Below are 57,671 nucleotides of genomic sequence, written 5' to 3'. Positions count from 1 at the left end.
ACGCCACCATCCGCCGCAAGCTCTCTGCTCTGTCTTCCTTATTTGAGTATTTATGTGAGAAAAACGCCGTGACCCATAATCCGGTCAAAGGCGTGAAGCGACCCATGGCCAATAACAATGAAGGCAAAACCCCAGCCTTGAGTAACGACCAGGCTCGACTGCTATTGGAAGCGCCGCCGGAAGACACGGTAAAAGGGCAACGCGATCGGGCGATTTTAGCCGCTCTGCTCTATCATGGTCTGCGCCGGCAGGAACTGTGCAATCTGAGTGTCAAAGATTATCAACGAAGATCCGGCGTGATGATGTTCCATGTCCACGGCAAACGGAAAAAAGAACGCTTCGTGCCGGTGGAACCGAAAACTCAACGCTTAATCGCCGAATATCTGCAAACGTCTGGTCATAGTGCAGATCTGGAAGGCGCTTTGTTTCGGCCGGTGAAAAACAACTCGACTGGAGATCTCACTAAACCGCTCAATCCGCGTTCGGTGTATCGGGATGTGGTCATGTGTTACGCCAAACAGGTTGGCATCACGCTCGATACCCACGGATTTTGCGTGCACTCGCTTCGCGCGACCGCCGCCACTAATGCGCTCGATCATAAAGCCGATATCGCCAAAGTTCAGGAATGGCTGGGCCATGCTAATGTTTCGACCACTCGGCTGTACGATAAACGGCATAGTCGACCGGAAGATAGCCCGAGTTTTAAGGTGGAGTATTAGGGGGAATACAAGCAGTCGTGTTACCAGCCGCCATTTAAAACTGTCGGACGTCGGATAGCAGGGTAGAACCGCAATACGAACCGAAACAGCAATGTGCCCAACAACGATTCGCCCCTAACTTTGGTGGATCTGGAATTCCATTTTTCTAAAACCGATTGACGCTCGGTTAAATAATGAGAATAATAGCTTGCTGTGTGTAATGGGAAATTTTGCTGTTCATGAAAATTATTCAACGCCCTTATTTGGGGGAACTGGAAATGGCGGTGCTCGAATATCTTTGGGCCAACGGCACATTTGACGCGAATGGAGTACATGCCGCGTTAGGCAGGTCGCGCGGAATTTCCCACAATACCATTCAGTCGACGCTGGAACGACTGTACAAGAAAAAACTGTTGACCCGACAAAAAGTGAGTCGTGCCTATGTCTATCAGACTTCGGTCAGTCGGGATGAGTTGATGGGACGAATGATCACCGATGTCGTCCACACGCTGGTAGACGATGATGCCGACAGTATGTTGGCGGCATTCGTCGACATTGCCGCGCGCAGCGATGAAGCGCATCTGGAGCGATTGGAACAACTGATCAGCGAATACCGTTCCAACCGCTGTCATAAGTCGACTTCATGAGCCTGCATTTTCTTCAATCTGGGATTTTGGCAACGTTCTTTTCCGGCGGCCTACTGTCGCTGCTGTCGGCCATCGGCTATCCCAGTTTCCGTCGGCATTTATTGCCGCTGCCCTGTCATTTTCGTGCCAAGGTGTTGGCTGTCACACTGTGCGGTCCCCTTTTGCTGGGCCTTTTGATCACATTATTCGGTTTGTTGCCCTCCTGGATGGCGAGTCACGACGAGGCGACGGAACATTGCGCCACGCATGCGAACAGCATGGCTCATTTATGCTGGTTTGATCCGCTCGTACACCTGTCCGATCAGTTTTGGACGATCGGCGCCGGTTTAATGGTCGGTGTCGTGAGTTACGGCTTGGTCGCCGCGCTCCGTTTTTGGTTGCGGATTCGGCGATTTCAGGCCGCGCTCAATTTGATCAGTGAATACGATGCGCGGCATCGAGTTTACCGGATCGACAGTGAACGGGCTTTCGTCTTCGCGGCCGGATTGTTTGCGCCCCGTGTGTTTATATCTTCGCACTTGATTGAGCAACTGTCCGGCCCGCAATTGGCTGTGGTGCTCGCGCATGAACGATCTCATTGCCGACGGCGCGATATGTTATGGCGCTTGTGTTTAAGCATTGCCAGTCTATTGCATTTTTCCGCCACGCGTAGACAGTTGCTCCGGGATTTGGAATTGGCGCAGGAACAAATCTGTGATACTGAAGCAGTGCAGTGTGTAAGCGACCGTCTGTTAGTCGCCGAAACCCTGATTAAAATCGTCCGGCAACTCAATCTCAGCATGCCGGAAGCCAATCCAGCGATTAGCGCCTTTAATGGCAGTCACATCGAGCTCCGTATTCGGCAATTGTTGGAACAACCCGAACCGTTACCCCGCACGACGGTCTGGTTGAGTGCGTTGCTGTTCGGCTTGCTATTATCCGGCGTCGTCAGTCTGACGATGCCGCTGCATCATCTGCTTTAACCCCTATTCCCTAATGAAAATGATTTCAACGAAACCGCTATTATTCTTAAAACCGATCAACAATCGGCTTTATTCGGCGCTATGGCTGCTGAGCACCACACTGCTCCTCGCGTTGCCGTCACACGCCAAGTCGCCCTTGACTGAAAGCGAGTTGCTCGAACAGGTGATGCAACAAGTCAGCGTGCAAGACTGGGTTAACGGACGTCTCGATGAAGCCCAAAGCGATATCATGGCGGCCTCCCATTGGGAAAATCCCACCTTTTCCTATGCGATGGATTTACCCGGGAAGCGAGACCAAAATGCCTTTGAAAATTCCTATATGCTGTCGCAACAAATCGATCTCAGCGGACGACGGGGCTTACGCCAATCCGCCGCGCAACAGAACTTACAAGCGGTGGAAGCCGGCATCGAATCCCGACTAGCTGCATTCCAGGCGCAGACGCGTCAACGTTTCTTCGAAGTTTTACATCTTCAGCATCGAGTCGATGTCGTCAATGCCTGGTCGCGGCATCTGAATGAGTTGCAAGCCATCCTGCAAAAACGGGAGCGGGCTGGTGACGTATCCGGTTATGACCTCAAACGAATGCAACGGGAATGTGCTACCGCGATGACACGACAACAGACCGAAACGGCTGCGTTGCAACAAAGTTGGGAAAAACTGTTCGCATTATGGCCGGACGGTGCGAAGGTTTTGTCCGCGACGCACACAGTCTCAGGCGAACTGCTGCCCGAAGCGCCCTTGCCCTTGGAAAACTATCTGAATCAACTCCAGCAAACCGCCGCATTGCGACGTCTCGCCAAGCAACAATCGGCCTTGAATATGAATGCGCAAGCGGCGCAGCGATGGCAAATTCCCCAATTCAAAGTCGGCGTCGGCGCCAAAACTTTCGACGCGACGACTTACTCCGACACTGGCGTATTAGTGAACATAGAGGTGCCGCTGCCGTTATGGAGCCAGAATAATGCCGAACGCTTGAGGTTACAGGCGCAAACGCAGCAAGCAGACAGCGAATATCAATGGGCGTATCAGCAAACCCAAGGTGAAATCAAAGGACTCTGGCTGTCGTTAAATGGGCTGCTGCAAGCCGCCGCGAATATAGAACATCGAGGTCAGGCGCTTTCGGATGGGCTGACGACCATCGCCGTGTCGTCGTATCGAGGCGGCGAAATCGGCATCTTGGAGTTATTGGACGCTTACCGTGAACGCCAAGCATTTAAATTGGAACGGCTTGACTTGGCTTATAAGGCACGCCTGGCCCGAATCGAACTCGACCGTTTAACCGCTGGAATGACTCCATGAAACATCTATCCCTAACTATTATTTTAATGAGCGCCATAACGCTCGTTGGGTGTAATTCGAACTCCCTTCAAGAACACGGGCACTCGCATGAACCCCAATCGTTTGTGTTCACCGATTACACCGACGCGACGGAATTGTTCGTCGAATTTTCCGCGTTGATCGTGGGACAAACCTCGTCTTTTGCCGCGCATTTTTCCGACATGAACACCTTTCGTCCAGTGGAACAGGGCACCGTAACCGTCATTCTGAGCGGCGCTGGACAGCCGGAAGAGCGCTTTTCGGTCACACAGGCGGCAGTACCCGGTATTTTTATCCCCAAAGCCCAGCCCCGCTATGCAGGAAAAAGGCAATTAATCATCGAATTACAATCCGAGCACTTGAAGGCCAGGCATGACTTGGGCGAAATTACCGTATTTGCCGATTTTGACAGTGCCTTGGTCGATGTCGCAGAGGACAGTGATGGCAGCGAAATTTCCTTTCTGAAAGAGCAGCAATGGAAAGTCGATTTCGCCACCGAAGTCGTCAAGCGGCAGCCGTTACAACCGTCGGTGCGGGCCTTGGCGTCGATCAAGGCAGCGGCAGGCCATGAAGCCTTGGTGTCCGCTCCGCTGAGCGGCCATGTGTTAACCAAACCCGAAGACCTGCCGAAGGTCGGCAGCCGGGTTGAAAAAGGCCAAGTTCTGGCGACGCTAGCCGCCCGACTAAGCGGTTCAACGGATTTGCTGGAACTGGAAATGAGTGTCCAAACAGCGCGCGCTCGTTACCAATTGGCCGACAGTGAGCGGCAACGGCTACAGAAATTATTCAACGAACAATCGGTTGCAAAACGCCGATTACTGGAAGCGGAAAGCAACGCCAAAGTCGCCCAGGCCGAACTACAGGCGGCGCAAAAACGCTTGCGGCAGACCCGCCAACAAGCGGCCGGCGATGCGTCGGGCGTCAAGCTTTACGCCCCGATCAGTGGAATCTTGACGGCGGTCAATATCGCATCCGGCAGCTATGTCGAAGAAGGCGATGCCTTGTTCCAATTGATCGACCCGCAGACATTATGGCTGGAAACGCGCGTGGCCGAAGCGGATTCCGGGCGCTTAGGGCCGCCCGAGCGGGTCGGTTTCAAGGTGGCCGGCATGGAAAAGTCGTTTGCTATCCAGCTGGGTGAAAACGGCCAGCTAGTCGCATACGGGCAACTAGTCGATCCTGTCACGCGCACCTTGCCGCTGGTATTCGAATTCGACAACGCCGACCTGAAGCTGGCAGCGGGATTATTGGCCGAGGCTCGCCTCTATCATGGCGATAGCCGATTGGCGCTGGCCGTGCCGGAAACCGCTTTGATCGATGATAACGGGCAAGATGTCGTGTTCGTGCATGCCAGCGGCGAGTCTTTTCAACGGCGGGTGCTGCGCCTGGGTATACGCGATCAGGGCTATGCCGAAGTGCTGAGCGGTTTGAACGACGGCGAACGTGTGGTGACGACAGGGGCGTATCTGGTGCATTTGGCATCCAGCTCGACCCAGCCCGCCGCTCACGGTCACGCGCATTAGTTGAGAAACGACATGATTGCACAGTTAATTGACTGGTCACTAAAAAATCGTCTGTTCGTGTTGGTGGGCGCAACCTTATTATTGTTTTGGGGCGCTTACGAAACCCAGCGCATGCCGATCGACGTGTTGCCGGATTTGACCGCGCCCACCGTCACGGTAATCAGCGAAGCTCATGGCATGGCCCCCACCGAAGTCGAGCGACTGATTACCTTTCCGATCGAAACCGCCTTGAACGGCGCCGCCGGTGTCCGTAGGGTGCGTTCGAACACCGGCATCGGCCTCGCCGTGGTCATCGTCGAGTTCGATTGGGGCACCGATATCTATCAAGCGCGGCAGATCGTGGCCGAGAAACTGCAACTCGCACGCAGTCATCTGCCGCCCGATATCGTCGCACCGGTGATGGCGCCGATCGCTTCGGTAATGGGCGAGATTTTGTTCATCGCGCTGGAATCAGAACAACATGATAGCTTGAGTCTTAAAACCACGGCGGATTGGGTGGTGAGACGCCGGTTACTGGCGATCTCCGGCGTCGCCGAAGTGATTCCGATCGGTGGCGACACCAAACAATATCAAGTGGAAGTGAAACCGGAACGCTTGGCCGCCTTTGGTTTGACCTTGAACGAGGTGATCGCCGCCGTGCGCGAAACTAACAGCAATGCCTCGGCGGGGTTTTATACCGCGTCCGGACAGGAATATCTGATTCAAGGCATCGGCAGGGTTCAACGCCTGGACGATATCGGCGAAGCGGTGGTTGCACAGCGTCAGGGTCTGCCTGTGCTGGTGCGCGATGTCGCCGAGATCAAAATCGGGCCGGCGCTTAAACGCGGCACCGGTTCCCATAACGGCCGTCCCGCCGTGATTCTGGGCGTGCAAAAACAACCCGGCGTCAACACGCTGGCCTTAACCGAGCGATTGGACGCCGTGCTGGCCGACATTCAAAAAACCCTGCCGGAAGGTATGATCTTGGATGCCAATATTTTCAGGCAGGCCGATTTCATTGCCGTGTCGGTGCACAATCTGTTGGACGCGCTACGCGACGGCGCCATTCTGGTCGTGATCATCCTCTACGTGTTTTTGATGAGTGGACGGGCGACGCTGATCACCTTGATCGCCATTCCCATCTCGATGATCACGGCTCTGTTAGCGATAAAAGCGATGGGGGCCACCGTCAATACGATGACGTTGGGCGGTTTAGCTATCGCCCTGGGGGCGCTGGTCGACGATGCGATCATCGTGGTCGAAAATACCGTGCGGCGCATGCGCGAAAATGTCCGTTTGCCGGAAACCGAACGCATGACAACAAGCCGGCTGGTCTTCAACGCCAGCCACGAAATACTGGGTTCGATCGTCTTTGCCACGGTGATCATCATGCTGGTATTCGTGCCGCTGTTCTTCTTGAGCGGCGTGGAAGGCCTGCTATTACAACCCTTGGGCATGGCTTATATCGTCGCCATCGCTACCTCGCTGCTGGTCGCCGTGACCGTTACGCCGGTATTGAGCTATTTCTTGTTACCGACCTCCGGCGCCGTGTGCGAGGACAAGGAAGGCCGCCTGATCATTTGGTTGAAGCAACGCTACACCCCACTGCTGGAAGGATCGTTAAAACGCTGGCGTGGCATCAGCCTGTTATCCGCTACGATGCTGCTGATCGCGTTGGTCGGCTTGCTGTTGTCGGGGCGGGCGTTTTTGCCGGAGTTCAATGAAGGCAGTCTGACGATCAGCGCCGTCACGCTGCCCGGCACGTCGTTGCAGCAATCCGATCAACTGGCGCAGCGGGTCGAAGAAATCATTTTGGAGCAGCCCGAAGTCGTCGCCACCGCCAGGCGAACGGGGCGCGCCGAACTCGACCCGCATGCGCAACAGGTGTTCGCCTCGGAAATCGATGTCAGCTTGAAGATGCAGCAACGCAGCAAAGCCGAATTTCTATCCGAATTGAGAAAGGCGTTGACCGCCGTACCGGGTACCGCGAGCGTGATCGGACAGCCCATTTCTCACCGCATCGATCATATGCTGTCCGGCACGCGGGCGAATATCGCCATCAAGCTGTTCGGACAGGATCTGGCCGAGCTGCGGCGCTTGGCCGAACAGGTCAAAAAACTCACCGAACAAATCTCTGGCGCCGTGGATGTGGCGATTGACAATCCCGCCGACGTGCCTTTTCTGGACGTCAAATTCAATCGGCAGGCGCTGGCCCGCTATGGACTGAGCATCGGCACAGTGGCCGAGGCCATCGAAACGGCCTTTGCAGGGCGGGCTGTATCACGGGTCATCGAAGACGTCGGCAGCTTCGATTTGGTCGTCCGCTATGGCCCGGAGGCCTTGGAAGATTTGCAAACGATACGCTCGACCCTGATCATGACCCCATCCGGCGCGCAACTCCCCTTACACGCCTTGGCCGACATCCGTAAAACGCGTGGGCCCAACACCATCAGTCGGGAGAACGCGCAGCGCAAGATTGTCGTCATGGCGAATGTCGCCGAACGCGATCTGGCCGGCGTGGTGCACGATATTCAAACCGGAATCGAGGAACAAATCCGTTTTCCCAAGGGCTACTATGTGGAATATGGAGGCCAATTCGAGAGCGCCGAACAAGCATCCAAGACCTTGTTCATCGTCGGCTTCATCGTGATCGTCGGCATATTCTTATTGTTGTTCGTCGCGTTCCATTCGGCGGGCGACGCCTTGCTGGTGATGTTGAATCTGCCATTGGCGTTGATTGGCGGCGTGATCGGCGTGTATTGCGCCGACGGCATTCTGTCCGTCGCCTCCATTATCGGCTTCATTACCTTATTCGGCATCGCCACCCGTAACGGCGTCATGATGATCAGTCATATACACCATCTGGTACTGGACGCAGGTATAAACGATTTATCCCAAGCCGTTAAACAAGGCGCACTGGAACGCTTGTCGCCGATTCTGATGACCGCCTTGGGCACCGGTCTGGCGCTGATCCCGTTGTCCCTAAGCGGGGGCGAACCCGGCAGTGAGATTCAAGCGCCGATGGCGCTCGTGATTTTGTTCGGCTTACTAACCTCCACCGCTTTGAACATGCTGGTCATACCGGCTTTGTATTATCGCTTCGGTTCCATGCGCAAAATCACGAATCAACAAGACGAACCGTGATTTGTGACTCGCCCGTTTGTCGCGACGACTATGAATCGGAGCAATAAAGGGGCAGAAATTTTGTTACACGTTCATTCTGTTTCGATAGGGTTTAAAACCGTTATCATTTTATTTTTTTGGAGAGACCTATGCGCTCATTGATCTTACTTTTTACCTTGTTGTTGTCACCGCCAATGTATTCCACTGCATTTGCCGATCCCGACAAAGATGAATCCGGAAAAGGTTGGCAATATTCCAAAGAACGATCCAAGGAGTCATGGAAGCGTGAACAAGAGCGTCAGCGCGAAGCAACTAAAGACCGTCGAGAAGTTGAACGCGAGCAACGCAAATATTTCGAAGAAATGGAGCGGGAAGACAGAAAGCACTACGAGGAGATGGAACGAGAAGATAGAAAACATTTTGAAGAAATGCAGCGCGAAATTCGACAACACGAAAAAGAAATGTCACGCTAACATGTGGCTTGTGACAGTCTAACAAAAATTGATGATCACCCGAAGCTCACGTAGATAATTGAACGATTTGCCATTCATGTACGCGATAAGCAAGGTGATCATCACCAGCCTGATCATCGTCGCCCTATCGGAACTGTCGAAACGCAGCGCTTTTTTCGGCGCATTGTTAGCCTCTTTGCCATTGGTTTCGATTCTGGCGATGACGTGGCTTTACATCGACACGAGAGACGTCGAAAAAGTCGCTGCGTTAGCCAGCAATGTGTTCTGGCTGGTCATTCCGTCATTGCTGTTTTTCATCAGCTTGCCCCTGTTACTTAAAAAAGGGATGAATTTTTATCTGAGCATGGGACTATCGATGCTGGCGACAGCGGCCTGTTATTTTCTGATGATCAAATGTTTAGCCTGCTTCAATATAAAGCTGTAAGTGATGAGGGGGTATAAATATATAGTCAAATCTAGCATAGAGGGAAGTGATGATCGGGAATAAGTTCATCACCGATAACAAATCGAAGTCAATCCGAATGTCAGCTATTTGGCTGCAACTACCAGTTCTCCGATACTCTCGTAAGCAGCCATTTATGAAAATTGAGATTCGATCATGAATGGCATAAAAACGGATCATTTGCCGAGTGAATACGTATCGCTAGCCTTACATAAAATCTGGATGAAAATGTCGTAAAACATCTGTTTTACGACACCCAATGGTTTTTGCTTTACACCTTATCAAAAAACCGGCATATTGTGTACGAAAAACACTGTCGAATTATAAGTGTGTTCTGAAACTTGATAAAAAGGGTTTTTCGTACATGTTAGTGGGTTATATGCGGGTATCCAGCGACAATGATCGCCAATCAACCGATTTGCAGCGGGATGCGTTAATCAGCGCGGGTGTCGATCCTCGCCACTTGTTCGAAGATAAAGCCAGTGGTGCCCGTGATGACAGGGTAGGATTAAAACAGGCACTGGATTACGTTCGTGCGGGTGACTGCCTAGTGGTGTGGAAATTAGATCGGCTAGGTCGGTCGTTGCCACACTTGTTGAAAATAGTGACGGATTTACAGAAGAAAAAAATAGCGTTTCGTTCGCTGACTGAACAAATGGATACCGCCACGCCTCATGGGGAGTTTCTGTTCAGTGTTTTCGGTGCTTTAGCTCAATATGAGCGAGCACTGGCGAAAGAACGCATTCTTGCTGGTTTGGCCTCGGCAAAAAAGAGGGGAAGGCATGGTGGCCGCCCAAAAATCATTAGTGATGAAAAACTAAAAGCAATCACTGATGCCTTAAATTCTGGGGCTAGCAAGGCATCTGTCTGCCGAACATTCGGTATCAAACGAACAACACTCTATGATGCGCTTAAAAGGGCATCCTTCTCAGGATAACCTTTGCCAGTATTTGTGGGTAATAGCGTGTTTTACTGAAATCAATATTGCAATCCCACCCAATCTGTCATTGGATAACATCAAATGTATTGAATGAATCATGATGACCCATGAAATTAACGATAGGTAAATTAGCTAAACAAGCGAATGTCACCATTGAAACCATTCGTTATTATCAACGCAAGGGATTGCTGGATGAGCCGGTAAAGCCGGTTACGGGTTATCGTCACTATCCAACCGAGGCGATTGCCAGAATACGATTTATTAAACGCGCACAACAATCCGGTTTTACGTTAAAAGAAATCTCGGATTTATTATCACTGAATAGCGGTCATTGCGAAGATGTACGCAAAATGGCTGAACAGAAACGACGGCAAATTGATGACCAACTTAAAGACTTAACGGCTCTACGTCAGGTGCTGGATAATTTGGTTAAAGGCTGTCAAACCGATCCATCCACCGAACATTGTTCGCTCATCAATGCACTTTCAACAGAACCCGCCGCAAACTCTGATCCATCAAAAAAATAATGTGAAACTTCTTGACTCTGTTCCATAGAACAGGGTTTAGACTCCGAATCAAATGCTATCAATGTCTGTTCGACGCCAGGCAAATGCACTGCTGACCTGTTAACAACAACGATTTTTTTTGATTGTGGAGAACGATGATGACAACCGAACAAGAAACACCCGCCAAAAGCACATCCTGGCTTGGCCTAGGCGCTATTCTGGCCGCTATTGGCGCTTCCGTCTGCTGTGTCGGCCCTTTACTACTTTTATCCTTGGGGATTGGCGGCGCATGGATGAGTACCTTAACGTCCATGGAAACAGTCCGGCCTGTTTTTATCCTTCTAACCTTGGTCTTCATTGGTTTGGGTTATCGCAAACTCTATTTAATTCCGGAAAACTGTGAGGAAGGTGAAGCCTGTGCCTCACCCGATGTCAAACAGAAACAACGGTTGATCTTCTGGATCGGTTCCGGATTGATTTTATTATTATTGGCATTCCCCTGGTATGCCCCGTTTTTTATGGTTTAAGGAGAACAATGATGAAAATGAAAACGTTATTCTTCGTGTTGAGTTTAATTTCGGGGCTTTTTTTAATGCCAACGATTCAAGCTGAAGTGCCGACTCAGACTCAAAACGATCGTCAGTCGGTGACGCTCGATGTGCAGAACATGACCTGCGCGATGTGTCCCATCACGATCAGAAAGGCGCTGCAAAGAGTTGAGGGTGTACAGAGCGCCAAAGTGGATTTTGACAGTAAAACAGCCAATGTGACTTTCGACCCGCAAAAAACCAATATAGAGGCCCTGATCAATGCAACAACCAACGTGGGTTATCCTGCAACGGTTCATCCGGACAAATAAAATAGGAATTCGCTATGCGGACCAAAAAACTGAAAATTGACGGTATGACCTGCCAAAGCTGTGCCGGAGGCATTGAGAAAAAACTCAATGAACAGGAAGGGGTAAAGATTGAAGTGTCTTATCCTGAAGGCATTGGACTCCTCACAGTAACCGGTGAAGGTAGTTTTAAAGCGCTGATCAAGCAGATTGAAGAGAAAGGTTACAGCGTTACAGATTTGGATCAAGAAAAGACGGTTGAAGATGACAAAATGCCGGGCGCAGCCAACAACGGTCAGCCGCTGCATGTCGCCATTATCGGCACCGGATCGGGCGCCTTCGCTTGTGCGATCAAAGCGGTGGAAAACGGGGCCAGAGTCACTCTGATCGAGCGCAAACCCATCATCGGCGGCACCTGTGTCAATATCGGCTGCGTACCGTCCAAGATCATGATTCGGGCGGCCCATATCGCTCATTTGCAACAGGAGCATGCGTTTGACGGCATCAAAAAACGCAAACCGGTGATTGACCGTAAACAACTACTGGCTCAACAGCAAGCCCGGGTGAATGAACTCAGAGCGGCAAAATATGAAAACATATTGGAAACCCATCCGAACATCACGTTGGTCAAAGGCGATGCCCGCTTTAAAAACGCCAATACCCTGATTGTCGATCAGGAACACGGTGACAAAACCGAAATCACCGCCGACCGGTTTCTCATTGCCACGGGCGCTTCGGCCAGTATCCCGCCGATTCCAGGCTTAGCCGGAACACCGTACTGGACCTCGACGGAAGCCTTGGAAGCAGAAAAACTGCCGGAACATTTGATCGTCATCGGCTCCTCTATCGTCGCGCTGGAGCTGGCGCAGGCTTATTTGAGACTGGGTTCCAAAGTCACCTTGCTGGCCCGCAGCTCAATTTTGTTCAGGGAAGATCCCGATATCGGTTCAGAACTGCATAAAATTCTCGAATCAGAAGGCATGACTATACTGGCGCATACCCAGGCAGAAGCGATTAGCTACAAAAAAGGCCGGTTTTCAACGGGACAATTCCGCATTAAAACCACGAAAGGACAACCCCTGGAAGGCGATCAACTCTTGATCGCCACAGGACGCCCACCGAATACCCAAGGTCTGGCATTGGATCAGGTGGGTGTTGAGGTCAGTAAAAGCGGTGCTATCGTCATTGATGACCACATGCGTACCAATGTCGAACATATTTATGCCGCGGGCGATTGCACCAATCAACCCCAGTTTGTTTACGTCGCCGCTGCCGCCGGCACCCGAGCCGCCATCAATATGACCGGCGGCGATGCGGCCATCGATCTATCGGCGATGCCAGCCGTGATGTTTACCGAGCCGCAAATGGCGACGGTGGGATTAACCGAAGCGGAAGCGCATCACGACAATATCGAAACCGACAGCCGTCTGCTGACGTTGGAGAACGTTCCAAGGTCACTGGCCAATTTTGAAACCCGCGGTTTTATCAAACTGGTCATGGAAGAAGGCAGCCGCCGATTAATCGGCGCACAGATACTGGCGCCGGAAGCCGGTGAAATGATCCAGACCGCGGCCCTGGCAATTCATCAGAGGATGACCATTGAAGAGCTGGCCGGACAATTATTTCCTTATTTGACAATGGTGGAAGGCATTAAACTTTGCGCACAAACGTTTAGCAAAGATGTCAAAGAACTTTCCTGCTGTGCGGGGTAATGATGAATCATTGCCTAAAGGATGACCAGTTGCTCAGACTATCTGCACTGGCTGAAAAAACTGGGGTAAGCGTTCACAGTATAAGGAACTATGTGGATCTGGGAATGGTTGCGATCAATAGCAGATCAGAAGGAGGACTGCTGCTGTTTGATGAGCCTGCGATTGAACGCTTACGTTTTATCAAAACGGCTCGCGATGCAGGGATTCCCTTAGCGAAAATAGTCTGTTTATTGGCAGCCAGTGATACCAGAGATGATGAGGGCTTAACAAAAAGCCTGACTGAGCTGAATCACACTATTCAGGATACCCGCAGCAAACTGAATACTTTTGAGCGGAGTTTATCCACCATTCGAGACGCTCGTTAACCTGATAGAAGGGGCTTATCATGAAAGATCAAACAAAAAAAACCGCCGGACTGGTTGGCGCAGCTATCACCGCTGCCTGTTGCCTGGGGTTGACGGTCGTTATCAGCGCTCTCACTGCCATTGGCCTGGGTTTTTTAATCCATGACGCGATTCTTATTCCCTTGTTTATGGTTTTTATCGGCATCAATTTGTGGATGCTGCATCGTTCTGTCAAAAATCAGGCGATCAGTCAAACAGAGACACTATCACCTTTTAAATTAGCCAGCATCGGGGCGGCCATTAGTGTGCTTGGATTGTTTGTATCCGTTGCTGGCGTCGGCTTTGGAACTGTCCTGGTTTATATAGGATTGGCGCTATTTTTTGCCGGTAACGTGTGGGATTACAAAAGTGAGCCTGAGCACTGCTCTAAATGCTGATATTTTAGGATACTCATTCTGAGTCATCGTAAAATAAGGTACTTATGAAAACACCTATTTGTGCTGCTTGTGGCTGCTCATTAATCCGTTTAGGTATCACTCAGGAAAAGGCAAACTCCTTTCATTATAACGAAAAGCAATATTGGTTCTGCTGTGAAGGATGCCTGGAACTGTTTAAAACCAATCCAGAACAATTTCTGAAAGAGACATCAGATTTAACTGTCTGTCCTGTTTGCTTGGCCGAAAAACCTATTAACAATACGATAAAGCATAGATTTAACGGGACAATATTCAATTTTTGCCGTTGTCCTCATTGTCTGGATGTATTTAAAGAGGACCAGGATTATTTTATAAGGCGATTAGCTTGGCAAACAGATTATGCTGGAATTTTTGGCGGGCAAGATGGATGCTGCAAAAAAAATAATTCAAATCGCATCCAAGAATAGCGCGAAAATAACTTGATGAGTGGATATCCCTTTTTTTACGTTCAAAAACCATACTAACGTATATTTACGGATGATTATGCACAGTACCCTCACATAAAAGGAAACTTCACATAATGGCCGGATCAAGCCAAAGAGGACACAAGGTAGCTCGCCGGAAAGCTGCCATTCGTTGAGGTTAGCGACGAAAAATTACGCCGGCATTGCCAACGGCCGGTTTTGGCCGATTGCGACAATTCACCACTCTCAAAAGACGACATTCACTACTGGTGGATTCGTATCGGAATCGATGGCCTGGGTGGTATCGGAACCAGTTGCTGGAATATGCAAAATAGGTTTATTCAGTGTGACAAAATTTTCTGAGGTTCCGGCCTACAACTCCAAATTGGAGAAGATTTTTCATGGTTGGATTCGATTTTAATCGTCGTTGTTGTCGTTACGGCCGACTATGATAGGCGAAAGCCATTTATAACGAAACTGGCGTTCTCCTGTCTTTTGACCCCGCCAAAAGCCGTGCCAATGCGCCCGGCGCAAATGCGGTTTGACAACGCGGCCGAACGGTTCCGTTTCGTTCACATGCCGCAACTGGGTGCCGGTCTTTTCTCCGATCGACCAGATTTTCGGCTTGTCGGGCGGGAATAACCGCCAACCGCCTTTGACCTTTTTCGGCCGCGGATAATGCGGTTTCTCCTCGGGTACCTTCGGGTCGACAATTTCCGGCTCTTCGCTGCACAGGTACAGAACCAGGCTCACTAACGGATTGATCGATTTGGCGATATTCTCAACCGAAACGCCAATTTCAGAGGATTCAGGCATCACAATGTTTGCTTGTTCGCCCTGCCGTTTCGCTTCGCTAAACCACCGGTCAACCGCTTCGGTAATCGTCCATGGCCCGATATGCAGAATATGCGGTTGTAGTTCGGATTCGGTATCGAGCAGAAAACGCAGCTCGTTTCGGTGCGTGTTCGTGTCCTGTTCCAGATGCACCCAGAAACCGTAGAGGCGTGTTTCAAACCACCGATAATCTTCCGGCATTTCAATATAGACGCACCATTCAGGCAGGCGCAGCAAGACATCGCTTGGGATCTCGCCTTTAACCGTCGTGTCGGCCAATGCGGCAAACGTGTCTGGATCGAATCGGTAAACGCCTTGGCTGTATCGCCAGGAACCCAGCGCGGCAAGGTTCGCCACGTCGGCAACGAGGTTCAACGGCAAGCGGCCGGTTTGATGTTGCGCGCTGATAATTGAGTACCAAGCGGCCATCGGCATAAAGCACCAGTTCGGCCAATCGGGTAAATCCTTGTCCCGGTATTGCCGGAAAATCTCGACCTGCTTCCAGGCATCGGGATAATGTTTAGCAATGGCGTTCAAGTTCTCAAGGGGGCGTAGCATAAAAGGCTTCAAAGGCTGTCAAACAAGCTATCTAAGCATAAAACAAACTAATTTGTCGCGTCCTTGCGGCGATTGATCAATCGATAAAAGTTCGTCGTTCGTTTATTTTGATTTATTTTCCGTTCCTTACGGCCCCCCCTTTTTTTGTTGAGTAAATTACTCGGTCTTTCTTCGGCATTTAACTCCGGCAGCTTTGGGCCGATTTTGATCGGCGTTAACAACTGGATAGAATTAAAGTGAGAAAAACTGAATTTATAAAATCAGACAATCCGAGATAAAAATGCCGGATAAGTGCAAAAAACCCGATTATAAAATCAAGAAACAACAACTAACCAATACAGGCCGTCCGCTTAGGTCGCTGTTCCTGTGCATGTTTTTGTTCCTTCGTTTGCTCCTGCTTTTCGCGTTGTACATTGTCCTGAAGGGCCTGGCTAAGTGCCGCCCTAACCTGGCGTTCCAATCCGTTTCGCCCTAATTGGCTCCGTGTGGCAAGATCATTAAAATCTGTATGTGCCTTCATTTTATCAAGGGCATCAATTTGTTCAGAACTGAGCAAAGCATTTTGCAGTTTAATCACTTCCTGATCCGAAAGTTTTACCGTTTCCGGCTCCTTCTGAGCGGCTTCGAGACGGCGCATTGCACGATCATGCTCTCTATACTGTTGGGGAGTAAACGATTCAAGATTAGATGGATAAACATTTTCACCCGGCGCAAAGATTGGAAATATCGCTGTGCCATTAACAGCCTTGGCCGCCTCTTCGGCTTTACTGCGACCTGGATTAATACCATCCGTGAGAAGCCGGTTCCTATCGTCGTCGCCGGCGATGATAACGGGTTTATCCGGAAACTTTTCGCGCAACGCCTTGGCCACAACCGGAAGATTCCCGGAATCAAATGCGGCTACAGTGGCGAAACCCAATGCCTCGGCATTAGTGGCGGCCGTCGCGTAACCCTCAGAAATGACCAAGGCCGGTGCTTGATCAAGGGATTCAATCCCACCAATCACATGGAAGCAACCTTCTTTACGGCTATCTTTGGCGAACCGCTTGGTTCCATCTTCTTGAATATACTGCATCGTCCATTGCTTGCCGTCGACGTCAGTGGCCGGAATGTACGTTTTCTGGCCCCCGGCGTCGGTGAGTGTGCCTGCATGTGGCTGAATGCCTTTATCTCGCAGATAGGGGGTTGGCTCGAATACCAGCACTAAATTAGCCGTTTGACGGCTTACTCGTTGCGCAGTAGCTTCATGGACTCGTTCCTGTTCAGCCGCCCTGGCTGCCAATTTCTCGGCAGCCTCGGCCTGCAATTTTGCTTTTTCCTGTGGATCGAGCAAATATCCCTTTGATTTCCATTTCATATCAATGCCGGTGCGGTTGTTCTTAATGTAGCCGGCAGGATGACCATCCAAGTGACCGACATAGAATCCGGATTTCTCTCCGGTCTTATCGCCCCCCACTTCGATTCGGTGTTTTTTGCCGTCCATAATTGGGTGTCCGTCGGCCACAATAAAGTCGATCGATCGCATGGCGTCTGCGAATTCCTCCATGGGGGATATTGCCGGACTTTGTTGATTAGGGACATTATCAGGCTTCCAGCGCTCCAACTCATCCCTCTGTGCATTAGGGCCAACGTACCACGACTTAGCAACTTTATCCCATAACGCACCGGCGGATTTGGCGGCGTTACGTTCACCATACGGCACTGCTAAATACTCGCGTTTATCATTTTTGACCGGGCTTACGGGTTCGTAATCAATGGGTCGATCAACCGAATCGTCGCTTTTATGTGTTATCCAGTTAGCAAACGGTTCGGGATCAACGCCAGGGGGAATAAACCAAGATCGCTCTTGACGGTCCCACCGAGCACCAAGCTTTTTCGCGTTATCCTTTTCCTTATAGGGAACATTGATATAGGTCCTGAAATTAGACGTTGAATCAGTATCTCCCTGCGTAATGTTTTCGGTATTACTGCGTTCGGTTTTAGCCGCCAAAATATCTTCCGGACATGCTTCACCGAAGTGCTTAATCCATCGATCTCTTAAGGCCGGTTTGTTGCTCATCAATGCGGTTGTTACTGTTAGATTGAACGTTTTTGCATTGTGATCGTGCTCATAAAGCATAACCGCACTCTCTTCCAGATAATCGCGCTCACTTTCATCTAAAGAAAGGGCGTCTTTGAATGCTGTAGTAGGATCGTTGTAACGTTTGGCTTCATCGAGTCCACGCCATCCATCACCGTTCCAAAACGTAAATTGATCGCTGGCTAGAATAAATTCTTTGCTATTCGTTTCCGGGGGTTCCATTGACACAATCTCATCCAACAATTCCCGTTTGCTTAATGATTCGGAGCGGGCCAATGCCGACAACTTTGGTGTCAATGGCGAAAGTTTTAACAATCGTGCAAGCTCGTCTTGGTATTCTGTCATCGCTTTATCCTCGTTGGCTTGGGATACATTGCCTCCATCTATTGATTTCCGTGCGTCATTAATTGCGTTGTGCCATGCTTCAGATGCGGCAAGAAACACTTCTTTGGAGGCTTGAACAATGGGATCCTCATGGCTTAATTGGTAACGGGCCTCATTTGCGCTGGATTCACCGTACACACGGACTAACTCCTGATGATAGTTTTCCTCCGCAGCTTGCATGCGCTGGTATTCCTTCGTGGTAAGATCGGCGAGTGTTGCAGTGTGTGTCTGCTCTTTCTCCTGCTCCTGGATGTGCTGTTGTTCAAGACCAAGAATATAGCCTTGTATCTTTTCGGCATCAGCGGCCGCTCGGAATATCTCTAATGGATCTTCCTTAAGCGCCTTGATCCACGATCCAACATAAGCCGCATGTTGACCTGGATCATGTCCAATCCCAAGTTCATCACCCAAAATCATGCTGGAAATTTCCGCCCGAAGTTCTTCCTTGGCGTACCCCTCGCTGCCGAAAGGATGTGCCAGGTCTCGATCTAGGCGTGATGAGTGACCAGTCCAGTGGCCCAACTCGTGTAATGCCGTCGAGTAATAGCGATCTGCGCTTGAAAACAACCCCTTATCCGGCAAGTGAATGCTATCGGTCAATGATCGGTAAAATGCTCTTTCACCGCCGTTATGCTGAATATTGGCACCGGATGCGTTCAATATAGTCTCCGCCCGCTCGATCGGATCCCATGTTTGTTCTTTTTTCTCAAGCTCCGGCAATCCATCGATTTGTTCACCGTTGAATACGGTCGCGAAAAACACACGAGGACGTTCCAGCTTAACAGTCACTTTAACGGGCTTTCCTTCGGCGTCTAAAACGGGTTTTCCATACTCATCTTTCTTGGTCTGTTCTTCGGTGAACTTCCAATATTGAATACCCGTGCCCTTCTCGCCTTTCCGGACTTGCGCTCCTTCAGCTGCCGCTTGGTTATACGTCATCCAACGCTGATCGACGCGATCCTGAGCCATCAGGTGCAGCGCATTGATCCCCTTGTAGCGATTCCCGGTAGTCGGGTTATACGGCAAGAAAGATCCTGACGCTCCGGCCTCCCAAGGTCGTTGCCACGGCGCTGTCCCTGCTTCGAGTTGCTTGATTAAATTCTCGGCGACTGTCTCGTGATACGGTTTCTTCTGATTCTTCTGACTCATTGAAATAACCTCACTTTGGCTTTGTAGGTCTGCGGTATTACTGACATCATCAGCTTTGACGACCAACTCACTATTCACAGGGGGAATGGCCGATTCGTTTTTTACTTTGGGAATGCCATGTTCTTGCTCAACTTCATCGTTTTCCTTGTTCCGGCTTTTCTCGACCAAATCAACAACAGGCTTTGATGCGGTGATCCGTTCAAACACTCCAACTCCGTTGCTACCCGTTGGAATAAATACCCGATCCACCCAACTGATACGCTCGACAAATGCGCCCTGATCTTTCAGAAGACGTTGTTCGGCATCGGTTAGATAGCCTCGCCCTTTGATCTCGATCCGATCCTCGCGATTGACCTTGGCGGTTGTAATTTCCCAGCCGTTTGAAAGAATGGCCTTGTTGCCGTTCTTTATTGAATTAAACAAATCGTTGGTCGGCATATTGGACAAACCGGAATCCAACCCCAAATTCTTGAGCGTTTGCTTGGCGGCCTTTGGCCCCAACATTCGGCCCAGCAGCTGCTCGCCGTCATCGGTTTGCAACCGCTTGATGGTTTCCGATCCCTCGACACGATCCCAAATAGGCAGGATCACGCCGACTATCATCCGCTCAGTTTTGGTTTCAGTTTTCGGCGCATTGGCCAGTTGTTCATTCCAAAGTTTTTTGGCCTCCGCTTCATCTATAGCCCGAGTCAATGTCACCTTCTGGTAACTACCCGAAAGAACCCTGTAATCCCATCCACGACTAATCGCATCGGCATTATCGATGTATCGATGATCGTTTTTTCTGATCGTATGCACGACGCCGCGGTGTACCGTCTTGCCTTCTGAATTGAGTCTTTCGCCTATATCCGAAAGAAAAAAGACATCTCCTTTGTTTTTTCCGAATTCAGCGACAAACCATCCACTTATGTCGTTATCCCTCGGATTTTCACGCACTAACTTTTTGGCATCTTCCCATGAGTTATATTTAACCTCGTTGGTAACAGCCAACTCGACATAGCGGGTCTGTGCTCCGGTATTTTTATCTTCATAAGCAACATCATCACGCGTCTTGACAATGCTCAGAGCGGTCAAGGTCTGCAATCCGACATCATATAAACCCCGCTGTTTGGCATATTCCACGGCCTCTATCAACCTATCCTCAAACTCGCCAAAAACAGCGTTCTGCATGTCCGTTTTCAGCGACAACAACCGATTCAAAAACTGCGGTATTGCCGGGATCTTGCTTTCACTCAACGATAAATTCTCATCGAGCAGATTTAACCCCATCTGCTTGGTGACCTCATGAAATGACAGGCTGGTTTGACCGCGATAAAGATCACTAAAGAAATTCTTCAGCGCAGTCGAGGCATATTCGCTCTCAAGATTATCGGATGCCGTAAACATGCCTTGACCGGTCGCTTCACGTTGGCCGCGAGTTAATGCGCCTAACTGATCCAGTCTGCGGGCAATGGATGACACGAAACGCTTTTGCGCCTTCAGGTTGGTCGTGGGCAACACATAATGCGGTTCTTGCGCCTGGTTAGTCCTATGGGTTCGGCCGAAGCCTTGTACCGCAGAATCGGCTCGCCAACCCGGCTGCAAAATATAGTGAACCCGTTTACGCTGATTTTCGGCGGTATTGTCGGCATGAAATGAGTACCCGGTGCCACCCGCTCCGGAAAACACCAAAATATCTTTTTTGTTGTTTTGGAAGGCTTCAGCATCGGCCCTGGACGCATTCTTACCTCGCTTTTCTTCAACAACCCTTAGATTGCCTTCATCATCACGAACCTGGACAAACCTACGGCTACGGCCGGTGACTTCGGCTACGGTGTCAGAACCAAAGGCGTTGATGATGGAATCGAGCGGATTCTCAGGCACCCGGATTTGATGCAGCGTTTCCAATAAAGCATCACGCAAGGCAATCGCTTCGCGATCAAAGACCTGATTACCTTCTGCATCACGGACAGGGATATAAACAGTATTACCGTTACTGTCTTTAGACTCTTCATAGGCCGCAACCGGAAAACCGTTGCGAACGTAGTCCATCAACATCTGTCTTGGCGTAAAATCCAAGTCTTCAAGGGCTGCGTCATTGGACGCCGCATCGGCAATGATCCGTTCTTGGGACGCTTCGTTTGTGTTGACCAACTGAATGACGGCAACATGGCCGGCATCCAGCTGTTCGCGAATATCGTCAATCACACGAGGCGTTTGCATCGCGGTGATGATTTGATTGAAAAAACGCTGATGAGCGCCCCAGAATTGCGACATTGCCGCACTCTTCCCTGCGCCGCTCTTACCGGCTTGGGTGATTTCCAATGCCTGATCCACATTGTCTAAAACCACTTGCCAAGCGCCGGCGAGTTCGTTGTAGATGTCTTCCTGCAAATCTGAAAGCGTATGCTCCAGCCGTTCATAGCTCACGCCGTCATACGACAGCGAACGGGCGAGATACATGCCCATCGCCTTCATATCACGGCTAATCAGTTCCATTGAGGCAATACCGCCTTTAGACACATTATCGATAAACGCAGTCGTGTCGGCGAATGGCGTGCCTTCACCCCACAGACCCAGCCGATCCGCGTAGCTCAAGTTGCTAATTTCCGTAGCGCCGGTAGCCGACACATAGGTGACACGCGCATTGGGCAGTTCTTTTTGCAGATTGATACCGGCAATCGCTTGTTGCGAAGGCTTTTTAACGCCGCGTTTGCCCTTGACGGCAATAGCGTTACCCATGCTATGCGCTTCATCAAATGCAATCACGCCATCAAAATCTTTGCCCAGCCAGTCAATGATCTGTTGAGCTCGGGTCTTGCCGCCCTTCTGCCCTAAGTCATTGGCTAGTTTTTTCTCGCCCCCGCGAAGTGTTGAATAAGTGGTAAACAGAATGCCGTCTTTTTGAGTGATTTCATTACCGGCCTTGGTTTTGCCCTGAAAGAAAATCTTGCTGGGATCGCCGCCTACGCCTGCGAAATCCCGTCTCGCATCCTCAATCAATCCCTCGTTGAACGAAACCCAGACGGCCTTGCTTCGACCCTGCATCAGGTTATCGAGAATAATGCCGGATATTTCCCGGCCTTTGCCGACGCCGGTGCCGTCGCCAATGAAAAAGCCCTTCCGTGATCCATTCGGCAACAATTCGGAATGTGCTTGTCCTGCGTAAACAATAGACTCAAGTTGCGCAATAGACAGTAGGCCATCTTGTATTACATTCACGGGCAAAACCGGAGCATAAGTCGGCGTTAGCGGCTCAACGGCCGACATTGCCGCTGACTGCACCAGCTTTCCGGGGTGTGGTTTTGCGCCTGGAATAGTGAGGCGTTGCGGGCTGTAAGATGCGAATACCGAATCGGTGAACTCGCTAACTTCTCCGCTCTTGACCTCTATTGCAACGGCACCGACAGGGTTGCTTTCGCTGATGCCACTATTTCCTCCAATATCTGCGCCGCCGCTTCGGCCAGTGTCTCCGACAGTTCCATTTGAAATTCCACTCCCAGTTCCGATTCCGTCATTAGCGTCATCGCCAATTCCGGATTCGCCTCCAACTTGGCTATCAGTAACAGAGGCTCCTGAATCTCCCCCGTGTCCAATAGGTTCCGTTCGAGAGCTTCCCGTATCAGAACCAGTGCCGCGAGCTCCGTCGCTGGGTTGTAAACTATCCGGGACTGTTGGAGTATCTTCATCGATTGCTGGTTGATTGAAGCCTCGTTGTATGTGCTGACGTTCATTTCTAATACCTTCTAATAATATGGGTAAATCGGCGACCGAATCGACTCTACCCGTTAAGACGGGCTGAGTCGTCATCCCGGTTTTATCGATAACCAAGAGTTGGTTATCGAACGTCGTACCGTACTTCGCATACTCCTTGCCGGCTATGCCGACATTCGCACGCACGTTGTACTTTTTCTCTATCTCCTTCCACCACTTACCGAATGCCGGTCGATCAGCGGCCATTCCATTGCCGACGACAGCAACCAGCCGGCCGCCGTCTTGTAAGCGTTTTAATGCCTGTTCGATGTGCCTTGCGCCGTTCGATGTGTCGCGCTGCCCTCGAACTCGGCCAGCGGTCGAAGAAAACGGCGGATTCATGACAATGACGGAAGGCTTTATGTCGGGTGGTAATACGTTGTCCAACTGCTCCGCGTTTTCCTTGAACAGTCTCGCCTTTGGAAACAGTGAGGAAAGTAACGCCTGCCGGCGTGACGATAACTCATTTAAAACAATTTCGGCCCCTGCAATCTTTGACCAGATCGCTAAATCGCCAGTACCTGCGGAGGGTTCGCCCATCACATCATAGGGCTTGACGTTCGCCACCCAATTGGCAACAAAAGATAAAGCGGGCGGTGTACTGAATTGCTGAAACTCTTCCATTTCCTCATCCCGCCGCGTCTGCGTGGGCAGTTTCTGGATTCGGCTGGTGAGTTCTTTAGTTTTGCTGGTTGCCCATGCGGCATTCTGTTCAGTCCAATCGGCTTTCTCGGTGTTGCCTAGATGGATGTTGAATGCAGTTTCCATCGCATCATAGGCGTCTTTCGTTGAATAAACCCCTTCGGCCATCGTTCCGCCGAAAGCATTATTGGCCTCATCAGTTAAGAATTTTGTCGTGATTTCACCGTCCTTATCGAGCTTATCAGCGAGTCGTAACGCGAGAACATAGCGAGACTGATCTATCGATATCGGTGATGGGTCCGCCTCTTCTTTTGAATGAACAATCGGCGATATCGGCGCATCGGCCACAACCAGCCAGTCGCTAAATAAATCCCATTGATCCGGATTCGATTTCTTCGCCATATTTAACTACCCGAGATTAAGTCCGCGCTACTGTCTAACGCGTCTGATTCACCGATAGCGTCCTCTTCAAATGCACCGGCTTTCTCGGCCTCATCCGGATCAAACTCCACCTCAAAGCCTGGCGCCGTTTCTGCATCGCTCAGTTTTTCAATCAGTGCGTCAGTCGGCTTGATCGCTATCTCGATTTCGGTGTTTGAACTGCTATTAGTTTCATTATTCATGATGGTATTACCCCTTAATGACTGCCTCATTGTTATCTCGGCCCTTGCTATAGTCGGGTCGTCCTTTTAGCTCGGGATAGGTTTGCTTGCAGGTAGGGAAGTTGCTGCATCCCCACCAAAAATGCCCTGGCTTTTTGCTGGGCCGACGTGAAAGGCCGCTACCGCACGCCATGCATTTGTGCAGCGAAGATACCGGAGTCCCCTCTTTACCGCCGGCAATGCGCACGGCTCCCGCGTTCGCCTTCGCCACTTGTTCGCGGATAAAATCCTCTTGCCGGGCTATGAATGCGCCCATCTCGGTATTGCCTTGCTCGATACCTTTCAACATTCGTTCATACAAGGCAGTCAAAACCGGACTTTTCACGACTTCCGGCAAAGCATTGATGACGCTGCGACCCAATGTCGTGCTAATAATATGTTTGCCCTTGAGTTCTAGGAACTCTCGGCGTTTTAACTCCGAAAGAATGGATGCTCGGGTGGCCGATGTACCGATGCCATCGCCATCACGCAACACCTTCTTATGATCCGGGTCCGATACAAATTTATGTATGTTCTCCATTGCGCGGGTTAACGTGCCTTCGGTAAACCTGGCCGGCGGCTTCGTCTTGGCATCCCGTCTAGTGGCCTGTCCGCAGGTCACATCGTCGCCTTGTTTCATGGCCGGCAAGCGTTGCCCGTTGCCTTCTACCGAATCGTGTTTGTCGTCCTCGTCGGCTTCTTGGAATACATCTCGCCAGCCGTTGCGCGTGATGACCTTCCCTTTCGCGGTGAAGGTTTCGCTCTCGACTTCCGCACTCACGGTTGTTTGCATGTACTCGTGCAACGGATAGAACTGAGCTAGGTAAGCCCGAACAATCAGCTCATAGATAGTGCGCTCTTTGTCACTAAGGCCGGATTTTCCTCCCTTGTGCAGCGTCGGGATGATCCCGTGGTGCGCGGTGATCTTCGAGTCGTTCCACGTTTTGGACTTGATGCGTGGATCGGCACCGTCCACGATCCCGCCCAGCTCGGGATTGACGTATTTGATCGCTGCCAAAATACCGGCTGCATCGGCGTGTTGAGATTCCGGCAGATAGGCGCAATCGGTACGCGGGTAGGAAGTCAATTTGTGCGTTTCATAAAGCGCCTGGCAGGCTTTCAGCACCTCTTCAGAGCTATAGCCGAATTTATGAGAGGCTAATAGCGTTATGTCGGACAGCGCAAAAGCCAGCGGCTGGTTTTGTGCCTTGGCTTCCTGCTTATACTCGGCAATGATGCCGGGCTTGCCGGCTATCTTCTCGACAAGCGCGTTGGCAATAGCGGTATCGACAAGTCGGCCTTCGGAATCAAGGCCGACTTGATCTTCTTTAGCCTTCCACGCGGCGAAAAAGGAACCCCCAGCGTGCTGAATCTCGGCTCGGATAGTGTGGTACGGGACCGGCTTGAATCCTTCGATTTCTCTATCCCTCGCAACAACTAGGGCCAAGGTGGGCGTCTGTACTCGGCCAACGGTCAGCAACGCTCGAGAACCGCCACGTTGCGCCCGCAACGTGAATGCGCGGCTAAGGTTCATACCAATGAGCCAGTCGGCACGCTGCCGTGCCTTGGCGGCATCGGCCCAGCCGGCAAAATGGGTGTTATCCTTCAAGGCAGCCAGTCCACGTTGGACTGAAACAGAGTCTTGCGCAGACACCCAGAAACGACGTACAGGCTTGGTATTGTTGAAGTGTTCAAGGACCTCATCTACCAGCAATTGTCCTTCACGGTCGGGATCGCCGGCGTTCACGATGACGTCGGCCTCTTTGAGTAGCTTACCGATCGCGGCCAATTGTTTCTTTGCATCCTCCTTGGGCATGAGTATCCAGGTCGTCGGAATGATAGGCAGTTCATCAACTCGCCAGACTTTCTTGCCATTGTGGCCGCGTGGTACATCACTCGGTGTGTAATCATCCGGTTCGGCCTGTTCGAGCATGTGTCCAAAGCACCAGGTTACTTTGTCGCTCCCACACTGGATAAAGCCATCGCCTTTGCCTGTCATTCCCAATTCCCCCGCAATGGCTTTTGCCACAGAAGGCTTTTCTGCAATAAATAGATTCATACCCGCTCCTTACAACGTCATTACCGGCCGTATCACGGTCTTAATTTGTGAACGATCGACAGGCCCGAAGTAGCGGCCATCAAAGGACGTGCCGCTAACATCGGACATCAGCAGTAATTCGTCGTCGCCTAATCTATAGTGATCTGCCTGGAAATGCGGCAATGCCCGCCCGGCACTATCAACCTTGCGGGGTACACTGAAAGGAAGAAGCTCGCCATTGACCCGTACACCCGCTTCATCGATCACTACGATGTCGTTTTTAGCCGCTAAAATGCGTTTCATCAGGTAACCATATCCACCCGGGCAAAACCCGCCCCCGATATACCCTCTTTCCTTCGCCATTGTGAACACTTCATTTTCCGGCGGACAAAACAGCACATAGGCGCCTTTCGCTACTTGAGCATTGCTGGTCAAATACAATCCAACCGGAATGCTTTTCGTTGTGTTAATGCGTACTCCGGCAGCATAAGCGCATCCACTAACGATCAGAGCGGCAATTCCTGCTCTCGCAACACGATCCGTAAAGCGTTTCAAGCATTTCATATCGTGATCTCCACTTCGTCGTGCACCTGAATAAGTTTGTCGCTCAACAGCGGAGCCGGGATCGAAGCCCGCGCTTGAAAAATCGAGTCCTTAAAATAGAGCGGTTGTTTTCCATAGATGGCGGGATAACCGGCTACATAAATAACCATATCCCCCGCTTCTTCAATCTCACCCGCCGCATTCTTGCGCGGCCCCGGCATACGTAGGCATTCATCGGCCGTCAATAATGGCCTCTGCACTTCCTGAATGGTACGTGAGACTTGTCCCATCATAGCGGCCGTTCGGCGTCCGCTTGTGGTGATCTGCTCTTTAATCACAGTGGTTTGCCCGGTTAAGCGCGAAAGATGCTCGGCCGTCTCAATGCGATTGGGTGGATAAGCGTTCTGAACATGACAATTCGAGGTAATCTGTTCATCGTGACCGTATCCTGTTTCACGGCTCTTGAGCTGGTTAATGTCCTGACAGATCAGATAACACTTGATTCCGTAACCGGCTACGAAAGCCAGAGACTCTTGCAGGATTTCCAACTTTCCAAGACTTGGAAACTCATCCAGCATCAAGAGCAAACGATGTTTGTAGTGCGCCACCGGGCGACCGTTCTCGAACGCCATCTTGTCGGCCAGCAGACGAACGATCATGTTGACCATCACGCGCACCAACGGCTTCAGACGGGACTTATCGTTCGGCTGAGTCACGATGTACAGACTCACAGGGTCATCGTGATTCATTAAATCTTTGATGCGAAACTCCGACTGACTGACATTCTTCGCTACGACGGGATCTCGATACAGGGCCAAGTAGGATTTGGCCGTGGAAAGGACCGACCCGGCTTCTTCCTCGGGCCGATCCATCATGTCGCGAGCGGCCGAGCCAATGGCCGGATGGTTCTCGCCGTTTGGGTAATGGCTGTAGGTCACCATTTCCATCCAGAGCTCGGCAATGTCACGATTAGGATCGGCCAGCATGGCGTCGACCGATGGCAACGTGGCCTGCGTGCCTTCCTGTTTTGCCTTGTAGAGTGCGTGCAGGATGACGCCAACCAGAAGCGCAAAAGCGGTCTTCTGCCAATGCGATTCGAGACCCTTACCGTCCGGATCGACAATGAGGGCGGCAAGGTTCTGTACGTCGCCCACCTCGTATTCCGTTCCGGTGCGGATTTCATCTAATGGATTCCAGCATACGCCGCCGCTGACCGATGCCGGCGCAAAGTTTAGAACCTTGTTTTTAGCGTGCTGCTTTCTCCAGCCCGCTGTCAATGCCCACAGCTCGCCTTTCAAGTCGGTGATAACCGCGCTGGCCGGCCATGAAAGCAGGGTCGGCACCACAAGTCCGACACCCTTGCCTGAACGGGTCGGCGCATAGGTCAAAACGTGTTCCGGCCCGTTATGGCGCAAGTAGTAAAATTTACCCTGATTATCTTCCCATCCGCCGACATACACCCCGGTAGAGGATGGCGAATCTTTACCTGTCACCGCTTCAAGAAAAGTGCGCGGCCGTGGCAATAGACCCGCCGCCTGAATATCCTTTACCCCGGCCCATCGAGCCGAACCGTGCAGGTGCTCAGTTGCCTTCGATGAATTCGAAGCGATAACTTTCGCAACGGCTACGCTCAGCAGACCTGTCGTTGAAACCAATATACCCACACTGCCGGCTTGCATGAATTCATTCGGATACTGGTTAAACCATGCCGCCCCCCATTGCAAAATCGACCAGGGCGCATATACATGATTGATGTGAGCGCCCAAACTCTCTTGATAATTGAATGCAGCAGCGAAATACTGCGTGGCCGCCTGTAGCCCGCCGCCCAGCGAAAGCCCCCCTAAAGCCGGCAACAGTTTATTACCTTTCTTTTTTCGCCGTATCTGGGGACCCACTGCATTATTGTGTTTTGTACTCATGTAGTCATCGACTCCTGCCTGATGTTGTTTTAATCGATCCTCTCGAGGTAATCGTGACGAAATCGCCTATCCCGACACGCTTCAATCGCCTGGTCGTCGCTTGATCGATCGGCATAACCATAACGTCATCGCCCTGTTTCAATAATGCCAAAGCCTGACCATCGACAGTTCTGACGCCTGCATAAGCGAAGGCTCCTTTTTGTCCATTATATAAGTTATGATTCGGTATATCGTTTATTTTAAGCCTCTTTTGCTCTCTTTCGTCAATATATTTTTTTGCGGCAGTGATTTGTTCAGGACTCACGCCTGCCCCAGAAACTCCCCATCGCAATGCGTTATCTGGTTTGGCTCCTTGCTGCTCCAGGTGACCAGAAACATCACGCGGCAATAGCACTTCACTTCCGCCGGCGATGCGAACCACACCGAGTTGGGACAGCTCTCGCAAACGGTGCCGGCTTTGGGGCGGCGGGATTCGCCCAATGCCTCCAATGTCGGGCTTCCGGCTGACGCCGGCGCTAACATGCCCCCCTGTTCCTCGACCGCCGCCTGCTCGGCCATAAGGTTCTGATCGGGTAGCGTGCCGGTCGGCAGCGACTCCTGATTCAGAGCGACCAATGCCGCGTCCAGCTCGGACTCGATGTTGTTCTGTTCGTTTGTCATGACTGTGCTCCTTTATTAAAAGCGCTTGCCGCCGGCTTTCCAAAATCGGATCGGCAAAAGTGATGGGTAAACGCGAATCGACGGCGGCTCGGATGATCTGCGCCTTGAACTCGGCGGCGCCGTTGACGGTGATACGGCTCCCGTAGCGCTCCATTGCCAACGTCAAGGCTTGTTGCAATCCTTCATGGGAAGCTTCTCGGGATATTTGCAGGCGATCGCCATCATCCCGGACGGCCGACCTGCCTGCTCGGAAAATGATCGTGCCTTTTTTGGTGATGTTATCCAAGATAGACGCTTGGCCAAAACCCGGTCTGGCCTGTCCATCGCCTTTAATAGTGTTACCTTTGAGCCCCTGCGCGGCTTCACGGGCACGCAAAGCGGTCAATGCCTCAGCACTGCCCTGCATCGCCTCCTGCTTGAGCCAGTCGGCCCATGTCCGTCTCCGGAACTCATCATAGAAACCTTGCCGCTCCCGCCGGTACTGCTTATTGATCGACTGTATTTCGTTACGAAGCGCTTGACTGGCTTGCGCATACAGCAACTTCTTAACCAACCGCCCTTCGGTCAATGTTTTGATGGCTGTTCGACGCAGCCGACTCGACTGCTTGGCGGCCTCTATCCGCCTCTCCTTACGTTTTCGCGCCTTGTCCAACTCGGCGGCACGCGCCGCCGTCGACGTTTGCTGCTCAGCCTTATACTTGGCGTACAACTCAACAGTATCAACCCGTAGACGAATCGGGCTTTTTTGATAGTGTCGCTTGGTCTGGGCTTGTCGCTGAGGTGATGCCTCGAATGGTCCCAGACGATACTCGAGTTTCGATTTTGACAACTCGCGCGATAAGGTACTGGCCTTAACCCTCGTACCGTCGCCCGCCTCAATGACAAAGCCATTGCCACGCTCTCGCAATTCCAGACCGTTTTCATGCATCACCCGATGCAAGTCCGTCCACGTCGCGGCGCTTTGGATCTCGTCCAGACATTCCCGCTTGATCCAACCCAACAGGCTTTCAACGCCTGCATGGCGTTCCATGTCGGCGGCTCTATTTTCGGAACCGCTCTTGCGCGGAATATGATTGTCGGGCTCAAGTCTGTAATCTCGCTCAAGAATTGTGCATAATTCGGCCAACGTTTTATGCGGATAATACGGTTCGTGCATTGTGTGGCGTGTCGGATGAATCTTATTGATGGCAATATGAATATGCAGATTATCCGTGTCGTGATGTACCGCGCTGATTCGCTGGTGTTCGCCATAACCAAGCCCCATACAAATGCGCTCTTCAATGGCCCTTAAGGTATCGACACCGGGCTTCTCGCCTGTTCTAAAGCTGACCAGTAGATGGTAGGTTTTATCGCCCTTGGCCCGCGTATTGAGATGCTGGGTTGCCAGTGCCTCGGCAATTGCGGCTTGAACCGTACCGGCCTCGCAATTGGTGACCTGAACCGCCCCCAATCTCTCGGTTTTTTCTTGCGCATCGGTGATGTAATCCGCCAAGCCTGCAAAGTCACTTTTACCAAGCGACCGCATGGGGACATGCTTGGCAATCAAGACACTATCCTTAGAATTTTAGCCGCTAAAAAAATCATGACTCAGCTCTGGGTTGAACGATGGACTTCATGACCCGCCCCATTTCATTTTGCGTCGCCTCAATCCGGTTCAGCAGGGCTCGAATAGTGGCATCGCTAAACTGAGCGGTACGCACGTCATCGGTCAACCAGAGTTTGAGTAAGCCGCCCAAACGGCCGAGATCACCGTTGATACGTGCCAATTCGCGCACTTGTTCGTAATCGACAATGCCTGTGATTTTATAACCCTGTCCGACCGTCATCAAAAAAGAAGACAGACTCATCCCTGCCGCTCTAGCATTGACTTCAATCAGCTCCCGCTCTTCCGGAAGGCAATACACCTTGATGGGTGGCGTGCTTTTCCGTGTTTTCTTTTTATGTTCCATGGTTTCCTCTCAATTCTAAAGTCGGCGGTAGCCGGCCAGCCTCGCAGAGCAGGATGTCCGTTGAGTGCGTAGCGCGAATAAGGTCAGTGAAGTAGGAAAATCCCGCTTGCGGGTGGGCCTACTTCACACATCCTGCCCTGTCCTAACGGACGGTTACTCCAAGAATAGGATACCCCTACAGTTTCGATTTATCATACATAAAGACTAGAAAATATCCTAATTTTATTTCGATATAGAGAATATTTAGTATATTTGACGTATAATCGAACACAACCGGATTGAGATGACACAAAGTTGACAATTAATAAGAAAACGATGGATGAAAAATCGATATGGCTAAAAGCTATCCCGAACAACTTGGCGAATGGGTCAAAAAACGGCAATCAACAAAACGGGACAAGAACTTGGTGGCATTCTTGGCCGTTAAAAATGATGTGCAGGCAGCATTAGATGCGGGTTACGCAGTTAAAACGATATGGGCCAATATGTTCGATACCCAGCGGATCGAATTTGGTTACGACACATTCTTAAACCATGTAAACCGATTGATACGCCGACCGCAGGCAGCCCGTCCAACCGAGACCGAAACAACAGCCACAGCCAACAGCGATACAAAATCAAAAACAAGCAAGACACAAAAAACAACGAAACCACCCTCTTCTCAGGCTGGTTTCGTATTCGATCCAAAACCCAACAAAGAGGATTTATTTTAATGGCTAAAATTCATATGGTTTTGCAAGGAAAAGGGGGGGTCGGTAAATCGATGATCGCGGCCGCAATCGCTCAATACAAGGCAAACAAGGGGCAAGCGCCTCTATGCATTGATACCGATCCTGTCAATGCGACGTTCGAGGGCTACAAGGCATTAAAAGCGCGTCGTCTGAACATCATGGATGGCGATGAAATCAACACCCGCAACTTCGATGCCCTGGTTGAACTGATAGCGCCGACCCAAAGCGATGTCATTATCGACAATGGGGCCAGCTCGTTCGTCCCGCTCTCGCATTACCTCATCAGTAACCAAGTGCCGGCACTGCTCAAGGACATGGGACATGAGATGATTGTTCATACCGTCATCACCGGTGGCCAGGCCCTTCAGGACACGGTAAGCGGATTTGCTCAATTGGCCGGCCAATTCCCGGATGAATGTGTGTTTGTCGTCTGGCTGAATCCTTATTGGGGACCCATCGAGCACGAAGGCAAGGGATTTGAACAAATGAAGGCATACAAAGACAACAAAAATCGTGTTTCGGCCATTATCCAGATTCCGACGCTCAAGGAAGAAACCTACGGACGGGATTTCTCGGAAATGCTGCAAGCCAGGCTTACCTTCGACGAAGCCCTAGTCATGCAATCGCTAACCATCATGACCAGACAGCGGCTCAAGATCGTGCGCACTCAGATTTTTGGGCATCTTGAGAACGCGGCGGTGCTGTAATGGCGACTGACAAAATCGAGGAAACCATCAAGGAAATTGCAGTTAAACACGGCATAGCTGTCGGCCGAGACGATCCAATCCTGATCCTTCAAACCATCAATGAGCGATTAATGCAGGACAGCGCAGCCGCCCAGCAAGAGATCCTGGACCACTTCAAGGAAGAGCTCGAGGCAATTGCGCACCGATGGAGCGATGATGCAAAAAATAAGGCGGAAAGGACGCTCAACGCAGCCTTGACGGTCAGCCGCGAGACTATGACCCAAACGATGCAGGAAGGCGCTAAGTCGGCGGCGGAATTGATTCGCCGCGAGATTAAAGCGGCATCCGCACAGTTCGCGGCGCCGATCCGCGAAGCAAAGCGCGTGGCCCTCATGAACCTGATCGCCGCCGGCATGACGATCATAGCGGCTGGACTGGTCCTTTGGGCCGCCTCGATGTAAAGACAACAGACATAACCCGGAGGACCGGGCTATCGTTTATAGGGGCTTTGACAGTCCTAAGGATTGAGAGCGGCCTTGCCGCTGCTCATGGGTTTGTTTGCGCTCCCTCTCCTGCTTGCGCATGAGCGCTTGATGACGCCGTGCCGCCTCGCGCATAGCATCCCAATCAGACGCAAGCTCGGGATTCTCCGCCCGCATCTTACGGGTGGCCAGTTCTTCAATTTTTGGGGCATTAATCCCCATCCCTTCCTTGATTTCGCGCACTGTCTCAAGACGATTATGCAGATTGCGCAGACGTGCTTGCTGTTGTGTGTGCCGTGCCTGCCATGCCCGTTTCGCGCTAGGCATGGACAACAAACCGGGCGTATTGGCCTGCGTGTGTTGAAGACGCGCTTGCTGACGATCGATCAAGTTTTCAATCCGATCCTCGATCTGTTCAACCTGGGCGTGTTTAGCTTGAGCATACAGCGCCAATGCTTCTTGATACGTTTGCTCAATAGGAGCGGCTTCTATTAGAGCTTGTTGTTCTTGCTCCAAGCCCTGAGTGCGCTCTAACAGCACATCGCCGACAATACCGTTCCCGGGAAATCTTATCTCTATCGCCTTTCTCGCGGATCCCGGCGGCGTTTGAGTTCCGCCCTCTTCCAATCGCTCGACCCGACCCACTGTATCGTCGGTTAAAGTTCCTAAATCACCGTTTCGAATGACCCTTGGCAAATTGCCCCAAGGACCGCTTTCACCAACTGACTTGTTCAAAGACGCCTCCAAATTTTTAGCGGCTAAAAATTATCGGGAGCGTCCTCGACTTAATTTGGCAGTCTCGGACGATATGACTGCTTTACCATGATCGTTGTAACTAATGCTTTTTACACTCCCGTAAGTAGGCACTATATCGAAATCTTGCCGAGCATGCATAACGAATTTTTTACCTATTTGCTGATACACACTATTTTTGTCCGCATAAACGATGACGCCATCATATCGCTGCAACTTATCTACCGGCTCCGCCGTGTAAATATTGTATATACCAGGCTTCAAAGTGCCCGCTTTGTCTACCTTCTGACTCGTCCATGCCCCATCACTTTCGCCTTGCAGTATCCGTTGGCCATTCATTACTAAAAGACGCTGTTTCATGCCTATCCTGTTTCAGATAACTAATTGATTCATCCGGCACAACAAAAAGCCAATATTTAGATACTGGCTTTTTGTTGATGTTCCGAATAGGCATGCAATTGTAGATGAAGAGCAATAACTACACCAATAGCCAACTTAATAAACTATTTGGATGACCGTAAGAATTCGAGAATGGGTATTAGCGGATAAAATCATGTGACGCGTGTTTTATAGAGTCATCTATTCATGATTCGCCAGGTCAAGCCCTACCTCACTGCCCCGTAATTCGTAAATACAGAATCGACTGGGGTGCTGTCGACACGGACTCAACGCCCACAAAATGTATGGCGTCAATGCTATGCCATCATTCTGCATTTCCAAGTATTTTGCGACAGATCGCAATCTGGCCAAAACCCGCCAGATGAAACAAAAGGGCCAATGGCAAATGTCCAGCCAGAAGCAGCCGTAGGGTGTGTCGAGTTTACGAACCGCACCAATCGGGAACGATGCGGTGCACGTTGTTTATTGCATCCTACCGAGCTCCCGAGCCGCAATGTGTGTTAAAAATCAAAGTAGCTTCTTTAATGCAACAAGTTGTTCTGCGTATTCGCCGTAATACTTTCCGAAGGGATGCGAATACAATTTAGGGCCATTGATCCAAGCTGTAATGTCCCAACCCGAATCTATAAGATCAGAAGCAGCAAAGATAAACTCCAGAGTATCAGTAAAGAAAATGACCTGATTAAAATGTTCGTTATAATCGAACTTTTTGGTAGTACCGTGAACATAGTAATTTCTACAATCAACTGCATGATCAACAACTAATTCTAGTTCTGGAAATTTATCTTCAAAGCTATCAGAAATGAGTTGGGCGCGACTCCGGATTTTTCTCTTCAAAGTAGCCTTACCTATTCTCCCTAATGCTCCAAGAACACTGTCACGCTCGGGACTTTGGGGTAAGCCCCTAAACGCAATGCGAGCGTTTTTCCTAGCTTCCTCAAAATCAGGAGAAAGAGAAACTGTTTCTGAGTATGCTGAGGAAGGCATAATGTCGAACATGTTTGCTGCGCCAACGATACGGTCGATCTCATACTTGTGTTGATATGAGAATGCGGCAGAGAACCTAACCCTGGCATCTAGCCACTCTTCGTGTCGGTCTAACCATTTTGCAAGGACACTGGCAAATTCATCCGGCTTTTTGCTTGCTTGTATCGGTAGGCTTGCTGGATGAGGTTTATGCGATTCATCTTCAATGTCGCGACTTGGGGGTATGCTCCAATAAACATCAAGAACTGTAGGATGTTCCTCAGCGCACATAGGTAAGAATTCCAATTTCGAGATATTTTGCGGTCTGCCTGCAATAACTTCGAGAAACCTTAAGATGACATTCACGCTTGTAATTGCTTCATCGATAGTTCTATCTGAGTCGAATACCAAGTTAAGTCGAATTGCGTTATCAACGTGGATACCTTCCGGCCCGGGAGAACTATAGGAGATGCCGTGAGTTGCAGAGATTGTACCGAGCACGGTGTCAGCGACAAATATCTCATGCTTACCTGTGAAGTAGAAGAGATGCGGGGTCTCTCCAAGATCAACCATTCGTCCTTCCTTTTTCTCCTTGATGATCCTTTCCATGTGAGGGTGGGCATTGATGACTGACCCAAAAGTACCGAAATCATAGAACAACGTTGGCGCATCATCAACGATAAATCTTAATTGACGAATTTTCCGGTCAGAGGAACTGATATGTTGGTCGCCAAAGATAACGAAGTGAGGGAAAATAGTAGCGTAATGAAATTGTTCACCAGCTCTTGTGCCACTCCCATGGGACATCGTGATGCAATTGATAAGCGACACTCTTGACCGGTCATGGAAAAAACCAAAGATATCCGGGCTTGCAAAAGTATCAAAAGGCAAAGCCGAATTTGAATACAGTTCAAGGTTTGTTGCCGTTCCTTTTAGTCGCAGTTCACCCGGAAGATTCTGGCCATAACTAAGAGTAAAATTTCCTGATTTATTAAATCCTTCGTACTCCGCTCGCACCCGTCTTATCCATTATTCAAGCCAAATTAAAGGGCACGAGGATAACACATTCAGTGTACAAGCCAAAACATAGAGGTCACCCATTAGCCATTATGTGAAGTTTCCTTTTATGAGCAGCGGCTTTGGCACAACTATGATGTAAGCTGGCTTTAAAGCCTCTACCTCGCACGCAATCTTTGCATAATTTCTATGATTTAAAACAAGCTTTCAAATACACCCAAAGGGAGCAATATCAGCGATTATTCCAGTCGATGTCATCAGACGTATCGAATTCTCACTTTTTATCGACATCATGGATAAATTCCGCGTGATTGTTTCCCTGTTGGAAGCAATATTTAAGAAGAAAAAGCTATCTGTAGCACTGAGGGTTAGTTTCTGAATGGAACTACAGAAAATCAACTCCTGCAGTTTGCAAAAATTATGACCAGCTTTTTATCTGGCTGTCTTGCTTAATCCGCTATATTCCTAGCGCCAACTATGAGAAACCAAGACAATGTGCATAAAAGGAAACTTCACATAATGGCCGATAGGGTGAGGTCGCCAATGACGGCTTTATAGTCCTTCAATCCCAGAATATGGCTTCGGCCGAATGGCCGCTTTTGAGAAGCCCGAGTGTCAAAAATGGGTCGTAACCTGCCAAATTATCTCAACTTCCGCTTAACATCCGCCAATTCCTTCTTCCGCTGCAAGGCCTGATCGAACGTCTCCCCCGGCTTGGCGTCCTTGGCCACCGAATTACCGGTCAAACGCGCGATCACAGCCGCCCTCGTCTCTCCCGGCCTCGCCTCGCGTTCGATATCGGCGTCGGTCAATTGTTGCCTCGACTTCGGCTGGCTTTTCAGGCCGAATTTAAACTGAAAATGCGTCACGGTCCGGCCGGATTTGCGCTGGCCGTATTCGACCCAGATATTAGAATGCTCGTTGATGTCGGCAAGTGAAGGCTCGACGATGTATTTCTTGAAATCCTTGATCGCCTTGTATTTGTCCTCGACCTGGAAAATCTTTCTTAACCAATCGACTTTAACTTCCCTTTCGCCGGCCGATGCCCATTGCACTAAGATTTCGTAAAGGCGTATCGAGTAGCTGCTTTTGAATTGGGTAACGTATTTGAGCTTGTAAGCGGTGAATTTATCGGATAGCTGGGAAAGGTACGGAATGATCTCGGGCGAGAAGTACAGCGTTATTTTGCCTTCGTTCTTGACGTATTCCTTGCGGTAAATCCAGCGCATTTCGCCGTCTTCGCCATCAATCTTAATCGTGCGGTTATATAGCCTTTCAACGGCCATCTTCATATCGCGGTAGGCATTGCTAGAATCCAGCCCCATTAGGTCGACGATTTCGCTGGCCATCACATGAAATTTATTGTCGGGTTGCAAAGTGCTTTTCGAATCGATTTGGCTGATACAGGCGAGCAAAACCCTCTGTTCCGATAAGGACAGCGTATAAGAAGCCTCTATAATTTTGTTATCTTTGACGACAACGAGATAGTCTTTGCTCAAGCGGCGATATGGGGAAAATTAAATTTTTTTTTCCCTTTATACCGTCAATTTCTCCCTTTATCAATCAAAAAAATTCTTTGTCAGGCACGAAGAGTTTTATCGACGACAAAAACAAATACTTGATTTCCAAATAAAAGGAAACTGAAAAAATATTTTCCTTCAATACAGTCAATTTCTCCCTTTATTGAATTTCAACCGGTGGGTTTACGACAGTCAATTACTCCCTTAATGCTCGTAAGACGCTAATTGCATAGATCTCTAACCCCCAAAGAAAAAACTCAAAGACAATCAATTTGTCGACATATCATTCAGGGAAAAAGGCGAAAGATTTTCCTTTAATACGGTCATTCACTCCCTTAAAGACAGTCAATTACTCCCTTTATAGCGGTCAATTACTCCCTTAATGACAGTCAATTACTCCCTTTAATACGGTCATTTACTCCCTTAATACGCTTGCAACCTTATGATTTACAATCGTTTAAATGCTCTTAAAAAAGAAAAAATCTTAAAAAAGAAAAAAAAGAAAAAACAGGGGTAGTAACGATCAAAGGCGCCCCCACGATTTCTCGATTTCTTTAATGCTTCTCTTCTCATTAAGTATCGTGTTGATGGGCGCATTTGGCGAAACATGAATAAATGACTCTACCATTAGGCTCATCAGAGAATAGTAAATCGAATGCAGTTTCATCGAACCAATAAAGTTGAAGAAATGGTATGACTATGAAAAGTCGTCATATTGACGTACAATATCAACCAATATGAAGAACACGACCGATGAGGTTACCCATGTCCAGCAAGAACTTGCAGTTAGCACAAAACCCAGTACGCAAAGAAAGACTTGGTTTTCGTTTGGATGAACAAACCAAGGACTTAATCGAACGCGCAGCCCATCTAGAATCACGAAAACTAACTGACTTTTGTATAGCGGCACTTACCGATGCTGCACGACGAACCATTGCGGAGCATGAAACACTTATGCTTTCCGAGCTTGACCGAAAGGTATTTTTCGATACGCTCATAAGCCCACCGCAAACAAGTGAACGACTTGTTCATGCACTGGCCGAGCACAAACGGCGGATCATTTCATAAATGACTGAGGCGATATCGCCAGACTTAAAAATCGAACCATTCGGCTCCCATCACAACCGTGCTGGCTTTGCCTGCGGCGTCGAAAGCCTGGATCGCTATTTCAAAACACAAGCCAATCAGGATGTGAAGCGCAAAATCAACGGCGTATTCGTTCTCGTCGATCCGCGCGAACCGACTGAAGTCCTTGGCTACTACACTTTGTGTGCGACCGCGCTCGCGCAAGGGGACGTACCAGTAGAGGCCCGCAAACACGTCCCGCGCTATCCTTTGGTCAGTGCAACCCTCATAGGCCGTCTGGCCGTCGCAAGTCATCAACAAAGACAGGGGTTGGGCGCACTGTTGCTTGCGGATGCGGTGAAGCGGGCTTATGCGAGCGCAAGTTCTATTGGCTCTTCCATGCTCATCGTAGATGCCATCAGCGAACAGGCGGCTGCCTTCTACGAGGCTAACGGCTTTATTTGCTTACCAGACTCTCTTCGACTGATACTGCCAATGCCAGCGATTGCAAAGCTGGTGGAGGCGTAGCCGCTAATAATGTCCATTTCTGAGCCGGAGCCATCCTAAGGCGCCGCAGGCATGCCCAGCGGTCCCATTCTCGGTTAATGTGGTCCCGAAAAACAGATGTCATCCGTTCCTGTGCTTCATATTATCGGGCCACGATACCTAAATACAGTCAATGACTCCCTTAATAATTTACAGCTTTAGAACATACGACAAGGCTTCATCAAGCATTCCAAACGTCTTATACTCGGTACCAGTCTTTACGGCATTCTTTCCTTTCTGTTTCCCTGGTTTTACGGTCCTTGAGCTTAATGTCTCCCCTAATGCTTATTTTTCGCACAAAGCCTTACGGTCACCCTATTTAGGAGAATTTGTATTTATATCCTTCGATAGGGTAGCCATTACTTCCTCCAACGCCTGAATGCGTCCACGAAGAGAAGCGGTTTCCTCGCGAACTTTAGCCGCATCCTTAACTGCCTCATCCCGCTCAGCGCGAACCTTGGTGTAGCGCTCGGCCTGACGAGAAGCTTCTTGAGCACTTACTTTGCGCTGCTCCTGCTGAACCTTCTGTTCAGCGACCATCTGAGCCTTAAGTACAGCAAGCTGCTCGGCTACTTGGTTCTTCTCGCTCTGAGCGGCTTCCAGGGCGCTATTCAACTTACTCGCCTCTGCCTCGCTCTTCTCGGCCGCCATCACAGCACGCTGCTCGCTTGCCGCCAGTCGCTCGCGCAACTGAGCCAGCTCTACAGCATGCGCATCGTTCTCACGCTTCAACTCCACACCTGTCGATTGAGCGGATTCCAAGGCACTATTCAGTTTACTTATCGCTGCCGCATTTTGCTCGGCAGCCGCCCTAGCGCTTTGCTCGGCAGCCGCCAGTCGTTCGCGAACCTTGGCAAGCTCTACGGCTTGTACCTGATTTTCTCTAGACATATCCGCAATGCGTTCCTGAGCAGCTTCCAGCTCAGCCCGTAGCTCATCAAGTTGTTCTTCCAGGTCATCAACCGTCTGAGAGGCGTCAGCAAGTTCGCGCTCGGCCTGTTCGCGCTGCTCGCCAGCGGTCCTAATGACTTCTGCAACGCGGCGCTCTGCGGCCTTAACGGCCTTATCGTTTAACTCTACTGCCAAACTTGCCAATCGATCAGTAAGCGATTTAGTGACGGCCGCCACTTCGTCGGCAACTTCAATAGGCAGTTCTGCCACCGGTTCAGTTTTAACAACGGACTGACTACTAACGTACTCATCCCAGACCTGTTTCAATCTGCTTGGATTGCCGCCACCAACCTTGGTGCGGAGGGCAAATCCGGTGATATTGCGTCCGGATTCTTGCAGTTCTTGGCCGGCTGTGATGATGTCTTCTTGGGCAAATTCTACGGGTCTCATGGCGGCATTCTCAACAGTTATTTGACGCTTTTAGTATAGCAATAAATAGAATAATAAACAAATAAATTAACAAACAAACTAATAAACTAACTTACAAACAAATAAACTATCCTAGCAAATAGGCAAAAAAAACCCCGCACAGGGCGGGGTTGGTGGGTTTAAGGGGAGAGTGAGTTATCCTTCTAGCACTGCAATAAGCTGCACACGATCAAGGTCAGTTTCGAACTCATTCCCGTCATCATCATATTTCACCCATGCGTAACCGTCTTGAGTTGGTCGTCGCGATAGAACCAATCGGGCGATGCGTCCGTCATGCAGTACCCGTACAATCGCTTTCTTGAGCTTGTCCGAATCGTTCTCCCTCTCTTCCCTCTTATGTTTGGGCTCTTCTGTTTCGTGTTCCTCGTCTCTATCGACAGTCTCGGTATAAGTCTTGACGGGTTCGGCATCGGTCTTGTCTGTTAGCGTATCCACTGTATCTGGATAATACTCTTCGTCACTGTCTTGATCCTCTAGTTGTTGACGTTTTTTGTCATCGAGGTATTCACGCAACAATTTAACCGATCCCCGCGTTAAGTCCAGGCTGTCGTCGTCCAGCCATGTTTCCACTTCAGAGGGATTCTTTTTGTAAACAGTCACCAGCTCATTGATGACGGTTACATCCCTGACGCGACCGGTGTTGAATATCAGCGCAATCGGCTCCGGCAAATCCAGCAAGGTGACATGCTGCGTCACAAATGCCGCCGATTTACCGATTTCTTTGGCAATTGCGCCCTTCTTCTTACCCATCGCCAGCTCGCGACCGATAAAATCAGCGATCTCGCGCGGAGTCAGCTCATTTCGTTGCAGGTTCTCAATAACCTGGTCTGCGTGATTGTAATCGTTGTCAATGAAAACCGGGATGGTCTTCTTTCCGGCCCACTTGGAGCCACGGTAACGCCGCGCACCGTGATTGATAATGTAGCGGCCCTCTATCTCGGGATGCTCCCTTACCGATATGGGGGATTTCACGCCACGGTCTTTGATCGTTTGCCCTATCTCTGCAATACTCTCGGATGAGAAGCCGGGGTTTTCGGCTGTTCGAGGCTGATCCGGATCTTCATCAATCAGTTCTAGCGCCAGTTCCAGCGGGCCGAAGCTCTTAGTTATTTCCGGCTGGTCCAAAAGTTCTGAAAGATCGCCTATGCTCTCCAGGCCCAAGCTCGATTTCTTCTTGGCGTTCATTGTGTCATCTCCATTTTTTCAAAAATATGTGTTGCAAACGCACGAACTTCCTGTGCGGCCTTGCGCGCGGCGGTTTTCTTAATTTTCCAGACGGGCATGCCTGACGCTAACGCATCGGCAATACTGCTTCGGAGGCCAATACCGACAGGGATCATCAATTGTGGATAAGCGCGCTTCAATTCTTCGAGGTGTCGACCGTGGCGTGGATTTCGGCCATCGACCTTACTCGGCACCATGCCCAAAAATTGCAAACCAGGATTCGATTTGCGGATGTTGACAATTGTCGTGACCATCTTCTTGATGCCCTGGATGCTATACGCTTCCAGCTCAATGGGCGAAAAAACATAATCGGCCGCAAAAAGAGCGGCGGCCATACTGACGCCAAGAGACGGAGCAGTGTCGATTAAACAGACATCAAAACCACATTCAGCCAATACTTTGATATTCCGCTTAAAGCTTGTTGCCGCTTCCGTCATCGTGAGCTTCTCCATGTTCGCCATAGCCGCATCGGAACTTATCAAACACAGAGCCGGTTTGGCGGTCAGGTTGTTGAAACAAGCACGCAATTCGTCATCGTCAGCCGTGAACATCTGACTGGCAAGAGAGCCGCTTTCAAATTCTTGCAGCGTATAAGACGCGTTTGCCTGTGTATCAAGGTCGATCACAGCCACTTTCATACCTCGCTCAAGGAAGTCAAACGCGAGATGCACCAGGGTCGAGGTTTTGCCAACGCCCCCTTTTTGGTTCGCTGTGACCAGTGTTTTCATTTCTTTGTCTCCAGTTTTTTGGTTGCGTCCTCTGCCCATTTCTTGACGATAAACGCTTGATGTTTCGGTAGGACCGCCGACACCCGCTCGAAGCCCTCCGGGATCTTCTCTTGTTGGACCGCCGCCTTTACACGGCTGACTGCTTGCGACACGGCCCCTTTCGATATCCCTAGTGCCGCTACAAATTCGGACTGCGGTCTTCCTTCCACCAGCACCCCCCGTGCGATATCGATGGTCTGCCGACCGACATTCAATCCCTTTATGGCCTCTTCGAATTGAGCTTCGGTTAATCTCTCTATCATGGAATCCACGCATATATTCGCCACCCTGATGTTGAACCATGACGGTTACAGCCGCCAATATTTAAAAGTTTTGCTAAACCACTATTGCTTATCAATTTTTTTAGCGGCTAAAATTTATCGTTGCTTCATGCCTTGCGGTCTATAAAAATCGACAAACCAGGTCAGCACTACCAATACAGAGAAATGCAACAGAAAAGTCAAACCGGCATAGACGCCGGGCGTGTTCCAATGGTAGATCATGCGCAGCATCTGGAAGAAAATCTCGATTGACAGCACCCATTTAACGAATGGCCAGACAAGCACTGTCATCACCCAAACAAAACTCAATATGTTGTCGAGAACGATTTTTACTCTCGTGGGTTTAACCGGCTGACGAGTAAGATCAGGAGTCGGAACCGTCGCTTGTTTGCCGGCCGGTCTCCCCTTTTGAGGAAACTTGATTATGTTCATACTTGGTTCTCCACGCTTTAACGATTGCCAATACCGACTCCTTCAGGCGCCAACGATTAAATATCCATCTGCTTCGCGCTTACGGCAATCCTACCGTTGTGACCGGAGCGTAATGCCCGGATTTTAAATGCATTAATAAATGAAATAGTTATGCTAGTCAATAAGTTTAGTCAAACTATTTTCATTATATCGTATTTTGTTTATTTTGACATCCATCTTTTTTGGCGTTAAAGCCCTCTTGGCATAACGCAGTGACACAACACGAAATGAGTAAAGTTGAATGAACGCCGGAAAGGAATTGAGCGGTTAAAACCCTGGAAAGCAGTTATTGAGGGATAAGTCGGGTTTTAAGAGTTTTAATGGTTTTAATAAGTTTTAGGTCAAAAAAACGCTTATTTGTTTTATATAATCAATCACTTACTTAAGTCCTTGGTTCCTAATAGACGGATTTGGGTTCCTAAAAGACGGTTTCCGGTTCTTAATAGACAGCTTTCGGTTCCTAATAGACAGGCTATACACAGTTTAAAGCTTGTTACGGTCGAAACAAGTTTATATCGGAGATTATGTCTTAGTTTAGCTTTGCTGACAGGATGCGAAACCACGTAATAACAACTTTCATCAGCCGCTGTGGCTTTTATGCCGTCTATTAGGAACCCTACTAATTTTCGATCAACGAATCTCTATGTTTTATGACCAATAAGGGGCCTTCCTGCCCGCTTTCCTCTGCGAGTCGGTATTCAGGTAGGTCGTTAGTTTCGATCAGCTTGCGTAAGGTGAATGTGAACTTCTTGAACGTACCTGTGCTACCGCTGCGCTGGTAGATAAGTTGAAACGACCACTTAGCCATGCTTTTGCCTGCGGCGCGGCGTGCCAAGCGATAGATGAAGCGGCCGATGCCGGGTTCTATCAGGAAATAATCAGGGTGGACAGTCAATACGTCCGGACGCTTTCGTTCTGTGACTTCGCGGTGCAGCCATTTCGGTATCTCTATTTCAACAGACGCAATCTTGCCTGTTTCGGTATAGGAGAGTACCGTGTAATCGCCGATTAAGCCTTCAGCCTTGATTTCGCGTAAGCCACGTTTCCCTCCTATGGCGGGTCGCTCGCGCACGCTCTTGATGGTCGTTCCTCTAAGACGGTCCAGCGCTTTTTCGACTTCTTCAATTTGTCGGCCACCGTTGCCTTTTCGGCAGAACTTGAGAATTTCGCTAACGTGTGGACGGAATGTGCGGCCTGGCTTGTCTTCCTTCCCTTCACAATAGCGGTTCATGGCATCAGTCAAATGAGAGATCAACATCAGCACGATATCATAATCCCAAATCGACGCCATGCCGTCCGGACCTGCCTTGACCTCGACATATCCGTCCGGCAGATCGTACCTGATAACATCTCCCGCGCGCTTCTCTCGCTTTGACAGCCGGAATACTGCGACGTCCATGATGCTTCGGCTGTCACGAGTGCCAACGTCATAGAGTGTCGGCACGAAAATATCAGCCTGTCTGTCGCTAGAGGATGCCCGATGTGTATGTGATCTATTAGGAATGGTGTTTTCTTCGTTTTTTCGAATTCTAGCGGCAGCTTGCTCATAGGTTTCGCCTGGCCTGGCAACGGCCTCTATCTTACGTCGCAGTGCGGCGCTCTCAAGCGCTTTCAGCTTGACCGCAGTCTCGTCATACATGGCAATTTCCTGTCTTTTGGTGTTTAATGACTTGCATTTTGTTGGTCATTCGTGTTGATCAATCATTATGACTTAAAGAGAGGCGTCTTATTTATCGAATCTAAGTTCAGCTAAACCTTTAATTATCGTCAATAACATTTTAGCGGCTAAAATCGGCCAAGCTTAACAAGGTAAACTCAGTGTACAACTACATATTCTTTACCAACATTCTTCGTATTTTGGACGAGCGTGGAATGTCCAAAAAAGAATTACATGAATTATCCGGAGTGTCGAACTCGTTTTTATCCGATCTAACAACGGGTACCGGCAATCCATCGCTCAAGGTAATGGAGGCGATAGCTAAGGCGTTAGAAGTTCCTCTCCCTCTTCTGCTCGAATCCACTGACTTGGACAAGGCGGCGCTCGATGAGTTGGCGGGCGGTACCGCTATGCATAGCCTGCCACCGGGGTACGAGCGCGTGTCCGTCATTCTTCCGGAAGTCAAAGCCTTTATCGTCAAAAAATGGGGCGAAGAAACCAGGGCTAAAATAAGACAATCTTAATATAACGCCAATACAATAAACCTTCATCCAAAGCTAATAAGGAAACTTTAGCCGCTAAAATTCGCATTTCACCGGGATGTCATCATCCCGGTTCATTACTATATCCAGATGCCTCAAAGATACCACAACCTAAAATAATTTCGCTATACTGTTGCGATTTTTATTTTTTCGTTATATCGTACATGTAAAAGACATGACCTAAATCCGCAGATCTGCAGGATAACGATGACCTCATTAAACGATAACCATGACAGCACCCGTGATCGAGCCAAACGTAAATTGGAACGCGACATGGGGGCGACACTCTTGTCGGCTCTATACGATCCAAAAACCGTTGAAATCATGCTCAACGCCGACGGCAAGCTTTGGCAAGAGAGGCTGGGTGAACCCATGCAGTGTATTGGCACCATGCGCGTTGCACAGGCGCAAGCCGTCATCGAGACCATTGCCGGTTATCACGGTAAGGAAGTGACTCGTCAAAAACCAATCCTTGAAGGAGAACTGCCGTTAGATGGTTCTCGCTTTGCCGGTCAGCTTCCCCCGATTGTTCCGGCCCCGACTTTTGCCATCCGTAAGAAGGCGGTTGCCATTTTCACGTTAGAGCAATATGTCGAGGGCGGAATAATGACCCCCGGACAACGCCAAGTGATTATTGAATCAGTTGCCGCACACCGAAACATTCTGGTTATCGGTGGCACGGGCTCAGGCAAGACGACTCTGGTCAATGCGATTATCAATCAGATGGTGGCTAACGACCCGACTGAACGCGTCTTCATCATCGAGGACACCGGCGAAATCCAATGTGCTGCGGAGAATTACGTCCAGTACCACACCAGCATCGACGTCACAATGACGGCGCTATTGAAAACCACGCTGCGTATGCGCCCGGACCGGATTTTAGTCGGTGAAGTGCGCGGCCCGGAAGCGCTCGATTTGTTAATGGCCTGGAATACCGGCCATGAAGGCGGGGCGGCAACACTGCATGCCAATAACGCCAGAGCCGGACTTGATCGGTTGGCCATGCTCATCAGCATGCATCCCGATTCCCCCAAACCCATCGAACCGCTCATCGGCGAGGCGGTTCATGTTGTCGTGCATATCGCCAGAACCCCGGACGGCCGTCGTATTCAGGAAATTATTGAGGTTTCCGGATATCACGGCGGCCAATACAACACAAGATCACTTTAGGAGAAACATCTATGCAATTCGCAATTCCATCGCTTCAGAACGACCGTCACAGCGTTTTGTACCTGAGCCTATTCGTACTGCTCATGGCCGTTATTTTTTTGCCGCAACCGGCCTTTGCGTCGGAAGGCACCGGCGGCTCGCTACCCTATGAGAGTTGGCTGACGAATCTGCGCAATTCCGTTACCGGTCCGGTGGCATTTGCGCTATCGATTATCGGCATTGTGGTTGCCGGCGGCGTGCTTATTTTCGGCGGCGAACTGAACGGTTTTTTCAGAACGTTGATTTTTATCGTCCTGGTCATGGCATTACTGGTCGGCGCCCAAAATATGATGGGTACCTTCTTTGGTCGCGGCGCCGAAATAGCCTTACTGTCTGACGGTTTAGTCAATTACGCTCACAACGCGGCATCTATCGCCAACGGAAGGGCTGTGTAACATGGCCGGTCGCACGATACCCATTCGTCGGGCCGGCAATAGAGACAACCTATTCATGGGCGGGGATCGGGAATTGGTGATGTTCTCGGGACTTCTCGCCGGAGCGCTGATTTTCAGTGCTCAGGACATGAGGGCTACGGTATTCGGCGTCTGTCTTTGGTTCGGCGCACTCTTCGTGTTCCGCCTGATGGCAAAGAGCGATCCTAAGCTGCGCTATGTTTATCTGCGTAGCCGTCGCTACAAGAAGTATTACCCGCCGCGTAGTACGCCATTCCGTGAAAATACCAATACCCAAGGGGAGCAATACCAATGATGATCGAAGTACTCGCGATTATGATTGCTGTACTCGGTGCCGTCCTGCTACTTATGCTGTTCGCCCGCATTCGGTCGGTCGATGCGGAGCTGAAGCTCAAAAAGCATCGATCCAAGGACGCCGGGCTGGGCGATCTGCTTAATTATGCCGCCGTCGTCGATGACGGTGTCATTGTCGGTAAAAACGGCTCATTCATGGCGGCATGGATATACAAAGGGGACGACAACGCGAGCAGCACCGATGAGCAGCGCGAAATGGTGTCGTTCCGCATCAATCAAGCCCTCGTCGGCCTTGGCAGTGGATGGATGGTACATGTCGATGCTGTACGCCGCCCGGCCCCTAATTACGCTGAATTGGGTTTGTCGCATTTCCCTGATCCGGTATCCGCAGCGATCGATGAAGAGCGACGCAGGCTATTCGAGGGCTTGGGAACCATGTACGAGGGTTATTTCGTATTAACACTAACCTGGTTTCCACCGGTTCTAGCGCAACGTAAATTTGTCGAGCTCATGTTCGATGACAACACGCCGGCGCCGAACCACAAAGCCCGCACCAAGGGGCTCATCAATCAATTCAAGCGTGAAATAACGTCGATAGAGGAACGCCTGTCAACGGCTATTACAATGACGCGTCTCAGAGGTCAGAAGGTCGTTACCGAGGAGGGAACGTCTGTTACGCATGATGATTTTTTGAGCTGGATACAATTTTGTATTACCGGCAAGCATCATCCCGTGCAGCTCCCCAGCAATCCCATGTATCTGGACGCTCTCATTGGCGGGCAAGAACTGCGCACCGGGGTCGTGCCAAAAATAGGCCGCTCCCTCATCCAAGTCGTCGCGATCGAAGGCTTTCCGTTGGAGTCGACCCCGGGAATCTTAAGCGCTCTGGGTGAATTATCCTGCGACTACCGTTGGTCATCCCGGTTTATTTTCATGGATCAGCATGAGGCGGTTGCCCACCTGGACAAATTTCGTAAAAAGTGGCGCCAAAAAGTGCGCGGATTCTTCGATCAGGTTTTTAATACCAATACCGGACCTATCGATCAGGATGCTCTGTCGATGGTAGAGGATGCCGAAGCAGCGATAGCCGAGGTAAACAGCGGGTTTGTCGCAATGGGCTATTACACCAGTGTCGTTATTTTGATGCATGAGGATAGAGCGCGACTCGAGGCAATCGCACGGCAGGTAGAAAAGGCGATAAATCGTCTCGGTTTTGTCGCTCGGATAGAGACCACCAACACGATGGATGCGTATCTAGGCAGCTTACCGGGTCACGGTGTCGAGAATGTTCGCCGGCCCCTCATCAACACGATGAACCTCGCCGATCTGTTGCCTACGTCAACGATCTGGACGGGTAGCGCAACCGCCCCTTGTCCTCTGTATCCGCCCATGTCTCAGGCACTGATGCACTGCGTGACTCACGGCGCCACACCTTTCCGACTGAATCTGCATGTCCGCGATGTCGGTCATACTTTCATGTTTGGACCCACTGGTGCGGGTAAATCTACGCATCTAGCCATTATCGCCGCACAATTACGACGTTATGCCGGCATGTCGATCTACGCATTCGATAAGGGGATGTCAATTTATCCGCTTACCAAGGCCGTCGGTGGGCTGCATTTTTCAGTCGCGGGGGACGGCGAATCACTCGCATTTTGTCCACTGCAATTTCTCGAAACGCGGGGCGACCGGGCTTGGGCAATGGAATGGATAGATACCATCCTGGCGTTAAACGGTTTGATCACCACACCCGAGCAACGCAATAAAATAGGCCATGCCATCATGAGCATGAGCGGCACTCAGTCCCGCACACTATCCGATTTCAGCACGACCGTACAAGACTTACCGATTCGTGAAGCGCTACAGCAATACACTATCGGTTCATCTATGGGCTATCTGTTGGACGCCGAAGAGGATGGACTCTCTCTGTCCTCATTTACGGCGTTTGAAATCGAGGAGCTGATGGGATTAGGCGATAAATTCGCGCTCCCCGTGCTGTTGTATCTATTTCGCAGAATAGAGCGATCACTCCACGGCCAACCGGCCGTCATCATCCTGGACGAAGCCTGGTTGATGCTTGGGCATCCGGTGTTTCGAGACAAAATCCGCGAATGGCTCAAGGTCTTGCGGAAAGCCAATTGCCTTGTCTTGATGGCGACGCAAAGCCTGTCTGACGCGGCCAACTCGGGCATCTTGGATGTCATCGTTGAATCGACAGCCACCAAAATCTTCCTGCCCAACGTTTATGCCCGCGACGAAGACACTGCAGCCCTTTACCGTCGTATGGGCCTCAATACCCGCCAAATCGAAATTTTGGCGACCGCCATTCCGAAACAGCAGTATTACTACGTTTCCGAATATGGCCGCCGTCTCTACGACCTCGCTCTCGGACCGCTTGCCCTGTCACTTGCCGGTGCATCGGACAAGGATTCCGTTGCCGCCATCAAGAATCTGGAAACCCAATTCGGCGATCGGTGGGTTCATGAATGGCTCGCCGGGCGTGGACTGAAACTCAATGACTACCTGGAGCCCGCAATATGAGTCTGATTCTATCCAAGAAAAAACCAGTTGACTCTCGGCCTATCAATAAACCCAAAAACGAGGATACTAACCCGTACTTGACTGCCCGGCGCACATGGAATGAGCATGTCGGTTCGGTCGTGTCGTCACGGCAGACCTGGCAAGTTGTCGGTATTCTCTCGTTGTTGATTGCGCTGGCCGGTGTCGGCGGAATCATCCATATAGGCAGTCAATCTAAGTTCATCCCATATATTATCGAGGTTGACAAGCATGGCCAGACCATTGCCGTCGGGCCGACGACAGCGGCTTCTACCGCCGATCCCCGCGTTATTCATGCGTCTATAGCCGATTTCATCGCTAATGCCCGCATGGTCACGCCGGATGTCGCATTACAGCGGAAAGCGGTATTTCGCGTCTACGCAATGTTATCGCCTAATGATCCGGCAACCCAAAAAATGAACGAATGGTTGAACGGAACGCCCGATTCCAGCCCGTTCAAACGTGCCGTGAAGGAAATGGTCAGCACCGAAATCAAGTCCGTGTTGCCGCAATCGCCGGATACCTGGCAGGTCGAATGGGTAGAAACCATTCGCGATCGGCAAGGCGTTCTAAAAAGTCAGCCGGTCAATATGCGGGCATTAGTCAATGTCTATATCGCCTCGCCTACATCCCAAACAACAGACGAGCAATTACGCAACAATCCGCTCGGTATCTATGTGCGTGATTATTCCTGGTCGATCATCACTTCCTCGAAATAATGATAATGAGACTATTCACCATGAAAAAACATATGATCACCATTCTGGCCGCCGCTATGGCGGTGTCGGAACCCATCCTGGCCGTTCCCGGCGACGATCTGGCCGACAAATATTTTTCGAAAAACAACCCAAAGCTAACCGCACAAGAAAAGGCGGCTCTCGCGATTGCCAAACGCTGGGAAGCCGGAAAATCCAACGGCATAAAGCCAGTATCCGGTGCCAATGGGGCCATCCATTTCATATACGGCGCACAACAGCCCAGCATCGTTTGCGCGGTTCTTCAGGTCTGTGACGTGGCTCTACAAGCCGGAGAATTGGTCAATTCGATCCATCTGGGCGACACGGCCCGCTGGACTGTGGAACCGGCCATCACCGGCAGCGGACCGGCCGAAACGCAACATCTCATCATCAAACCGATGGACGTGGGATTGGAGACCAGTCTGGTCGTGACGACAAACCGCCGCACTTATCATTTCAAGTTGCGCTCGCACCGCACAGAGTACATGCCGCAGGTTGCGTTCACCTACCCGGAAGATGCTCTCGCAAAATGGGATGCTATTCAAACTCGGGAAACACAAGCGCGCGAACAAAAAACCCTCCCGCAAACAGGCGAGTACCTGGGCGATCTGAATTTCAACTATGAACTGGACGGTGATGCCGCATGGCGTCCGATTCGCGTCTTTAACGATGGCAGTAAAACCATCTTACAAATGCCGAAGGCGATGGCGCAGACCGAAGCACCGACGCTGTTGGTCTTGCGTAAAGAGGGCGGCCTGTTCTCGGATGATGAGACCGTCATAGTGAATTACCGTGTTCAAGGCGACCGCTACATCGTGGACACGGTTTTTGACCAGGCCATCTTGATATCCGGCGTTGGCAGAAGCCAAGACCGAGTAACCATCAGACGGGAGCAATAATCGTATGCGCAGAATATCTCTAGCGGCTTTGGCCGCTCTATCTCTCGCAGGATGCGTGACATCGCCATACGGCAACCATCTACGTAATGTTTCAGTAGATCAACAAAAACTGGCTGACGATGCAGTCAAGCAACTCGCTACGCTATGGCCGCCGGCAAAAACACAATTTGAGCTAAAACAAACGACACCGGATGTTTTCGGGAATGCGCTGCTCAAAAACTTGCGCGAAAGCGGCTATGCCGTCATGGAGTTCAGCCCAAACACGACAGAGGACAATACCCTACTGCCATTGCGCTATGTGCTCAGCCAAATCAAGGGAGAAAACGGCAACTTATACCATTTGACCCTATGGGTCGGTACTGAATCCATTACTCGCCCGTACATCGAGCAAAACGGAATGGTGATGCCGGGCGGCTATTGGACGCATAAGGAGTAAACGATGACAGACGATATCGACAACATGGAACCGGACGCATCGCCAAGCGCTGGCGTGCGCCGCGTCAACAATTTACCCATGTATCTACTCGGCGGGGTATTGACGGCGTTTTTGATCATGATGGGGATTGTCGCGGCGGATCGCGCAGCCCAGCAGACTGATGCGGAGGATCGGCATCTAAAAACCGGCAACACGTCGATGTTCGCTAAGGAAATTGCCGGCGATCACATGGACGGATTAATCACGCCTTTGATACCGCCCGCCGAAGAAACGATGCTGAAACCCGAGCCGGTACTCATTGCGCGTCCGGAAACATTGGACAGGCCACCGGCTCCCCCTATGCAGCCGCAGCATGATGATGAAGCGGAGCGTATCCGTCAGGCAAAGCTGCAAATGTTTCAAGAAGCGGTGAAAGCAAAAACCGGCGTGCAAATCATTGCGCCAAAAAGCTCCGGCTTGTCATCCAGTCATGCCAATTTGGGCGCGAACACGCCCAAAACGCGCGAAGCCATGCTGGCTAGGTTATCCGCCGTGCGCCAAGAAATAGACTCGATACAGCATGAGGACCCATCAACGGCGTATCAAAAGCGATTAAATCATCTTCGCAGTATGCATAGCCTGAATAGTGGCGCAGGGATGCCGGCGAATTCATCCGCTTCACCACAAACCGGAACATCAACCGAAGGAACCGGTAATGATTACGCGCAATTTGCGAATAATGCCGGTGATCGTTGGCAACTCGAATCGACTACGCAAGCCCCTCGTTCACAGTATGAACTGCGAGCCGGGTTTGTGGTGCCGGCAACGCTAATCTCCGGAATCAACTCCGATCTACCGGGACAGATCATGGCGCAAGTGGCGCAGAACGTGTACGACACACCCGTCGGAAAATACCTCTTGATTCCGCAAGGATCGCGTCTGGTCGGCACGTATTCGAGCGATGTGGCCTATGGTCAAGCCCGTGTCCTTGTCGCTTGGCAACGCATTGTCTTCCCCGATGGGAAAGCGCTGGATATCGGTGCGATGCCGGGAGCGGACAGCGCGGGGTACGCTGGATTTAATGATTTGGAAAATCATCATTACGTTCGACTCTTTAGCTCGGCGCTGCTAATGTCGGCCGTAACGGCGGCGACAACCTACAGCCAGCGACAAAATCAGAGTAGTGCGACATTTGGCCGGCCGGATGCCAGTAGCGCGTTGAGTGAGGCGTTAGGCCAGCAACTTGGCCAAGTCACCGCACAATTGATTGCCAAAAACATGAACATAGCGCCAACCCTGGAAATTCGCCCTGGCTATCGATTCAATGTGATTGTCACGAAAGACATGACGTTTTCAAAACCTTATCAACCGTTTGATTATTAACCATAACGCTAACCGCCGAGCATAGCGGGTCAAATTGAGCGGTCGGCTATGCAAAACACTGGAGAATAAAATGAGAAAGAGTTTTTTGACGACATCGAAGCAGCAGAAAATTTTAGCGGCTAAAAAAAACCTTCTGGCCGCAGTCGAAATTACTTTGTTGATTTCGACTGTGCAGCAGGCGAACGCACAAACGGCTGTAATTGACATGACCAATTTAACGCAAAATATAGAAACTGCGATTCAATCAGCCATGTCGGCGGGAGAGGAAGTCGCACAAACGCTGAAACAAATAGAGCAATACGCGACTCAATTACAGCAATATGAGGATCAAATACGGAACACGGTAGCGCCGGCGGCTTATATTTGGGATCAGGCACAATCCACGATCGATGGTCTAATAACCGCCACCGACACACTCAACTACTATAAGAATCAAGTCGGCAGTCTCGATAGCTACCTGAGTAAATTCCAAGACGTTTCTTATTACCGTAACTCGCCGTGCTTCTCGAATGAGGGATGCAGTGACGCCGAGTTCGAGGCAATGAGCGAGAATCGGCGCCTGGCATCCGAATCACAGAAAAAGGCAAACGATGCGCTTTTTCGTGGACTGGATAAACAACAAGATGCGCTCAAGTCGGACTCAAGACGATTAGAGCAACTGCAAGCAGCGGCTCAAAGCGCCGGCGGACGAATGGAAGCTATTGGCTATGCCAACCAGCTTGCGAGCCAACAGGCGAACCAGCTATTACAGATACGCGGCCTGTTGATCGCGCAGCAGAACGCAATTGCAACCAGGATGCAGGCGGAGGCTGACCTTGAGGCTATGCAGCAAGCTGCACACGCCACATCGACAGAAGGGCGAGGGCCTGACACACTACCCACCAATCCGAAAAAATGGTGAAGGAGTACGATCATGAAAACAAAAGCTCTAATTTTGATTTTGGTAACCGTCATGCCAGCTTTTCTGGCGGGCTGTGATCCAGAGCCAGCCGAGCAAGCGATGCCAGAAGTCAACGACGAAAATTGCCAGCTAGAAAAGATAATGCAGATAGCGGACAGAACAACACGCGAACAATTTAGCGGGTTGTGTTCGCGTCGTTCTACCGGGGCGGAAACGTTGCCTGCTAATCCGAAAAAGTGGTGATGCTATTATGCGCACGATGATTAAACCAGCGGTGGTTGTGGCCGCATTTGTATTACTAAAATCGACCGATGCAGCGGCTCAATTGGCCTTTCATGACTCTGGCACCAATCAGGGTATCCTTGATAAAGTAATTACCGAATTTTCTACGAGAGCGTCGGGATGGCGAACCTTTGTCATGAATGCGGCACTGTGGCTGTTCTGGACACTGGGCACGATTTCACTGGTATGGACGGGGGGAATGATGATATTGCGTAAAGCAGACATAGGAGAATTCTTTGCAGAGTTTTTCCGTTTCATCATGTTTTTCGGTTTTTTCCTCTGGTTACTCAGGAACGGGCCAGAATACGCCGATTCCATCATTAAATCGCTGCGACAGATTGGCGAGAACGCGATAGGAAAGACCGGTATTTCTCCGTCAGGGATTGTGAACGTGGGCTTTATGATCTTTAAGCAGGCAATTAAAAATATGTCCGCGTGGCAACCTATCGACAGCTTGGTTGGCCTAACCTTGAGCGCCGGTATCTTATTGCTGCTTGCGGCAGTCGCGGTGAATATGCTGTTGATCTTGGTGTCCGCGTGGATTTTGATGTATGCCGGTATATTCTTCTTGGGCTTCGGCGGGTCTCGGTGGACTTCCGACATGGCGATCAACTACTACAAGACAGTCCTTGGCGTTGCCGTTCAGCTTTTCGCCATGGTGCTCCTGGTCGGCATTGGCAATGATTTGCTTTCTACATTCTACGACAATATGAACAAGGGCACGCTCAACTTTGAGGAGCTAGGCGTAATGCTAGTATTCTGTTTTGCCCTAATGATGCTTGTCAATCGCATTCCACCATTGCTTTCTGGCATTATCACCGGCGCGAGCATAGGTGGTGCCGGCATTGGTCAATTCGGTTCAGGAGCTGCAATCGGTGCGGCTGGAATGGCCACGGCAGCAGCGGCAACAGGAGGCGCTATGGTTGCAGCCGGCGCGGCTAATGCCGCCGGAGGTGCGCAGGCGGTCATGGCCGCGTTCTCCAAGGCCAGCGAAAACGTTTCCAGCGGGTCCGATGTCCTGACCAACATGTGGGGCAGTAGCGCCGCCGGTGGCGAAAGCAGCGATAGCAGTAATACCGGCGGCACTCCATTTGCTAAAGCGGCAGGATTCAGCAACAGCTCGGACAGCATGTGGGGCCGCGGCGACGATATGGACGCAAAATGGCAAGCTGAAAGCGGCACCGAGCAAGCGAAGAGTGACGGCAAACAGACTAGCGGCTCGACCGAATCAACCAGCTCGGCAAAAACCGGGCAAGGCGGTAACCGGCAATCAACAGGCACGCAAAGCGGTGGTTTCATGGCGGCAGCGGCAACTTCCGGAAAAATTGCCGTCGATGCTGGCGTTAATCTGGCTAAGGGTATTGTCGATGTAACCAAGGCCAAAGCCAACGAGCGCATTGCGGATACGACACCGGGCAAGATTGCCGGCGCCATAAGGGGCGGCAGTTCGTCCGAAACAAACATCGAATTCGCCGGCAACAGCCTCAGTGGGGAAACCGATGCTCATTCCGAAGTTGCGGCCTTCGTGAACCGCGACAATAGCGGCGCACCGACTTAACCCAAAGGGACGTTATGCTGCCGTTTATTGCCGACCTTACCCCGATTGAACAAGAGCGCGTCGTGTGCGCAATCTCGGCCGCCGTCAAATATGAAGTACCGGCCAACATCGTCCTAGCCGTCGCAGAAAAGGAAGGCGGCAAGCCGGGGCAATGGGTGCGTAACTCGAACGGCACCTATGACGTCGGCTCCATGCAATTCAATACCGCGTATCTGCGCGACCTGGCACAGTACGGAATCACAGCGAACGATGTAGCGGCCGCTGGATGCTATTCATTCGATCTGGCCGCTTGGCGACTACGGATGCACATCCGCAACGACCAGGGCGATCTGTGGACCAAGGCTGCTAACTATCACTCGCGCACGCCTCGATACAATGCCGTGTACCGCGACGATCTCATTCGCAAGGCATCGAAATGGGCCGACTGGTTGGAAGCCCATTTCGTAACGCTAGATGTAACCAAAGCGGATACAGCGCCTTCGATGCCGCTTCAACCGATAGAAGTACAACGCGTAACCCAGAAAACCCCGGATTCGTCTCCTGTGTCTTCGCCGGCGGCGAAGCAGGCTTCGGTCCGCTCCCTGAGCCAGAAAAATTATGTGCCACGCTCAATTTCCTTCAAAACCGGTGATTAAGAAAACCTGCAATAACCCTCAAGACTCTCATTCCGGCAACCGAGGGCACTACGTTTACAAATTAATCGTCACGGCCAAAAGCGCATCACCGTAAAGCTCAACGCAAGTTCCTTGAACGCCGAACAAGAGCAGAAGCTGAAGGATTTCCTCGAAGAGTGAGGATTTTTCCAAAACGCCATGAAAAAGTGTCGCAACTTGCGACACTTTTTATATCTCCATGCCTCACCAATTTGCCGACGGCAAGCGCAGACAGCATCCGGTCGATTAGCGGATTCAACAAAAAATACCCTCATCATTCGCCGGCCGGTGAATAAATCACACAAACGGCGTGACTCGATCACCGCCTTTTCTTCCGGAAATCGGGATACTGTACCCAAGTTCAACGAAA

52 protein-coding genes and 1 pseudogene (1 of these 53 running past the window's edge) are annotated in these 57,671 nt (G+C 50.5%); 34 read left to right on the top strand and 19 right to left on the bottom strand.

All coding sequences use genetic code 11. The features are described 5' to 3' along the window. The 16 genes and pseudogenes from ACRJJO_RS04840 to ACRJJO_RS04765 form a co-directional block, all read left to right on the top strand. Positions 1–719, top strand: partial view of a tyrosine-type recombinase/integrase gene (locus ACRJJO_RS04840; RefSeq protein ID WP_431064772.1) — the 3' portion only. The gene continues 250 nt to the left of window position 1, outside the view; 719 of the gene's 969 nt are visible here — the last part of the coding sequence; its start codon lies beyond the left edge, outside the window; it ends in the stop codon at positions 717–719. Between the two features lie 218 nt (positions 720–937). Further along, complete coding sequence (locus ACRJJO_RS04835; protein ID WP_431064771.1) at positions 938–1,345, top strand: BlaI/MecI/CopY family transcriptional regulator; 408 nt, start codon at positions 938–940, stop codon at positions 1,343–1,345. Then, complete coding sequence (locus tag ACRJJO_RS04830; RefSeq protein ID WP_431064770.1) at positions 1,342–2,307, top strand: M56 family metallopeptidase; 966 nt, start codon at positions 1,342–1,344, stop codon at positions 2,305–2,307. Before ACRJJO_RS04835 ends, ACRJJO_RS04830 begins: the two co-directional genes overlap by 4 nt. A 13-nt stretch (positions 2,308–2,320) precedes the next feature. After that, entirely contained in the window at positions 2,321–3,607 is a 1,287-nt protein-coding gene (locus ACRJJO_RS04825; protein WP_431064769.1) for a TolC family protein, read from the top strand. Next, complete coding sequence (locus ACRJJO_RS04820; RefSeq protein WP_431064768.1) at positions 3,604–5,148, top strand: efflux RND transporter periplasmic adaptor subunit; 1,545 nt, start codon at positions 3,604–3,606, stop codon at positions 5,146–5,148. Before ACRJJO_RS04825 ends, ACRJJO_RS04820 begins: the two co-directional genes overlap by 4 nt. A 12-nt stretch (positions 5,149–5,160) precedes the next feature. Further along, positions 5,161–8,271: an efflux RND transporter permease subunit gene (locus ACRJJO_RS04815; protein ID WP_431064767.1), complete on the top strand. Its 3,111-nt coding sequence runs from the start codon at positions 5,161–5,163 to the stop codon at positions 8,269–8,271. A 128-nt stretch (positions 8,272–8,399) separates the two neighbouring features. Then, positions 8,400–8,723, top strand: coding sequence for a hypothetical protein (locus tag ACRJJO_RS04810; protein ID WP_431064766.1), 324 nt, complete (start codon positions 8,400–8,402; stop codon positions 8,721–8,723). 76 nt (positions 8,724–8,799) lie between these two features. Continuing rightward, the gene (locus tag ACRJJO_RS04805) at positions 8,800–9,147 is read left to right on the top strand and encodes a DUF3147 family protein (protein WP_431064765.1); all 348 of its coding nucleotides are present in this window, start codon (positions 8,800–8,802) and stop codon (positions 9,145–9,147) included. Positions 9,148–9,529: 382 nt separating this feature from the next. Beyond that, a complete protein-coding gene (locus tag ACRJJO_RS04800) occupies positions 9,530–10,102 on the top strand; it encodes a recombinase family protein (RefSeq protein ID WP_431064764.1) in 573 nt (190 codons plus the stop codon). Between the two features lie 110 nt (positions 10,103–10,212). Continuing rightward, positions 10,213–10,632 carry a MerR family transcriptional regulator gene (locus ACRJJO_RS04795; protein WP_431064763.1) on the top strand — a complete coding sequence of 140 codons (420 nt, stop codon included), beginning with the start codon at positions 10,213–10,215 and terminating at the stop codon, positions 10,630–10,632. Positions 10,633–10,769: 137 nt separating this feature from the next. Beyond that, a pseudogene (locus ACRJJO_RS04790) lies at positions 10,770–11,135 on the top strand (mercuric transporter MerT family protein); the annotation flags it as partial. A gap of 11 nt (positions 11,136–11,146) precedes the next feature. Continuing rightward, positions 11,147–11,470, top strand: a complete 324-nt coding sequence (gene merP / locus ACRJJO_RS04785; RefSeq protein WP_431064762.1) for a mercury resistance system periplasmic binding protein MerP — start codon at positions 11,147–11,149, stop codon at positions 11,468–11,470. 14 nt (positions 11,471–11,484) lie between these two features. Further along, a complete protein-coding gene (merA, locus tag ACRJJO_RS04780; protein ID WP_431064761.1) occupies positions 11,485–13,158 on the top strand; it encodes a mercury(II) reductase in 1,674 nt (557 codons plus the stop codon). Then, entirely contained in the window at positions 13,158–13,523 is a 366-nt protein-coding gene (locus ACRJJO_RS04775) for a MerR family transcriptional regulator (protein WP_431064760.1), read from the top strand. Before merA ends, ACRJJO_RS04775 begins: the two co-directional genes overlap by 1 nt. 20 nt (positions 13,524–13,543) lie before the next feature. Continuing rightward, positions 13,544–13,939 carry a MerC domain-containing protein gene (locus tag ACRJJO_RS04770; RefSeq protein ID WP_431064759.1) on the top strand — a complete coding sequence of 132 codons (396 nt, stop codon included), beginning with the start codon at positions 13,544–13,546 and terminating at the stop codon, positions 13,937–13,939. A 44-nt stretch (positions 13,940–13,983) separates the two neighbouring features. Beyond that, complete coding sequence (locus ACRJJO_RS04765) at positions 13,984–14,385, top strand: YHS domain-containing protein (RefSeq protein ID WP_431064758.1); 402 nt, start codon at positions 13,984–13,986, stop codon at positions 14,383–14,385. 414 nt (positions 14,386–14,799) lie between these two features. Here the strand turns inward: ACRJJO_RS04765 and ACRJJO_RS04760 are convergent, their stop codons facing one another. From ACRJJO_RS04760 to traJ, 8 genes are all read right to left on the bottom strand, one after another. Further along, positions 14,800–15,774: an AcrVA2 family anti-CRISPR protein gene (locus tag ACRJJO_RS04760; RefSeq protein WP_431064757.1), complete on the bottom strand. Its 975-nt coding sequence runs from the start codon at positions 15,772–15,774 to the stop codon at positions 14,800–14,802. 328 nt (positions 15,775–16,102) lie between these two features. Then, on the bottom strand, positions 16,103–24,163 hold the full coding sequence (locus ACRJJO_RS04755) for a strawberry notch-like NTP hydrolase domain-containing protein (protein WP_431064756.1): 8,061 nt from the start codon (positions 24,161–24,163) through the stop codon (positions 16,103–16,105). A 2-nt stretch (positions 24,164–24,165) separates the two neighbouring features. After that, positions 24,166–24,384, bottom strand: coding sequence for a conjugal transfer protein TraD (locus ACRJJO_RS04750; protein ID WP_431064755.1), 219 nt, complete (start codon positions 24,382–24,384; stop codon positions 24,166–24,168). Between the two features lie 7 nt (positions 24,385–24,391). Further along, positions 24,392–26,461 (bottom strand): DNA topoisomerase III, encoded by a 2,070-nt coding sequence (locus ACRJJO_RS04745; protein ID WP_431064754.1) that lies wholly within the window; start codon positions 26,459–26,461, stop codon positions 24,392–24,394. Between the two features lie 9 nt (positions 26,462–26,470). Further along, positions 26,471–27,004, bottom strand: a complete 534-nt coding sequence (traF, locus tag ACRJJO_RS04740) for a conjugative transfer signal peptidase TraF (protein WP_431064753.1) — start codon at positions 27,002–27,004, stop codon at positions 26,471–26,473. Next, positions 27,001–28,902, bottom strand: a complete 1,902-nt coding sequence (locus ACRJJO_RS04735) for a type IV secretory system conjugative DNA transfer family protein (RefSeq protein ID WP_431064752.1) — start codon at positions 28,900–28,902, stop codon at positions 27,001–27,003. Before ACRJJO_RS04735 ends, traF begins: the two co-directional genes overlap by 4 nt. Before the next feature lie 4 nt (positions 28,903–28,906). Then, positions 28,907–31,108 (bottom strand): TraI/MobA(P) family conjugative relaxase, encoded by a 2,202-nt coding sequence (traI, locus tag ACRJJO_RS04730; protein ID WP_431064751.1) that lies wholly within the window; start codon positions 31,106–31,108, stop codon positions 28,907–28,909. A 34-nt stretch (positions 31,109–31,142) separates the two neighbouring features. Then, on the bottom strand, positions 31,143–31,511 hold the full coding sequence (traJ, locus tag ACRJJO_RS04725; protein WP_431064750.1) for a conjugal transfer transcriptional regulator TraJ: 369 nt from the start codon (positions 31,509–31,511) through the stop codon (positions 31,143–31,145). A gap of 332 nt (positions 31,512–31,843) precedes the next feature. On the opposite strand from traJ, the gene ACRJJO_RS04720 reads away from it, so the two are divergent. Genes ACRJJO_RS04720 through ACRJJO_RS04710 form a run of 3 tightly spaced genes read left to right on the top strand, consistent with a single transcriptional unit; the run spans position 31,844 to position 33,389 of the window. Next, complete coding sequence (locus ACRJJO_RS04720; protein WP_431064749.1) at positions 31,844–32,224, top strand: TraK family protein; 381 nt, start codon at positions 31,844–31,846, stop codon at positions 32,222–32,224. Then, the gene (locus tag ACRJJO_RS04715) at positions 32,224–32,949 is read left to right on the top strand and encodes an ArsA-related P-loop ATPase (RefSeq protein WP_431064748.1); all 726 of its coding nucleotides are present in this window, start codon (positions 32,224–32,226) and stop codon (positions 32,947–32,949) included. Before ACRJJO_RS04720 ends, ACRJJO_RS04715 begins: the two co-directional genes overlap by 1 nt. Beyond that, positions 32,949–33,389, top strand: coding sequence for a conjugal transfer protein TraM (locus ACRJJO_RS04710; protein WP_431064747.1), 441 nt, complete (start codon positions 32,949–32,951; stop codon positions 33,387–33,389). Before ACRJJO_RS04715 ends, ACRJJO_RS04710 begins: the two co-directional genes overlap by 1 nt. 36 nt (positions 33,390–33,425) lie before the next feature. Here the strand turns inward: ACRJJO_RS04710 and ACRJJO_RS04705 are convergent, their stop codons facing one another. The 4 genes from ACRJJO_RS04705 to ACRJJO_RS04690 all read right to left on the bottom strand — a co-directional run bounded on the left by ACRJJO_RS04705 (position 33,426) and on the right by ACRJJO_RS04690 (position 38,044). After that, a complete protein-coding gene (locus ACRJJO_RS04705) occupies positions 33,426–34,145 on the bottom strand; it encodes an IncP plasmid survival protein KfrC family protein (protein ID WP_431064746.1) in 720 nt (239 codons plus the stop codon). A gap of 30 nt (positions 34,146–34,175) precedes the next feature. Then, positions 34,176–34,523: an IncP plasmid survival protein KfrB gene (kfrB, locus tag ACRJJO_RS04700; protein WP_404361606.1), complete on the bottom strand. Its 348-nt coding sequence runs from the start codon at positions 34,521–34,523 to the stop codon at positions 34,176–34,178. 546 nt (positions 34,524–35,069) lie between these two features. Further along, a complete protein-coding gene (locus tag ACRJJO_RS04695) occupies positions 35,070–36,545 on the bottom strand; it encodes a HEPN domain-containing protein (RefSeq protein WP_431064745.1) in 1,476 nt (491 codons plus the stop codon). A 641-nt stretch (positions 36,546–37,186) separates the two neighbouring features. Then, positions 37,187–38,044, bottom strand: coding sequence for a RepB family plasmid replication initiator protein (locus ACRJJO_RS04690; RefSeq protein ID WP_404361600.1), 858 nt, complete (start codon positions 38,042–38,044; stop codon positions 37,187–37,189). A gap of 786 nt (positions 38,045–38,830) precedes the next feature. Between ACRJJO_RS04690 and ACRJJO_RS04685 the strand changes: the two genes are divergently transcribed. Continuing rightward, positions 38,831–39,133 carry a DUF1778 domain-containing protein gene (locus tag ACRJJO_RS04685; protein WP_431064744.1) on the top strand — a complete coding sequence of 101 codons (303 nt, stop codon included), beginning with the start codon at positions 38,831–38,833 and terminating at the stop codon, positions 39,131–39,133. Beyond that, the gene (locus ACRJJO_RS04680; RefSeq protein ID WP_431064743.1) at positions 39,134–39,658 is read left to right on the top strand and encodes a GNAT family N-acetyltransferase; all 525 of its coding nucleotides are present in this window, start codon (positions 39,134–39,136) and stop codon (positions 39,656–39,658) included. Positions 39,659–39,991: 333 nt separating this feature from the next. Here the strand turns inward: ACRJJO_RS04680 and ACRJJO_RS04675 are convergent, their stop codons facing one another. The 6 genes from ACRJJO_RS04675 to ACRJJO_RS04650 all read right to left on the bottom strand — a co-directional run bounded on the left by ACRJJO_RS04675 (position 39,992) and on the right by ACRJJO_RS04650 (position 45,438). Further along, the gene (locus ACRJJO_RS04675) at positions 39,992–41,017 is read right to left on the bottom strand and encodes a DNA-binding protein (protein ID WP_431064742.1); all 1,026 of its coding nucleotides are present in this window, start codon (positions 41,015–41,017) and stop codon (positions 39,992–39,994) included. A gap of 174 nt (positions 41,018–41,191) precedes the next feature. Beyond that, complete coding sequence (locus tag ACRJJO_RS04670; protein WP_431064741.1) at positions 41,192–42,241, bottom strand: transcriptional repressor gene korB; 1,050 nt, start codon at positions 42,239–42,241, stop codon at positions 41,192–41,194. After that, entirely contained in the window at positions 42,238–43,008 is a 771-nt protein-coding gene (locus ACRJJO_RS04665) for a ParA family protein (protein WP_431064740.1), read from the bottom strand. Before ACRJJO_RS04665 ends, ACRJJO_RS04670 begins: the two co-directional genes overlap by 4 nt. Then, positions 43,005–43,310 (bottom strand): TrfB-related DNA-binding protein, encoded by a 306-nt coding sequence (locus tag ACRJJO_RS04660; protein WP_404361594.1) that lies wholly within the window; start codon positions 43,308–43,310, stop codon positions 43,005–43,007. Before ACRJJO_RS04660 ends, ACRJJO_RS04665 begins: the two co-directional genes overlap by 4 nt. A 114-nt stretch (positions 43,311–43,424) precedes the next feature. After that, entirely contained in the window at positions 43,425–43,760 is a 336-nt protein-coding gene (kleE, locus tag ACRJJO_RS04655) for a KleE stable inheritance protein (protein WP_431064739.1), read from the bottom strand. 658 nt (positions 43,761–44,418) lie between these two features. After that, the gene (locus ACRJJO_RS04650) at positions 44,419–45,438 is read right to left on the bottom strand and encodes a replication initiator protein A (RefSeq protein ID WP_431064738.1); all 1,020 of its coding nucleotides are present in this window, start codon (positions 45,436–45,438) and stop codon (positions 44,419–44,421) included. A gap of 179 nt (positions 45,439–45,617) precedes the next feature. Here ACRJJO_RS04650 and ACRJJO_RS04645 point away from each other — a divergent pair, with 179 nt between their 5' ends. From ACRJJO_RS04645 to ACRJJO_RS04585, 13 genes are all read left to right on the top strand, one after another. Continuing rightward, positions 45,618–45,980 carry a transcriptional regulator gene (locus ACRJJO_RS04645; protein WP_431064737.1) on the top strand — a complete coding sequence of 121 codons (363 nt, stop codon included), beginning with the start codon at positions 45,618–45,620 and terminating at the stop codon, positions 45,978–45,980. 225 nt (positions 45,981–46,205) lie between these two features. Then, positions 46,206–47,168, top strand: a complete 963-nt coding sequence (gene trbB / locus ACRJJO_RS04640) for a P-type conjugative transfer ATPase TrbB (RefSeq protein ID WP_431064736.1) — start codon at positions 46,206–46,208, stop codon at positions 47,166–47,168. An 11-nt stretch (positions 47,169–47,179) separates the two neighbouring features. Then, positions 47,180–47,602 carry a conjugal transfer system pilin TrbC gene (gene trbC / locus ACRJJO_RS04635; RefSeq protein ID WP_431064735.1) on the top strand — a complete coding sequence of 141 codons (423 nt, stop codon included), beginning with the start codon at positions 47,180–47,182 and terminating at the stop codon, positions 47,600–47,602. Position 47,603: 1 nt separating this feature from the next. Then, entirely contained in the window at positions 47,604–47,915 is a 312-nt protein-coding gene (locus tag ACRJJO_RS04630; RefSeq protein WP_431064734.1) for a conjugal transfer protein TrbD, read from the top strand. Then, positions 47,912–50,455 (top strand): VirB4 family type IV secretion/conjugal transfer ATPase, encoded by a 2,544-nt coding sequence (locus tag ACRJJO_RS04625; RefSeq protein WP_431064733.1) that lies wholly within the window; start codon positions 47,912–47,914, stop codon positions 50,453–50,455. Before ACRJJO_RS04630 ends, ACRJJO_RS04625 begins: the two co-directional genes overlap by 4 nt. Further along, positions 50,452–51,192, top strand: a complete 741-nt coding sequence (locus tag ACRJJO_RS04620; RefSeq protein ID WP_431064732.1) for a conjugal transfer protein TrbF — start codon at positions 50,452–50,454, stop codon at positions 51,190–51,192. The genes ACRJJO_RS04625 and ACRJJO_RS04620 overlap by 4 nt, the downstream gene beginning before the upstream one ends. A gap of 20 nt (positions 51,193–51,212) precedes the next feature. After that, on the top strand, positions 51,213–52,109 hold the full coding sequence (trbG, locus tag ACRJJO_RS04615; protein WP_431064731.1) for a P-type conjugative transfer protein TrbG: 897 nt from the start codon (positions 51,213–51,215) through the stop codon (positions 52,107–52,109). A gap of 4 nt (positions 52,110–52,113) precedes the next feature. Next, the gene (locus ACRJJO_RS04610; protein ID WP_431064730.1) at positions 52,114–52,545 is read left to right on the top strand and encodes a conjugal transfer protein TrbH; all 432 of its coding nucleotides are present in this window, start codon (positions 52,114–52,116) and stop codon (positions 52,543–52,545) included. 3 nt (positions 52,546–52,548) lie between these two features. After that, positions 52,549–53,907, top strand: a complete 1,359-nt coding sequence (locus ACRJJO_RS04605) for a TrbI/VirB10 family protein (RefSeq protein ID WP_431064729.1) — start codon at positions 52,549–52,551, stop codon at positions 53,905–53,907. Between the two features lie 70 nt (positions 53,908–53,977). Beyond that, the gene (gene trbJ, locus ACRJJO_RS04600) at positions 53,978–54,808 is read left to right on the top strand and encodes a P-type conjugative transfer protein TrbJ (RefSeq protein WP_431064728.1); all 831 of its coding nucleotides are present in this window, start codon (positions 53,978–53,980) and stop codon (positions 54,806–54,808) included. A gap of 12 nt (positions 54,809–54,820) precedes the next feature. Beyond that, positions 54,821–55,051 carry an entry exclusion lipoprotein TrbK gene (gene trbK, locus ACRJJO_RS04595; protein WP_017842837.1) on the top strand — a complete coding sequence of 77 codons (231 nt, stop codon included), beginning with the start codon at positions 54,821–54,823 and terminating at the stop codon, positions 55,049–55,051. A 7-nt stretch (positions 55,052–55,058) separates the two neighbouring features. Next, positions 55,059–56,648 (top strand): P-type conjugative transfer protein TrbL, encoded by a 1,590-nt coding sequence (gene trbL / locus ACRJJO_RS04590; protein WP_431064727.1) that lies wholly within the window; start codon positions 55,059–55,061, stop codon positions 56,646–56,648. A 14-nt stretch (positions 56,649–56,662) separates the two neighbouring features. Beyond that, positions 56,663–57,283: a transglycosylase SLT domain-containing protein gene (locus tag ACRJJO_RS04585; protein WP_431064726.1), complete on the top strand. Its 621-nt coding sequence runs from the start codon at positions 56,663–56,665 to the stop codon at positions 57,281–57,283. Between the two features lie 54 nt (positions 57,284–57,337). Here ACRJJO_RS04585 and ACRJJO_RS04580 read toward each other — a convergent pair whose 3' ends face one another. Then, positions 57,338–57,487, bottom strand: coding sequence for a hypothetical protein (locus tag ACRJJO_RS04580; protein WP_431064725.1), 150 nt, complete (start codon positions 57,485–57,487; stop codon positions 57,338–57,340). Positions 57,488–57,671: the final 184 nt, after the last annotated feature.

The sequence above is a fragment of the Methylotuvimicrobium sp. genome (genome assembly GCF_050611805.1).
GTDB lineage: Bacteria > Pseudomonadota > Gammaproteobacteria > Methylococcales > Methylomonadaceae > Methylotuvimicrobium.
The sequence above is the reverse complement of the archived record's forward strand: the minus strand, read 5'-3'. Positions and strand labels throughout refer to the sequence as shown.

Excerpts from the sequence above, each read along its gene's own strand:
- ACRJJO_RS04825 (WP_431064769.1), top strand. The coding sequence starts at position 2,321 with ATGAAAATGATTTCAACGAAACCGCTATTATTCTTAAAACCGATCAAC.
- ACRJJO_RS04830 (WP_431064770.1), top strand. The coding sequence starts at position 1,342 with ATGAGCCTGCATTTTCTTCAATCTGGGATTTTGGCAACGTTCTTTTCC.
- trbK (WP_017842837.1), top strand. The coding sequence starts at position 54,821 with ATGAAAACAAAAGCTCTAATTTTGATTTTGGTAACCGTCATGCCAGCT.
- ACRJJO_RS04770 (WP_431064759.1), top strand. The coding sequence starts at position 13,544 with ATGAAAGATCAAACAAAAAAAACCGCCGGACTGGTTGGCGCAGCTATC.
- ACRJJO_RS04665 (WP_431064740.1), bottom strand. The coding sequence starts at position 43,008 with ATGAAAACACTGGTCACAGCGAACCAAAAAGGGGGCGTTGGCAAAACC.
- ACRJJO_RS04760 (WP_431064757.1), bottom strand. The coding sequence starts at position 15,774 with ATGCTACGCCCCCTTGAGAACTTGAACGCCATTGCTAAACATTATCCC.
- ACRJJO_RS04745 (WP_431064754.1), bottom strand. The coding sequence starts at position 26,461 with ATGAATCTATTTATTGCAGAAAAGCCTTCTGTGGCAAAAGCCATTGCG.
- ACRJJO_RS04675 (WP_431064742.1), bottom strand. The coding sequence starts at position 41,017 with ATGAGACCCGTAGAATTTGCCCAAGAAGACATCATCACAGCCGGCCAA.
- ACRJJO_RS04800 (WP_431064764.1), top strand. The coding sequence starts at position 9,530 with ATGTTAGTGGGTTATATGCGGGTATCCAGCGACAATGATCGCCAATCA.
- ACRJJO_RS04660 (WP_404361594.1), bottom strand. The coding sequence starts at position 43,310 with ATGATAGAGAGATTAACCGAAGCTCAATTCGAAGAGGCCATAAAGGGA.
- ACRJJO_RS04680 (WP_431064743.1), top strand. The coding sequence starts at position 39,134 with ATGACTGAGGCGATATCGCCAGACTTAAAAATCGAACCATTCGGCTCC.
- ACRJJO_RS04630 (WP_431064734.1), top strand. The coding sequence starts at position 47,604 with ATGGCCGGTCGCACGATACCCATTCGTCGGGCCGGCAATAGAGACAAC.
- ACRJJO_RS04815 (WP_431064767.1), top strand. The coding sequence starts at position 5,161 with ATGATTGCACAGTTAATTGACTGGTCACTAAAAAATCGTCTGTTCGTG.
- trbJ (WP_431064728.1), top strand. The coding sequence starts at position 53,978 with ATGAGAAAGAGTTTTTTGACGACATCGAAGCAGCAGAAAATTTTAGCG.
- trbB (WP_431064736.1), top strand. The coding sequence starts at position 46,206 with ATGACCTCATTAAACGATAACCATGACAGCACCCGTGATCGAGCCAAA.
- ACRJJO_RS04715 (WP_431064748.1), top strand. The coding sequence starts at position 32,224 with ATGGCTAAAATTCATATGGTTTTGCAAGGAAAAGGGGGGGTCGGTAAA.
- ACRJJO_RS04755 (WP_431064756.1), bottom strand. The coding sequence starts at position 24,163 with ATGGCGAAGAAATCGAATCCGGATCAATGGGATTTATTTAGCGACTGG.
- ACRJJO_RS04650 (WP_431064738.1), bottom strand. The coding sequence starts at position 45,438 with ATGTATGACGAGACTGCGGTCAAGCTGAAAGCGCTTGAGAGCGCCGCA.
- merA (WP_431064761.1), top strand. The coding sequence starts at position 11,485 with ATGCGGACCAAAAAACTGAAAATTGACGGTATGACCTGCCAAAGCTGT.
- traJ (WP_431064750.1), bottom strand. The coding sequence starts at position 31,511 with ATGGAACATAAAAAGAAAACACGGAAAAGCACGCCACCCATCAAGGTG.
- ACRJJO_RS04820 (WP_431064768.1), top strand. The coding sequence starts at position 3,604 with ATGAAACATCTATCCCTAACTATTATTTTAATGAGCGCCATAACGCTC.
- ACRJJO_RS04765 (WP_431064758.1), top strand. The coding sequence starts at position 13,984 with ATGAAAACACCTATTTGTGCTGCTTGTGGCTGCTCATTAATCCGTTTA.
- ACRJJO_RS04685 (WP_431064744.1), top strand. The coding sequence starts at position 38,831 with ATGTCCAGCAAGAACTTGCAGTTAGCACAAAACCCAGTACGCAAAGAA.
- ACRJJO_RS04810 (WP_431064766.1), top strand. The coding sequence starts at position 8,400 with ATGCGCTCATTGATCTTACTTTTTACCTTGTTGTTGTCACCGCCAATG.
- ACRJJO_RS04670 (WP_431064741.1), bottom strand. The coding sequence starts at position 42,241 with ATGAACGCCAAGAAGAAATCGAGCTTGGGCCTGGAGAGCATAGGCGAT.
- trbG (WP_431064731.1), top strand. The coding sequence starts at position 51,213 with ATGAAAAAACATATGATCACCATTCTGGCCGCCGCTATGGCGGTGTCG.
- trbC (WP_431064735.1), top strand. The coding sequence starts at position 47,180 with ATGCAATTCGCAATTCCATCGCTTCAGAACGACCGTCACAGCGTTTTG.
- ACRJJO_RS04585 (WP_431064726.1), top strand. The coding sequence starts at position 56,663 with ATGCTGCCGTTTATTGCCGACCTTACCCCGATTGAACAAGAGCGCGTC.
- merP (WP_431064762.1), top strand. The coding sequence starts at position 11,147 with ATGATGAAAATGAAAACGTTATTCTTCGTGTTGAGTTTAATTTCGGGG.
- ACRJJO_RS04775 (WP_431064760.1), top strand. The coding sequence starts at position 13,158 with ATGATGAATCATTGCCTAAAGGATGACCAGTTGCTCAGACTATCTGCA.
- traF (WP_431064753.1), bottom strand. The coding sequence starts at position 27,004 with ATGAAATGCTTGAAACGCTTTACGGATCGTGTTGCGAGAGCAGGAATT.
- trbL (WP_431064727.1), top strand. The coding sequence starts at position 55,059 with ATGCGCACGATGATTAAACCAGCGGTGGTTGTGGCCGCATTTGTATTA.
- ACRJJO_RS04735 (WP_431064752.1), bottom strand. The coding sequence starts at position 28,902 with ATGAGTACAAAACACAATAATGCAGTGGGTCCCCAGATACGGCGAAAA.
- ACRJJO_RS04805 (WP_431064765.1), top strand. The coding sequence starts at position 8,800 with ATGTACGCGATAAGCAAGGTGATCATCACCAGCCTGATCATCGTCGCC.
- ACRJJO_RS04795 (WP_431064763.1), top strand. The coding sequence starts at position 10,213 with ATGAAATTAACGATAGGTAAATTAGCTAAACAAGCGAATGTCACCATT.
- ACRJJO_RS04610 (WP_431064730.1), top strand. The coding sequence starts at position 52,114 with ATGCGCAGAATATCTCTAGCGGCTTTGGCCGCTCTATCTCTCGCAGGA.
- ACRJJO_RS04625 (WP_431064733.1), top strand. The coding sequence starts at position 47,912 with ATGATGATCGAAGTACTCGCGATTATGATTGCTGTACTCGGTGCCGTC.
- ACRJJO_RS04620 (WP_431064732.1), top strand. The coding sequence starts at position 50,452 with ATGAGTCTGATTCTATCCAAGAAAAAACCAGTTGACTCTCGGCCTATC.
- ACRJJO_RS04720 (WP_431064749.1), top strand. The coding sequence starts at position 31,844 with ATGGCTAAAAGCTATCCCGAACAACTTGGCGAATGGGTCAAAAAACGG.
- ACRJJO_RS04605 (WP_431064729.1), top strand. The coding sequence starts at position 52,549 with ATGACAGACGATATCGACAACATGGAACCGGACGCATCGCCAAGCGCT.
- kleE (WP_431064739.1), bottom strand. The coding sequence starts at position 43,760 with ATGAACATAATCAAGTTTCCTCAAAAGGGGAGACCGGCCGGCAAACAA.
- ACRJJO_RS04835 (WP_431064771.1), top strand. The coding sequence starts at position 938 with ATGAAAATTATTCAACGCCCTTATTTGGGGGAACTGGAAATGGCGGTG.
- kfrB (WP_404361606.1), bottom strand. The coding sequence starts at position 34,523 with ATGAAACAGCGTCTTTTAGTAATGAATGGCCAACGGATACTGCAAGGC.
- ACRJJO_RS04750 (WP_431064755.1), bottom strand. The coding sequence starts at position 24,384 with ATGAATAATGAAACTAATAGCAGTTCAAACACCGAAATCGAGATAGCG.
- ACRJJO_RS04710 (WP_431064747.1), top strand. The coding sequence starts at position 32,949 with ATGGCGACTGACAAAATCGAGGAAACCATCAAGGAAATTGCAGTTAAA.